This window comes from Salegentibacter mishustinae (assembly GCF_002900095.1).
GTDB classification, from domain to species: domain Bacteria; phylum Bacteroidota; class Bacteroidia; order Flavobacteriales; family Flavobacteriaceae; genus Salegentibacter; species Salegentibacter mishustinae.
In genome coordinates, this window is the sequence record NZ_LLKN01000002.1 from 1730141 (window position 1) to 1787811 (window position 57671).

The 57671-nt window shown below is 35.9% G+C and carries 52 protein-coding genes (2 of these 52 running past the window's edge); 31 read left to right on the forward strand and 21 right to left on the reverse strand.

Translation table 11 applies throughout. From position 1 onward, the window contains the following. The 7 genes from APB85_RS10765 to APB85_RS10795 form a co-directional block, all read left to right on the forward strand. On the forward strand, positions 1-1888 hold the 3' portion of the coding sequence (locus tag APB85_RS10765; protein ID WP_057481727.1) for a M16 family metallopeptidase. 944 nt of this gene lie to the left of the window's left edge; the window shows 1888 of its 2832 coding nt (coding positions 945-2832); its start codon lies off the left edge, out of view; it ends in the stop codon at positions 1886-1888. A gap of 149 nt (positions 1889-2037) precedes the next feature. Beyond that, entirely contained in the window at positions 2038-2802 is a 765-nt protein-coding gene (locus tag APB85_RS10770) for a ParA family protein (RefSeq protein WP_057481726.1), read from the forward strand. A gap of 3 nt (positions 2803-2805) precedes the next feature. Further along, positions 2806-3711: a ParB/RepB/Spo0J family partition protein gene (locus APB85_RS10775; protein ID WP_057481724.1), complete on the forward strand. Its 906-nt coding sequence runs from the start codon at positions 2806-2808 to the stop codon at positions 3709-3711. Further along, entirely contained in the window at positions 3701-4291 is a 591-nt protein-coding gene (locus tag APB85_RS10780) for a DUF5683 domain-containing protein (protein WP_057481722.1), read from the forward strand. The genes APB85_RS10775 and APB85_RS10780 overlap by 11 nt, the downstream gene beginning before the upstream one ends. 72 nt (positions 4292-4363) lie before the next feature. Further along, a complete protein-coding gene (gene dapB / locus APB85_RS10785; RefSeq protein WP_057481720.1) occupies positions 4364-5080 on the forward strand; it encodes a 4-hydroxy-tetrahydrodipicolinate reductase in 717 nt (238 codons plus the stop codon). Between the two features lie 121 nt (positions 5081-5201). Then, positions 5202-6776 carry a signal peptidase I gene (gene lepB, locus APB85_RS10790; protein ID WP_057481718.1) on the forward strand — a complete coding sequence of 525 codons (1575 nt, stop codon included), beginning with the start codon at positions 5202-5204 and terminating at the stop codon, positions 6774-6776. Then, positions 6777-7427 carry a WbqC family protein gene (locus tag APB85_RS10795; protein ID WP_057481717.1) on the forward strand — a complete coding sequence of 217 codons (651 nt, stop codon included), beginning with the start codon at positions 6777-6779 and terminating at the stop codon, positions 7425-7427. It begins immediately after the preceding gene. Here the strand turns inward: APB85_RS10795 and APB85_RS10800 are convergent. From APB85_RS10800 to APB85_RS10830, 7 genes are all read right to left on the reverse strand, one after another. Next, positions 7417-8439, reverse strand: a complete 1023-nt coding sequence (locus APB85_RS10800) for an endonuclease/exonuclease/phosphatase family protein (RefSeq protein ID WP_057481715.1) — start codon at positions 8437-8439, stop codon at positions 7417-7419. The genes APB85_RS10795 and APB85_RS10800 overlap by 11 nt on opposite strands. Next, positions 8440-9354, reverse strand: coding sequence for a rhomboid family intramembrane serine protease (locus APB85_RS10805; RefSeq protein WP_057481713.1), 915 nt, complete (start codon positions 9352-9354; stop codon positions 8440-8442). Beyond that, positions 9354-10097: a rhomboid family intramembrane serine protease gene (locus APB85_RS10810; RefSeq protein WP_057481712.1), complete on the reverse strand. Its 744-nt coding sequence runs from the start codon at positions 10095-10097 to the stop codon at positions 9354-9356. Before APB85_RS10810 ends, APB85_RS10805 begins: the two co-directional genes overlap by 1 nt. Beyond that, entirely contained in the window at positions 10098-11966 is a 1869-nt protein-coding gene (mutL, locus tag APB85_RS10815) for a DNA mismatch repair endonuclease MutL (RefSeq protein ID WP_057481710.1), read from the reverse strand. It abuts the gene before it with no gap. Next, positions 11967-12260, reverse strand: a complete 294-nt coding sequence (locus APB85_RS17500; RefSeq protein ID WP_103294456.1) for a hypothetical protein — start codon at positions 12258-12260, stop codon at positions 11967-11969. A gap of 110 nt (positions 12261-12370) precedes the next feature. After that, positions 12371-12868 (reverse strand): 6,7-dimethyl-8-ribityllumazine synthase, encoded by a 498-nt coding sequence (gene ribH / locus APB85_RS10825; protein WP_057481707.1) that lies wholly within the window; start codon positions 12866-12868, stop codon positions 12371-12373. A 3-nt stretch (positions 12869-12871) separates the two neighbouring features. After that, a complete protein-coding gene (locus APB85_RS10830; RefSeq protein ID WP_057481706.1) occupies positions 12872-13645 on the reverse strand; it encodes a tetratricopeptide repeat protein in 774 nt (257 codons plus the stop codon). 146 nt (positions 13646-13791) lie between these two features. On the opposite strand from APB85_RS10830, the gene recF reads away from it, so the two are divergent. The 6 genes from recF to APB85_RS10860 all read left to right on the forward strand — a co-directional run bounded on the left by recF (position 13792) and on the right by APB85_RS10860 (position 17388). After that, on the forward strand, positions 13792-14871 hold the full coding sequence (gene recF / locus APB85_RS10835) for a DNA replication/repair protein RecF (RefSeq protein ID WP_057481705.1): 1080 nt from the start codon (positions 13792-13794) through the stop codon (positions 14869-14871). Further along, positions 14868-15305 carry a lipocalin family protein gene (locus APB85_RS10840; protein WP_057481704.1) on the forward strand — a complete coding sequence of 146 codons (438 nt, stop codon included), beginning with the start codon at positions 14868-14870 and terminating at the stop codon, positions 15303-15305. The genes recF and APB85_RS10840 overlap by 4 nt, the downstream gene beginning before the upstream one ends. Continuing rightward, complete coding sequence (locus APB85_RS10845; protein WP_057481703.1) at positions 15289-15585, forward strand: DUF721 domain-containing protein; 297 nt, start codon at positions 15289-15291, stop codon at positions 15583-15585. Before APB85_RS10840 ends, APB85_RS10845 begins: the two co-directional genes overlap by 17 nt. Further along, the gene (locus APB85_RS10850; protein ID WP_057481702.1) at positions 15585-16160 is read left to right on the forward strand and encodes a pseudouridine synthase; all 576 of its coding nucleotides are present in this window, start codon (positions 15585-15587) and stop codon (positions 16158-16160) included. Before APB85_RS10845 ends, APB85_RS10850 begins: the two co-directional genes overlap by 1 nt. Before the next feature lie 75 nt (positions 16161-16235). Continuing rightward, complete coding sequence (locus tag APB85_RS10855) at positions 16236-17027, forward strand: HipA family kinase (RefSeq protein ID WP_057481701.1); 792 nt, start codon at positions 16236-16238, stop codon at positions 17025-17027. Further along, the gene (locus APB85_RS10860; RefSeq protein WP_057481700.1) at positions 17005-17388 is read left to right on the forward strand and encodes a DUF3037 domain-containing protein; all 384 of its coding nucleotides are present in this window, start codon (positions 17005-17007) and stop codon (positions 17386-17388) included. Before APB85_RS10855 ends, APB85_RS10860 begins: the two co-directional genes overlap by 23 nt. A gap of 145 nt (positions 17389-17533) precedes the next feature. Here the strand turns inward: APB85_RS10860 and wrbA are convergent, their stop codons facing one another. The 7 genes from wrbA to APB85_RS10895 all read right to left on the reverse strand — a co-directional run bounded on the left by wrbA (position 17534) and on the right by APB85_RS10895 (position 28546). Further along, positions 17534-18136: an NAD(P)H:quinone oxidoreductase gene (gene wrbA / locus APB85_RS10865; RefSeq protein ID WP_057481699.1), complete on the reverse strand. Its 603-nt coding sequence runs from the start codon at positions 18134-18136 to the stop codon at positions 17534-17536. An 87-nt stretch (positions 18137-18223) separates the two neighbouring features. Next, positions 18224-19939: a gamma-glutamyltransferase gene (gene ggt, locus APB85_RS10870; RefSeq protein WP_057481698.1), complete on the reverse strand. Its 1716-nt coding sequence runs from the start codon at positions 19937-19939 to the stop codon at positions 18224-18226. 205 nt (positions 19940-20144) lie between these two features. Beyond that, the gene (locus APB85_RS10875; RefSeq protein ID WP_057481697.1) at positions 20145-20717 is read right to left on the reverse strand and encodes a biliverdin-producing heme oxygenase; all 573 of its coding nucleotides are present in this window, start codon (positions 20715-20717) and stop codon (positions 20145-20147) included. After that, a complete protein-coding gene (locus APB85_RS10880) occupies positions 20707-21261 on the reverse strand; it encodes a response regulator (protein ID WP_057481696.1) in 555 nt (184 codons plus the stop codon). Before APB85_RS10880 ends, APB85_RS10875 begins: the two co-directional genes overlap by 11 nt. Positions 21262-21515: 254 nt before the next feature. Then, positions 21516-22391, reverse strand: coding sequence for a glycoside hydrolase family 16 protein (locus tag APB85_RS10885; protein ID WP_160319245.1), 876 nt, complete (start codon positions 22389-22391; stop codon positions 21516-21518). A gap of 290 nt (positions 22392-22681) precedes the next feature. Further along, positions 22682-24895 carry an ATP-binding protein gene (locus APB85_RS10890; protein ID WP_057481694.1) on the reverse strand — a complete coding sequence of 738 codons (2214 nt, stop codon included), beginning with the start codon at positions 24893-24895 and terminating at the stop codon, positions 22682-22684. 6 nt (positions 24896-24901) lie between these two features. Further along, on the reverse strand, positions 24902-28546 hold the full coding sequence (locus APB85_RS10895; protein ID WP_057481693.1) for a chemotaxis protein CheB: 3645 nt from the start codon (positions 28544-28546) through the stop codon (positions 24902-24904). Between the two features lie 332 nt (positions 28547-28878). On the opposite strand from APB85_RS10895, the gene APB85_RS10900 reads away from it, so the two are divergent. The 4 genes from APB85_RS10900 to APB85_RS10915 are packed head-to-tail and all read left to right on the forward strand — an operon-like array spanning position 28879 to position 31903. Then, the gene (locus APB85_RS10900) at positions 28879-29658 is read left to right on the forward strand and encodes an MlaE family ABC transporter permease (RefSeq protein WP_057481692.1); all 780 of its coding nucleotides are present in this window, start codon (positions 28879-28881) and stop codon (positions 29656-29658) included. Positions 29659-29660: 2 nt separating this feature from the next. Further along, positions 29661-30392, forward strand: a complete 732-nt coding sequence (locus APB85_RS10905; RefSeq protein WP_057481691.1) for an ABC transporter ATP-binding protein — start codon at positions 29661-29663, stop codon at positions 30390-30392. 6 nt (positions 30393-30398) lie between these two features. Further along, positions 30399-31385: an MlaD family protein gene (locus APB85_RS10910; RefSeq protein ID WP_057481690.1), complete on the forward strand. Its 987-nt coding sequence runs from the start codon at positions 30399-30401 to the stop codon at positions 31383-31385. 17 nt (positions 31386-31402) lie between these two features. Beyond that, positions 31403-31903, forward strand: a complete 501-nt coding sequence (locus tag APB85_RS10915; RefSeq protein ID WP_057481689.1) for a hypothetical protein — start codon at positions 31403-31405, stop codon at positions 31901-31903. 40 nt (positions 31904-31943) lie between these two features. Here the strand turns inward: APB85_RS10915 and APB85_RS10920 are convergent, their stop codons facing one another. Beyond that, the gene (locus APB85_RS10920) at positions 31944-32207 is read right to left on the reverse strand and encodes a zinc ribbon domain-containing protein (protein WP_057481688.1); all 264 of its coding nucleotides are present in this window, start codon (positions 32205-32207) and stop codon (positions 31944-31946) included. An 11-nt stretch (positions 32208-32218) separates the two neighbouring features. Beyond that, positions 32219-32629 carry a hypothetical protein gene (locus APB85_RS10925; RefSeq protein ID WP_057481857.1) on the reverse strand — a complete coding sequence of 137 codons (411 nt, stop codon included), beginning with the start codon at positions 32627-32629 and terminating at the stop codon, positions 32219-32221. A gap of 270 nt (positions 32630-32899) precedes the next feature. On the opposite strand from APB85_RS10925, the gene APB85_RS10930 reads away from it, so the two are divergent. Together APB85_RS10930 and APB85_RS10935 are read left to right on the forward strand one after the other, a co-directional pair. Further along, positions 32900-33913 carry a Crp/Fnr family transcriptional regulator gene (locus APB85_RS10930; RefSeq protein WP_057481687.1) on the forward strand — a complete coding sequence of 338 codons (1014 nt, stop codon included), beginning with the start codon at positions 32900-32902 and terminating at the stop codon, positions 33911-33913. A gap of 410 nt (positions 33914-34323) precedes the next feature. After that, complete coding sequence (locus APB85_RS10935) at positions 34324-34803, forward strand: Hsp20/alpha crystallin family protein (protein WP_057481686.1); 480 nt, start codon at positions 34324-34326, stop codon at positions 34801-34803. Positions 34804-34847: 44 nt separating this feature from the next. Here the strand turns inward: APB85_RS10935 and APB85_RS10940 are convergent, their stop codons facing one another. Further along, positions 34848-35471 (reverse strand): WG repeat-containing protein, encoded by a 624-nt coding sequence (locus APB85_RS10940; RefSeq protein ID WP_057481685.1) that lies wholly within the window; start codon positions 35469-35471, stop codon positions 34848-34850. A gap of 180 nt (positions 35472-35651) precedes the next feature. Between APB85_RS10940 and APB85_RS10945 the strand changes: the two genes are divergently transcribed. The 12 genes from APB85_RS10945 to APB85_RS11000 all read left to right on the forward strand — a co-directional run bounded on the left by APB85_RS10945 (position 35652) and on the right by APB85_RS11000 (position 51418). Then, positions 35652-36506 (forward strand): universal stress protein, encoded by an 855-nt coding sequence (locus tag APB85_RS10945; protein WP_057481684.1) that lies wholly within the window; start codon positions 35652-35654, stop codon positions 36504-36506. A 12-nt stretch (positions 36507-36518) separates the two neighbouring features. Further along, positions 36519-37367: a universal stress protein gene (locus APB85_RS10950; protein ID WP_057481683.1), complete on the forward strand. Its 849-nt coding sequence runs from the start codon at positions 36519-36521 to the stop codon at positions 37365-37367. 2 nt (positions 37368-37369) lie between these two features. Further along, positions 37370-38203 (forward strand): universal stress protein, encoded by an 834-nt coding sequence (locus tag APB85_RS10955; protein WP_057481682.1) that lies wholly within the window; start codon positions 37370-37372, stop codon positions 38201-38203. 34 nt (positions 38204-38237) lie between these two features. Next, positions 38238-39074, forward strand: coding sequence for a restriction endonuclease (locus tag APB85_RS10960; RefSeq protein ID WP_057481681.1), 837 nt, complete (start codon positions 38238-38240; stop codon positions 39072-39074). A 4-nt stretch (positions 39075-39078) separates the two neighbouring features. Next, complete coding sequence (locus APB85_RS10965; protein WP_057481680.1) at positions 39079-40452, forward strand: MBL fold metallo-hydrolase RNA specificity domain-containing protein; 1374 nt, start codon at positions 39079-39081, stop codon at positions 40450-40452. 465 nt (positions 40453-40917) lie between these two features. Next, the gene (gene proC / locus APB85_RS10970) at positions 40918-41721 is read left to right on the forward strand and encodes a pyrroline-5-carboxylate reductase (protein ID WP_057481679.1); all 804 of its coding nucleotides are present in this window, start codon (positions 40918-40920) and stop codon (positions 41719-41721) included. Between the two features lie 39 nt (positions 41722-41760). Next, positions 41761-42531 carry a glutamate 5-kinase gene (proB, locus tag APB85_RS10975; protein ID WP_057481678.1) on the forward strand — a complete coding sequence of 257 codons (771 nt, stop codon included), beginning with the start codon at positions 41761-41763 and terminating at the stop codon, positions 42529-42531. Between the two features lie 102 nt (positions 42532-42633). After that, the gene (locus APB85_RS10980) at positions 42634-43833 is read left to right on the forward strand and encodes a glutamate-5-semialdehyde dehydrogenase (protein WP_057481677.1); all 1200 of its coding nucleotides are present in this window, start codon (positions 42634-42636) and stop codon (positions 43831-43833) included. Between the two features lie 207 nt (positions 43834-44040). After that, entirely contained in the window at positions 44041-45906 is a 1866-nt protein-coding gene (locus APB85_RS10985; RefSeq protein WP_057481676.1) for a M61 family metallopeptidase, read from the forward strand. A 113-nt stretch (positions 45907-46019) separates the two neighbouring features. Then, complete coding sequence (locus APB85_RS10990) at positions 46020-48026, forward strand: cation:proton antiporter (RefSeq protein ID WP_057481675.1); 2007 nt, start codon at positions 46020-46022, stop codon at positions 48024-48026. Positions 48027-48211: 185 nt separating this feature from the next. Continuing rightward, positions 48212-49876, forward strand: coding sequence for an ABC1 kinase family protein (locus tag APB85_RS10995; protein WP_057481674.1), 1665 nt, complete (start codon positions 48212-48214; stop codon positions 49874-49876). A gap of 57 nt (positions 49877-49933) precedes the next feature. After that, entirely contained in the window at positions 49934-51418 is a 1485-nt protein-coding gene (locus tag APB85_RS11000) for a S10 family peptidase (RefSeq protein WP_057481673.1), read from the forward strand. A gap of 139 nt (positions 51419-51557) precedes the next feature. Here APB85_RS11000 and thrC read toward each other — a convergent pair whose 3' ends face one another. The 4 genes from thrC to APB85_RS11020 all read right to left on the reverse strand — a co-directional run. Continuing rightward, positions 51558-52853, reverse strand: coding sequence for a threonine synthase (gene thrC, locus APB85_RS11005; protein ID WP_057481672.1), 1296 nt, complete (start codon positions 52851-52853; stop codon positions 51558-51560). A gap of 97 nt (positions 52854-52950) precedes the next feature. Continuing rightward, positions 52951-53874 carry a homoserine kinase gene (locus tag APB85_RS11010; RefSeq protein WP_057481671.1) on the reverse strand — a complete coding sequence of 308 codons (924 nt, stop codon included), beginning with the start codon at positions 53872-53874 and terminating at the stop codon, positions 52951-52953. Between the two features lie 3 nt (positions 53875-53877). Beyond that, the gene (gene thrA / locus APB85_RS11015; RefSeq protein ID WP_057481670.1) at positions 53878-56325 is read right to left on the reverse strand and encodes a bifunctional aspartate kinase/homoserine dehydrogenase I; all 2448 of its coding nucleotides are present in this window, start codon (positions 56323-56325) and stop codon (positions 53878-53880) included. Positions 56326-56654: 329 nt separating this feature from the next. After that, positions 56655-57671, reverse strand: partial view of a hypothetical protein gene (locus APB85_RS11020; protein ID WP_057481669.1) — the 3' portion only. It continues 447 nt past the right edge of the window; only the last 1017 of its 1464 coding nucleotides appear in the window; its start codon lies beyond the right edge, outside the window; the stop codon is at positions 56655-56657.

The window sequence follows — 57671 nt, forward strand, 5'->3', positions numbered from 1 at the left end:
TAACCGTTTAAGTGAACTTACTAATAGTTCAAATCCTCCCTTCAACTATGGTTATTCTTACTATGGAGGCACTTTTGCCAGGAATAAAAATGCCTACCAGTCTTTCGCGATGACTGGCGAAAACCAGCAATTAGAATCTCTTAAAGCTTTACTGGAAGAAAATGAGCGTGTAAAACGTCATGGTTTTACGAAAAGTGAATTTGAAAGAGCTAAGAGTGAATATCTGGCAAGATTGGAGAAACAATACAAAGACCGAGACAAACAGGAAAGCGGTCGCCTGGTGAATCAGTATGTAAGCCATTTTCTTGAAAACTCCCCTATTCCGGGAACTGAATGGCGCTACAATTTTGCCCAGGAAAACTTAGAAAATATTGAGCTTGAAGAAATAAACGGACTTATTTCTGAATTTCTTCACGAAGATAATCGCGTAATTGTTCTTACCGGGCCTAAAAAAGAAGGTTTAGAGCCGGTTAAGGAAGAAGAGGTTATGTCACTTTTAGAGGAAATTAAAAACTCTGAAATTGCCGCTTACGAAGAAGAAAAGTTGCGTGATAATTTAATGACTAAAATGCCCAATGCCGGTAGCGTAGTAGAAACCAAAGAGAACGAGGAAGTTGGTTTCACACGATTAAAACTTAGCAATGGCGCTGAAGTAGTTTACAAAAAAACCGACTTTAAAAATGATGAAATCCTATTTAGCGCTAAAAGTATGGGAGGTACTTCCTTGTATTCAGATGAAGATTACTTAAATACTGCTTTAGCTAATAGCGGTCTTTCTCAAGCCGGGATTGCAGATCTTTCTATAAACGATCTTAGTAAAATGATGAGCGGAAAAATAGTTCAGGTTCGTCCGGAAATTTCGGGAATTACCGAGGGCTTTAGTGGTTCGTCAACCCCAAAAGACCTTGAAACACTATTTCAAATGGTTCATCTTTATTTCACCGATCTTAATAAGGATGAAGAAGCCTATACCGCTTTTGCAAATAAGCAAAAGGCATTTTTAGGAAACTTAATGTCTAATCCTAATTTTTATTTTCAGAATGAATTAGGGAAATTCAGAAATGAAGGCAATCCAAGATATGTTGGTTTTCCAACTCCAGAAAAATACGATGCACAGGATTATGAATTAGCTTACAAAAAATACCAGGAGCGTTTTGCCAATGCTGGTGATTTCACCTTTTATTTTGTAGGAAATATAGATGAAGAAAAAGTAAAAGAATACGCTTCAACCTATATTGCGAGCTTACCTTCTTCAGAAGAAACCGAAGAATTTGAAGTGCCTGAATTTAAACCTTCAACTTCAGGAGATAAGAAAGTGATTTACAAAGGAACCGATCCTAAAAGTATGGTAAATATTATTTGGAATGGGGAAACCGATTATGAAGCGGAAAAGGATTTTACGATGAAAGCTCTAGGAGAGATCCTAACGATAAAACTGGTAGAGCAACTTAGAGAAGAAGAAGCCGGGGTATATGGAGTTGGCGCCCGTGGCAACCTAAGCAAAATTCCTTATGGGTCTTATAGCTTTAGTATTTCTTTTCCTTGTGGGCCTGAAAATGTGGAAAGCTTAACTGAAGCTGCACTTGCTGAAGTTGAAAAAATTAAAGAAAACGGCCCAACTGAAAAGGATCTTGAAAAAATTAAAGAAACCTTTTTAGTACAGCGCAAAGATCAGCTTCAGGAAAACCGTTTTTGGTTGGATCAACTGGAATCGGCTGATATGGAAGACCGTGAAATAAATGAAGTCTTAAAATATGAAGAAAAAGTAGCTGCTTTAACAAAAGAAGAAATTAAGGAAGTTGCCAACGAATATTTAAACGAGAATTATTTACTAGGTATTCTAATGCCAGAGAAAAAAGAAGGTCAAGCTTCAGAAGCCGGGGAATAATCCGAGATTTGCTTAATATTAATTTATTTAAAACCGATTGTTGTGCTTTTCTGGCAACAATCGGTTTTTTATGTATAAGCTGTTAACAAAATCATTTTATAAACCTGTAATAAATTGTATTTTTACCCTTCAAAAATCATAAAAACTTAATGGGTAAAATCATTGCTATTGCAAACCAAAAGGGAGGAGTGGGGAAAACTACTACCTCGGTAAACCTGGCCGCTTCGCTTGGAGTACTTGAAAAGAAAGTATTGTTAATAGATGCAGACCCACAGGCCAACGCCACTTCCGGACTCGGAATTGACGTAGAAGAGGTTGAATTAGGTACTTACCAGCTTTTTGAAGACTCGATAGCTCCTGAAGAATGTATTCAAAAAACCAGTTCTCCAAATCTTGATATTATTCCTGCTCATATAGATCTTGTGGCTATAGAAATTGAGTTGGTAGATCAGGATGCCAGAGAATCTATGCTAAAAAAGGCTATTACCCCGCTAAAAGAGCTGTATGATTTTATTTTAATTGACTGTGCCCCTTCCCTGGGTTTATTAACTTTAAATGCATTGACCGCTTCAGATTCGGTGGTTATTCCAATACAGTGTGAATATTTTGCGCTGGAAGGTTTAGGTAAATTATTGAATACTATAAAAAGCGTTCAGAAAATTCATAATAATAAACTGGATATTGAAGGTTTATTGCTTACTATGTATGATTCTCGCTTAAGGTTATCTAACCAGGTGGTAGAAGAAGTACAGAAGCATTTTGGCGAGATGGTTTTTGATACAATCATTCAAAGAAATGTGCGTTTAAGTGAAGCCCCAAGTTATGGGGAAAGCATTATTAATTATGATGCAGGCAGCAAAGGAGCCAGCAATTATTTAAGCCTGGCACATGAAATTATAAAGAAAAACTCGTAGAAGATGGCGAAGGCGACCAAAAAACAAGCTTTAGGACGTGGACTTTCAGCTTTATTGAAAGATCCACAAAACGATATCCAATCTGCAGAAGATAAAAATGCCGACAAACTGGTTGGACATATTGTAGAATTAGATTTAGACTCTGTAGAAGTAAATCCATTTCAGCCAAGAACCAGTTTTAATGAAGACAACCTGAAAGAACTCGCGTCTTCAATAAGAGAACTAGGTGTAATCCAGCCAATTACCGTAAGAAAACTGGATTTTGATAAATACCAATTGGTTTCGGGAGAACGTCGTTATCGCGCTTCAAAATTAGTAGGTTTAGAAACTATTCCTGCATATATAAGGATTGCCAACGACCAGGAATCTCTAGAAATGGCATTGGTTGAGAACATCCAACGCCAGGATCTGGATCCTATTGAGATTTCACTTTCTTACCAGCGTTTAATAGATGAAATAAACCTTACCCAGGAACAATTAAGTGAACGCATTGGTAAAAATCGCTCTACTATTGCCAACTATTTACGTCTTCTTAAGCTCGACCCTATAATTCAAACAGGAATGCGAGATGGCTTTATGAGTATGGGCCACGGCCGCGCACTTATAAATGTTAGTGATCCGCAAAAGCAACTGGAGATCTACGAAAAAATACTTCAAAAATCATTGTCGGTAAGAGAAACCGAGCAACTGGTGCGTGAAGTAAACGAAGGCTCAAAAGCTTCAAAAACTTCCAAAAAAACCGCTGCAGTTCCTACTTCTTATAAAAAGGGAATTAAAGAATTCTCAGAATATCTCGGGACAAAAGTTGATGTAAAGGTTACTAAAAAAGGATCAGGAAAACTTAGTATTCCATTTTCTTCCGAAGAAGATTTTATTCGACTAAAAAAACTTATTCAGGGTGAAGACTAATCGGGTACTATCATTTTTCTTTTTTCTGTTGTTCGTTTTTACACTTACAGCCCAGGAAGATTCCTTAAGGATTGAAAACCCTGAATTAATAGATACAATTTCAGAAGAAAAAGATTATAAACCTTATAATGCATTGGCACCCGCAAAAGCTGCATTCTACTCGGCTATCCTACCCGGATTGGGCCAGGCATACAACGGTAAATACTGGAAAATTCCGTTGGTTTACGCCGGAATTGGTACCGGAGTTTATTTTTATATAAATAACAATAAAGAATGGAACCGCTATAGAGATGCTTATAAAAATCGGCTTGCTGGTAGAAAAGATGAATTTACTGTTGATGGAGACGAAAGAATATCTGACGACGGACTAATAAGAGCACAGGAATTTTACCGCAGAAATAAGGAAATCTCGATACTGGTAATTGCAGGGTTTTACGTATTAAATATTATTGATGCTAATGTAAACGCGCATCTACAACAATTTAATGTTAGTGAAGACCTTAGTTTAAAACCTAATATGGAGTTTGACGATTTTACAGGCAAGTCCAACTATGGACTATCTTTAAATTTTAGATTTTAAAGATAAAAATAGATAGCATAGGAATATTGTTATCCTTTCAATTAGAATTATAAGTAGATTAAAAAAATAGAGATGAAACTAGCACTTTTAGGATACGGAAAAATGGGGAAGACCATCGAAGAGATTGCAGTAAACCGTGGTCACGAAATTGTTTTAAAACTTGAAGAAGATATTGACACCTTCGAACTGGATAAAATGGAAATTGATGTTGCTATAGATTTTAGTGTTCCAAAAGCAGCATTCAAGAATATTACCACCTGTTTTAAAAATAATATACCAGTAGTTTGCGGAACCACAGGCTGGCTTGATGACTATGAAAAGGCGGTAGATATCTGCAAAAAAGAAGATTCTGCATTTATCTATGCTTCAAATTTTAGTGTGGGCGTTAATCTTTTCTTTGAACTGAACCGGAAACTGGCGAAGATGATGAATGGTATGAGTGATTATGAAGTGGAAATTGAAGAAATTCACCATACACAAAAACAAGATGCACCCAGTGGAACCGCTATAAGCCTGGCGCAGCAGATAATTACTGAAAACGATAAAAAGAACAACTGGCAACTGGATCATGCTGAAGAAGATGAGATTCCAGTAAAAGCCAAAAGAATTGAAAACGTTCCCGGCACCCACACCGTTTCTTACATATCTAAAATAGATACTATTGAAATTATGCATACCGCCAAATCCAGGGAAGGTTTTGCCCTTGGTGCTGTAATTTCCGCCGAATGGATCAAAGATAAAAAAGGCGTTTTCACCATGAAAGACGTACTTTCTGACCAAATAAAATAGAATTGAAGGTCAACAGTATTAAGTTGGCAAAAACAATAATCCCGAGGTAAGGAGGCATTTTATCTCACTTAGTAAGTAACAAATTCTAAGTATTGTTACTAATAAAGCAAAGACTAAAAATATGACATTTACAGAATGGTTTCTCTTTTTCCTGCTGGTGCAGGTTATTCACTTTGCAGGTACCTGGAAACTATATAAAAAAGCAGGCAGGCAAGCCTGGGAAGCCGCAATTCCCGTTTATAATGCTGTAATTTTAATGAAGATCATAAACCGCCCGTGGTGGTGGGTGATCCTTCTTTTTATACCCATTGTAAACCTAATTATGTTCCCTGTAATTTGGGTGGAGACCATTAGGAGTTTTGGACGTCACAGCACTACAGATACGCTTTTGGCTATTTTTACACTCGGTTTTTATATTTACTATATAAACTACGCAACCGATGTAAAATACATTGAAGACCGAAGCTTAAAACCCAGAACAGCTGCCGGTGAATGGATAAGCTCTATACTTTTTGCAGTTATCGCGGCTACAATTGTGCATACTTATGTGATGCAGCCCTTCACCATACCAACTTCTTCTTTAGAGAAAACATTACTGGTAGGCGACTTTTTGTTTGTGAGTAAGTTTCATTATGGTGCAAGATTACCAAGAACCGCTGTAGCTTTTCCTATGGTTCATGACACTATTCCGGTTTTAGGAGTTAAATCTTACTTAACCGAGCCTCAAATTCCTTATTTAAGATTACCGGGCTTTGAAGAGATAGAACGTAATGATATTGTAGTATTTAACTGGCCTGTAGATACAGTAAACGCTTTTCAGCAATATGGTGATGGGAAATATTATTACAAACCTATAGATAAGAAATCTAATTACGTAAAACGAGCGGTTGGACTTCCGGGAGACTCACTTCAGGTAAGTGAAGGAAAGGTAATTGTAAACAACGAACCACTTCAACTTCCCGGTCGGGCAAAACCACAGTTTACCTATTATGGTACCACGAATGGTCAGGGCTTCAATCCAAGATATTTATATGAAGAATATGATATTACCGATGGATATTATCACGATCCCAATACCAATCAATTCTATATAAAAGCTTTAACCGAAGCTGCGTATAACAGAATTAAAAATCATCCACACGTTACCAGCATCCAAAGATATTCTGATTCTTTAGGGGCTAAAAACCGAAGTATTTTTCCTAACGATGGAAAATTAAGTTGGAATAACGATCATATGGGACCAATTTATATCCCAAAAGAAGGAGTAACTGTAGATCTTACTTCTGAATCGATGCCATTCTATAAGCGAATTATAGAAACTTATGAAGGCAGCGAAATGGGCATAAATAATAAATTAAGCCTAAACGGCACCCAGGTTTTATTAAACGGTCAACCTACAAATTCTTACACCTTCAAGCAGAATTATTACTGGATGATGGGAGATAACCGCCATAACAGTGAAGACAGCCGTACCTGGGGCTTTGTACCGGAAAATCACGTGGTAGGAAAACCTGTTTTTGTATGGATGAGCTGGGATGCCAATGCGCAGGGCTTTTTTAATAAAATTAGATGGGATCGCGTTTTTACAACGGTAAAAGGAGACGCTCGACCTACCTCCTACTTACCTTATTTCCTTATTATAGTCGTTATTATTATTGCCTTCAATTACTTTAAAAAACGCAGGAAAAACGCTTAAATGGAAGAAATTCTAATACATCCGGCCTATTTTGGGCCGGTTTCTCAATTTGTTGTGCTGGTAAAAGCAGATAAAGTTCATTTTGAAAATGAAGATAATTATCAGAAACAAACCTATAGAAACCGGATGTATATCTATGATTCTAACGGAAAATTACTACTTAATATTCCCATTAAGCATCGGTCGGCTTTAACGGGTGAGCCTAAAAAAGCAGGAAAGCACCAACTCTATAAAGAGGTGCAAATTGAAAACGATTTTGAATGGCAAAAGCAACATTGGCGAGCCCTAAAAGCTTCTTACCAAACTTCACCATTTTTCGAGTTTTATGAAGATGAAATTTACCCGCTTTATCATAAGAAATACGATTACCTATTAGACTTTAATTACGCCTGTTTGGAGTTTGTAACCGAAGCACTTCAGTTGGATATGAATTTCAGTAAAACTTCAGAATACATTCTTCATCCTGAAGATAAAAAAGACTTAAGACCTCTGATAAATGCAAAAGGAAAGTTCAACTTTCAGCATCAGGAATACACTCAGGTTTTTCAGGATAAACTCGGTTTTCTACCGAATTTAAGCATCTTAGACTTGATTTTTAATGAAGGTCCAAATAGTTTAAATTTTCTGGAAGCGCAGGAATTTAAATTTTAAACCGGGTCATAACCGGATAATGATCGGAGTATTCATTTTTAAAGCGCTCAAAGGAGTTAATCTGTATCCCAGCATCAAATAGCATAAAGTCTATTCGTAACGGGAAATAATTCAGTTTAAAGGTTTGCCCAAAACCTTCTCCAGATTCCAGGAAAGCATCTTTAAACCTTTCATCGTTTATAAACTCATATATATAGGAGAAGGCGGTATTATTAAAATCTCCTGCAATAATAGTTTTACGCGAAGATTCCCGTACTTTCTTCATCATCATCTCGGCTTGTTCTTGTTGCATTCCAAATCCCTGCCCTATTCTGCCCAATAATTTTTTAGAATCTTCCTTTCGTAAATTATCAATTTCGGGCTTTACATTTAAAGATTGGAAGTGAACATTGTAGATACGCAGCGTATCTGTTTTTACGACTATATCGGTATAAATAGCGTTATTATTTCCGTTGTGTGGAAAATCAACTGAATACTGTTCTACAATAGGAAATTTGGAAAATATAGCCGAACCAAATTCTGAATTCCTTCCTTTTCTGTGCACAAAATGAAACGGATAAATCTCCTTTAAATTGGTTTCATCTACCGTATGCTCCTGGGTAAGTAAAATATCAGGATCTTTCTCCTTTATAAAATCTGTGATTCTTTCGGGAATATTTTCTTCATCAGTCCAATCATAAGTATTGAACATACGAACATTATAGCTCATAATACTTATCTCTTTTTCAGAAGTTTGCGTATTGGAGCTAAACTGGTAAAGGCTGGACACATAATTATACCCAATTAGCAACACAATAAAAGATAACAGGAATTGCCTTTTTAGTCGAATAATCCAATAAACCATAAAACCAAGGTTTACAAGTATTAAAACAGGTACTCCAAGACTTAATACCGATAATAAAGGAAATGATTTCGGAGGAATAAAGGCTAATAAATAAGATAGTAGTAATGCCGTACCAAGAAGAGAATTAAAGATAAAAATGATCTTATCTATAAGGCCAAGCTTTTTCATTTAATCTTCTTTACCGGCTTTAAATAAAAAGTCTTTCTCGCTTTTACTCAAGCTATCGTAACCGCTTTTACTTATTTTATCTAAAATAGCATCAATTTGCTTCTGCTTTTCATCCTTGTCTAATTTTCGAGAAGAAAAAGGTTTGCGCTGTTCGGTAGCCGACTTTTTATTTGTGTTTTTTCGGTATACAGTTTTCATTTTGGCTTTGCGTTCGGTGGTTTTAAATAAAGACGCGAAACTATCCATTATTTTTTCAAACCAGGAACCAATATCATTACCTTTTTGCAATTGTTTGGTATAAACATAACCCAAAGCCGCACCACCAAGGTGTGCAAGATGACCGCCCGCATTACTCATTGGAATTTGGATGATATCCAGTGCCACCAGAAAAGCAGCAATGTACCAGAATTTAATACTTCCTATTAAAAGCAGTTTAACCCGCATATTAGGAATATAAGTAGCTATCCCTACTAAAACCGCCATAACTCCGGCAGATGCTCCTATTAAATAAGAACGCCCCATAGATTGAAACGCAGGGAATAAATTATAGCTTAACATATAAACCAGCGCGCCCATAATTACCCCTAAAAAGAAATAATTAAGCAACCGCTTTGGTGAAAAATAATTCAGAAAATAAATTCCTGAGAAATATAAGATCAGCATATTAGATAAGATATGCCAAATTCCACCGTGTAAAAAAGAATAGGTGATTATAGACCAGGGCTTAAAAATGAACTCTCCCGGTTCCTTCGGAAAAACAAACCACTCCAATAAAAAATCTGATGGTAACTGAAATAAATAAGCTATAGTTCTAAATAAAAAGAACAGGAAGAAAACCAATACGTTAATAGCAATCAGCTTTTCAACTACCGTAGCGGTTTGCAGTTTATATCTTATTTTATCAGATCCTTTCATCAATCCCAGCGATTTTGATTAAACTGGTTTTTCTTCCAGTACCACATCATTATAAAGCCAAACAGAGCACCTCCAACGTGGGCAAAGTGTGCTACGCCTCCTCCAAATAACGAATATCCTGTAAATCCTGAAAATAAATCTATTAAAATAAGTACAGGAATAAAGTATTTCGCCTTAATAGGTACCGGTACAAATAACAGGAATAATTCAACATTAGGAAACATCATTCCAAAAGCTACCAGAATACCGTAAATAGCTCCAGAAGCTCCCACAGCCGGTGTATTGACACTCTGATATAGACTTTGCAAAGTTTCTTTTGGTACAGAATCCAGAATGGCGGTAGAATACTCTCCCGTTTTAAGCAGTTGCTCTACACTCCCCATACTCATCCCTGCATCTAACAATGCATTATAACCGGTTTTAAACTCTATATAATTTACTAAAGTATGTAAAAATGCGGCTCCAAGCCCTGCCGAAAAATAGAAGAAAATAAATTTCTTTTGCCCCAACATTTGTTCAATTGGTCCACCAAAAGCCCATAAGGCATACATATTAAAGATAATATGCATCAAGCTGCCGTGCATAAACATATGGCTAACAAACTGCCATGGCATAAAGTTTTCGTTCTCAAAGAACCAAAGAGCAAATAATTGATAGGAGTAATCTCCCAAAAACTGGCTACCAACAAAGAAAATAATGTTGATGATTAAAAGTACTTTTACAGTTTCGGTAATTCTTCCCATTTACATAAATTTTTTATCCAGCTCGTCTACCGTTAAAGTAACGAAAACCGATCTGTTAGACGGGCTTAACCCGGGTTCTTTACAAGCAAACAACCTGTTAACGATATGCTGCTGCTCGGTATTGTTTAAAAGTGTTCCAGATTTTACCGCCATTCCTTTTGCAAGCGACTTTGCCAGCAAATCGGTTTGAGAAAATCCATTATCGGGCACATCGTTTTCAAAATCGGCGATAAGCTGTTCTAATAAGATTTCTACTTCACTTTCTGAAATTAAAGTTGGAATCCCAACAATTTCTACGGAATCACTTTTTACTTCAGAAAATACAAATCCGGTTTGTTCCAAAGAATCCTTTAGTTGTTTTAATATCTCTATTTCGTGCGTGTTAAACTGAAGATTTAACGGAAACAACAACTGTTGGCTCACTGCGGCTGAAACCGTAATATTTTTCAGCATTTCTTCGTATAAAATCCTGGTGTGCGCCCGGTGTTGATCTATTACTAAAATACCACTCTTCAGCGTACTTACAATATATTTTTTATGAAGCTGAAAGGTTGATTTTTCTTCTGTATCTTGAGAAGGCTGAAATAAATTTCCGGTTACTTCTTCGCTTTCAAATTCTATTTCCCTAAAATCTGAATCAGGCTTGGGAACGTCTTCAGTTTGTAATCCTGCGTAAAGGCTTTCCCAACTTTCTCCGCGTTCTTTTTTAAAGTTTGAAGAAAAGGAATTTGACCCCGTTTTATGAGTTCGGGCATTTTCTTCCTGAAATGGATTAAAATTACGATCTACTTCTACCTGTGGTACTTCAGCAGATCTATTTTTATAATCGTAAGGTGTATCCAGGTTTGCATCCCGATCAAAATCTAAGACCGGAGCTACGTTAAACTGACCTAAACTATGCTTAATAGCGCTTCTTAAAATCGCATACAACGCGTGTTCATCATCAAACTTAATCTCAGTTTTGGTAGGATGAATATTGATATCTATACTTTTAGGATCAACTTTTAAGAAAAGAAAATAACTGGGATAAGATTTATCTTTCAATAAACCTTCAAAAGCCGCAACAACAGCGTGGTTTAGATAAGGGCTTTTTATAAACCGATTATTTACAAAAAAGAATTGTTCTCCCCGCGATTTTTTGGCAAACTCAGGTTTCCCTACAAATCCGGAGATTTCAACAATCTCGGTCTCTTCGGTTACCGGCACCAGTTTTTCGTTGGTTTTTCCGCCAAAAATATTAGTAATTCGTTGCCTGTGATTAGTCTCCGGAAGTTGAAAAAGCTCACTCCCGTTATGAAATAAAGAAAAAGCGATTTGTGGATGCGCCAAAGCTACCCTTTGAAATTCGTCTATAATATGCCGTGTTTCTACAGCATCAGATTTCAAAAAATTTCTTCTTGCAGGAATATTATAAAACAGGTTTTTTACGCTTACCGAAGTTCCTTTTGGGCAGACACAAACATCCTGATTGGCAACTTTACTGCCTTCCACTTTAATTTGTGTTCCAACTTCATCATCCTCTGGTTTAGTCTTTAACTCTACATGCGCAATTGCGGCAATAGACGCTAATGCTTCTCCCCTAAAGCCTTTGGTTTGTAAACTAAAAAGATCTTCAGCAGCTTTGATTTTTGAAGTAGCGTGGCGTTCAAAACACATTCTGGCATCGGTAAGGCTCATTCCTTTACCATCATCAACTACCTGAATAAGCGTTTTTCCGGCATCTTTTATTACCACCTGGATATTCCCTGAACCTGCGTCAATAGCATTTTCCACGAGTTCCTTTACCACCGAAGCCGGCCTTTGCACCACTTCCCCGGCAGCAATCTGATTCGCTACATGGTCTGGTAAAAGTTGAATTATATCTGTCATTTAGGGGTGATTGGAAAAGATGGACAGATCAAAGTCTATTATCCATAAAAAAATGAGAACGAGCACCATTATAATTATAAGCAACCTTTTATTGATTTCCCGGTTACCGCGCGTTCTACTGGATTTACGTACTTCAGCCCATTGAGAGCCAAAATCTATAGCATTTGTAGTTTCTTTGTACTTACTAAATTTTGAATCAAAACTATAAATATTACCCGTATCCTTCCCCTTATAATAACGTGGGGTGTAATTATAGCGGGCATTCTTTCTTGGTTTATAAATTTTGATTTTCAAAATATGTCGATTTTCTGTGGTAGTTCAAATTTACTCAAATTGCTTCAAAAAACCGAAGCCAAAGAGCTTAAAAAGAAATCAACAAGAATAATGCCGATAAAGCGCCTGGCTTAATATTTAGCGTCCCTACGTAGTTTTGCCATTTTAATAGCCGCAATGGCAGCTTCAGTACCTTTGTTACCGTGTGCGCCACCACTTCTGTCCCTGGCTTGTTGCATATTATGATCTGTTAATACACAAAAGATAATTGGAGTATCATTTTTTACATTAAGATCTTTTATGCCTTGGGTAACTCCCTCGCACACAAAATCAAAATGTTTAGTCTCTCCTTCTATTACGCTACCAATAGCGACAATAGCATCTAGCATATCAAAACTTTCCTGCATTTTTTTACAGCCATAAATAAGCTCAAAACTGCCGGGAACATTCCAACGTACAATTTTATTAGGCTCTACATTATTCTCTATAAGCGCGTTGTAAGCGCCATTATAGAGTCCTTCGGTAATTTCATCGTTCCATTCTGAAACAACAATCCCGATGCGAAAATCACTCGCATCGGGAATTTGGTCTTTATCGTAATCAGAAAGATTATTTCCTGCTGTTGCCATAAATTATTGTTTTGCAGCACGAGCCTGCCCCATATAGACCGGTACCTGCTCAGCTTCAGGAGCTTCAGGATACTCGTCTTTTATCTGCTGAAGGTGTTCTTCAGCATCAGCGGGTTGCCCAACTTCCAAAGCGGTAATTGCTGCTTTTAGTAAAAATTTTGGTGTTGTAAACTCATTAGATCTCATAGAAGCTGCTTTTTCATAATATCCTAAAGCTTCTTCCGGTTGTTCTAATTGCATAAATGCGTCGCCAATTCCTCCGGTAGCTAAAGCTGCCAGAACTTCATCATCACTATTAAAATCCTCAAGATAATTGATGGCTTCCTGGTAATTCCCGGTATTCAAATAAGCGAAACCGGCATTATAGGTTGCAAGGTTTGCTGCATCTGTACTTCCGTAATTATTTATAATATCAATAAAACCATATTTACCTTCACCACCATTTAAAGACAAGGTGAAAAGTGAATCGCGCTCAGCTCCAGAAGCATTTAAAGCAGATGCAAAATAATTTTGCGCCTGTGCCATTTCGTTGGCCGCTTCTTCCTGTTTTGGCTCACTTACAAAACGTTCGTAACCAAGGTAACCCAATACGGCTACAATTGCTACTCCAACAATGATATAAATATACTTTTGATTTTCTGCTACCCAGGTTTCGGTCCTGCCAGCTCCTTCGTCAAGAGTGTTAAATACTTCAGCAGTTGTAGATTCGTCTTCTACCTGATTTTGCTGTTCTTCCTTGTTAGATGGTTTATATCCTTTTTTCTTGTAAGTTGCCATAAAAACTGTTTAATGCGTGGCAAAAATATGATTTTTATTCAAAATTAAAAGGGAAATTATTTGTATTTTTTTAATATTTTCGGGTCATTCGCTTTACTTTCAGAATTCTATTATACAAATATCAAAAAGCTGAATAACAGCATTTTATGTTTTTAAAACACCTTTCTTTAGTTAATTACAAAAACCTTGATTCAGCTTCTTTCGAATTTGATACGAAAATAAATTGTTTTATAGGCAATAATGGCGTTGGTAAAACCAACGTCCTGGATAGTATTTATCATTTGGCTTTTGGAAAAAGTTATTTTAACCCAATAACCAGCCAAAACATTAATCACGATGCCGACTTCTTTGTAGTTGAAGGACAATTTGAAAAATTACAAAAAGAGGAGCAAATATTGGTAAGCGCAAAACGCGGACAAAAAAAAGTTATAAAGCGGAACAACAAGCCCTATGAAAAATTCAGTGAGCATATTGGCTTTATTCCTACAGTAATTATTTCACCGGCCGATCGTGACCTTATTATTGAAGGAAGCGAAACCCGGCGAAAGTTCATGGATGGTGTGATCTCCCAAAGCGATAATGTCTATCTAAATAAGCTTATTCAGTATGGAAAGATAAATGCACAGCGTAATTCTTTGCTGAAATACTTTGCCGCCAACCATAGTTTTGATCGTGATACTTTAGAAGTTTACAACCTGCAACTTAGCGACCTGGGGCAATACATCTTCGAAAAACGAAAAGCCTTTTTAGAAGAATTCATTCCTATTTTTAATAAACGCTATGCTGATATTACTAAAAATGAAGAGCAGGTAGATATCAGTTATAAAAGTCAGCTATTTGACAGTTCTTTAGCATCTTTACTTGAAGCAAACCTTCAAAAGGATATGGCCCTGCAATATACAAGCGTTGGCACACATAAGGACGATCTAAGTTTTGAAATTGAAGGCCATCCTATTAAAAAATTTGGTTCCCAGGGGCAACAAAAATCTTTTTTAGTAGCCTTAAAATTGGCGCAATTCGATTTTATAAAAGCTATTAGTAAAGTAAATCCAATTTTACTGCTCGATGATATTTTCGACAAATTAGACGAGCAACGTGTAGCACATATTGTAGCTTTGGTGGCCACAGATCAATTGGGTCAAATTTTTATTAGTGACACCCACGCAGACCGCACTGAAGCTGTGGTTAAAAGCAGTAAACAATCTTATAAACTCTTTAAATTGTGAATAAAAAAATTCTCTTTTTTCTCTTCGGAATCGTACATTTAGGATGCCAAAAAAATAATCCTGAAGAACAGTTAGAGCACCTCACCGGTTACTGGGAAATTGACCGTGTAGAGATCTTTGAAGACTCAGTAATTAATTACAAAATAAACGCCACTGTAGATTATATGGAGTTTGATAGCAATAAAGGTTTTCGCAAAAAAGTAAAACCACAATTTGATGGCAGTTTTAAAACAAGTGACAATAAAGAAGAAATTTCAGCACGTATAGAAAATGATAGTTTACGTCTTTATTATAAAACTCCATTTGATGAGTGGAAAGAAACTGTAATTTCTGCTGAAGAAAAGAAATTTAGCGTCCTAAATCGAGACGGGAAGATATATTATTACACCAAATTCACATCCTTACTAGATAATGAAGATGAAGAAGAGAAATAGTGAAAATCAAAGTTTAAGCGAAGTTCTAAAAGAGTTTGTAGATCATAATAAACTCCAGGGAGGCCTGGATAAAGTAAGCGTTAAAGATGTTTGGTACCGGGAAATGGGACCAGCTATTGAAAAGTACACTACTGCTATTAAACTGCAAAACGAAACGCTGTTTGTTCAGTTAAGTTCTTCTGTGCTAAGAGAAGAGCTTAGTTATGGTAAAGGAAAAATAATAGCTATGCTAAACAGAGAATTAGGGAAAGACCTCATCAAAAAATTGGTTTTACGTTAATGCAGCATCGCTATTTTAAGATTTACAAACCTTACGGCTATTTAAGTCAGTTTATTACCAACGAGCGTCCAAGGAAAAAAAAGAAACTTTTGGGAGAGTTAGGCGATTTCCCGGATGAAACAATGTCGGTTGGTCGTTTAGACCAGGATTCTGAAGGTCTATTATTTCTTACCACCGATGGAAAAGCAAGTGCTGAAGTTACCGGGAATAAAATTGAGAAAGAATATTATGTTCAGGTAGATGGGCAAATCACCCTTGAAGCAATAAAAAAAATACAACTTGGAGTAGAGATAAGCATTAATGGTAAAAGCTATAACACACTTCCCTGCAAAGCTTTTATTTTAGAAGAAAGACCAGAATTTCCGGAAAGAGCTAAGAAAATTCGTGACGAACGCCACGGTCCTACCAGTTGGATTTCGGTAACTTTGGTGGAAGGTAAATTTCGCCAGGTCAAAAAGATGACTGCTGCCGTTGGATTCCCCACTTTAAGGTTGGTTCGCGTGAGAATTGGTAATGAAAAACTGGACAAAATGGATGCCGGTGAAGTTATTGAATTAACTGTGTTTTCCTATTAAATGTATTTTCCAATTCATTTTGAATTATTTCATATTAGCCTTACAAACCTTAACTTTGAAGCCTCATAACAACCTATGCAAAACGCAGAATTAAGAACGGTTACAGTAACCAGGTATATCACTCCGCTTAGAGAAGGAGGCTCCTTACCTGCTCTCACCGAAGCTGACGACGATTTTAAATATGTCCTTAAATTTAAAGGTGCAGGCCATGGTGTAAAAGCTCTTATTGCCGAATTACTCGGGAGCGAAATTGCGCGCGCATTGGGATTTAAGGTACCAGAACTCGTTTATGCCAATTTAGATGAAGCTTTCGGCAGAACTGAAGGTGATGAGGAAATTCAGGATCTTTTGCAGGCCAGCCAAGGATTAAATCTTGCGCTGCATTTTCTCTCCGCAGCAATCAATTTTGATCCCGTGGTAACTGAAGTTGATGAGTTTGAAGCTTCAAAAATAGTTTGGCTTGATGCATTTATCACTAATGTAGACCGCACCTATAGAAATACCAATATGCTTATTTGGCATAAAGAATTATGGCTTATAGATCACGGTGCTTCTTTTTATTTTCACCATTCCTGGAGCAATGTGGAAGAAAAAGCCAAAACGCCTTTTGCTTTTATTAAAGATCATGTCTTGCTGCCGCGAGCCAGTAAATTACAAGAAGCCGATAAATTTTGTAGAGAATTAATTACTCCCGAAAAAATAAAAGATATCGTATCGCTAATTCCTTCTGAATGGTTGCAATGGGAGGATACCGATGAAACTGAAGAGGAAATAAAAGAAGTTTATACTCAATTTTTAACCACCCGGCTTAAACATTCAGGAATTTTTATAAAAGAAGCAGAAAATGCAAGAAAAGCACTTATATGAATATGCTGTAATTAGGCTGGTACCTAAAGTTGAACGTGAAGAATTCCTGAACGTTGGCATTATAGTTTTCAGCAAACAGGGAAAATATTTAAAAGCTTTGTTTCAGGTTGATGAAGAGCGACTAAGAGTTTTTTGCAAAGATCTGGACAAAGATGAAATTTGTTCCAATCTAGATTCTTTTAAGAAAATATGCGAGGGAAGTAAAAATGGAGGGCCTATTGCTCAATTAGATTTACCATCGCGTTTTAGATGGCTTACTGCAGTGCGAAGTTCTATCATTCAAACCTCACGACCACACCCGGGAATGACCAGTGATCTTGATAAAACGTTACAGAGGCTTTTTACAGAACTTGTTTTATAAAGAAATACTGTTTCAGAACTAAATAAAAAAACGTCATCACGAACAAAGTGAAGTAACCTGTAATTGGATAACTAAAAAACTACGGGTTGCTTTCCGATAAAATCAGGATCGCAATGACGAATATTATCTTTATTGGCTTACTTAATTACCCCTTAAACTTAACAGCCATTTCTACAGTTCTTTTTGCCTGGTGTTTAACTGCTTTTTTAATATTATCTCCCGGCGTATTCCCATCTGCGGTAACACTTATGCCGTAAGGATTTCCTCCGGCTTCAAACAAACAAGGGTCAGTATAGCCAGGAGCAACGATTATTGATCCCCAGTGCATCACGGTTTTATACAGAGATAACAAAGTCGCTTCCTGTCCCCCATGCGGGTTTGCTGCACTGGTCATTCCGCTAACCACTTTATTAGCTAATTTCCCGCTAGACCAAAGTCCGCCGGTGGTATCAAAAAATGCTTGCAATTGTGATGGTAAGTTTCCATAACGAGTTGGGGTACTAAAAATAATAGCATCTGCCCATTCCAGATCATCTAAAGTTGCCGTTGGAAAATCTTTATTTTCCTCAACATATTTCTTCCAGTTATCGTTTTGATCTATAGCTTCACGAGGCGCGGTTTCCTGCACTTTCTTCACTCTTACTTCTGCTGCGCCGGCTTCTTTTGCAGCTTCACCTGCCCATTGGGCTAATTGGTGATTTGTTCCTGTGGCACTATAAAATATTACAGCTACTTTTGGTTGACTCATAATTTCTCTTTTTAAAGTTGATTAATCTTTTCAACTAAATATAAAACAAATTAGAGCTAATAGGTTTAAGATTATTATAAAATTGAATTAATAACCAACCGCTCTTCCATCATAGCTTCTAGAATCGGCAGCACCGTAAATAATGTGATTCTCCCAGTCAATATAAATTCCCATAGCGCGACCACTACTTCCACCTTCGTAAATTTCGTGACCCATTTCTTCATAGATCTTTTTAATATCTGGAGAAAAGCCCCAATCTTCAAAGCGGGTTCGATCTGGTAACCATTGATGATGAATCCTTGGAGATTCTATTGCTTCGGCAATATTCATTTTATAATCCAGGGTGTTTACAATCACCTGCAATACAATATTGATAATGGCTCTACCTCCCGGGCTGCCAATCACTAGAAGCGGCTTTCCGTTCCTGGATACAATAGTTGGCGACATACTGGAAAGCATACGTTTTCCGGGAGCTACCAAATTTGGGTTGGTGCCAATTAACCCATTAGTATCGGTATACCCAGGAATTGGATTAAAATCGCCCATTTCATTATTCAGCAAAAATCCGGCACCTTCTACAACGATCTTCGAGCCGTAACTATGCTCTAAAGTATAAGTAAGCGAAACCGAATTCCTGTCTTTATCTACTATAGAAATATGTGTAGTTTGCGGACTTTCATATTGCAAATGCACTTTATTAAAATTAGCAGAATCGCTTACTGAGGCAGTTTTTAATTGAATACTTTCTGTTAGATCTTTTGCATATTCTTTTGAAGTTAATTTTTCTAGCGGCATTTCAGGATTAAAATTAGGATCACCTAAATGCAAAGCCCTATCGGAAAAAGCCCTTCTCATAGCCTCGGTAAGGAGATGCAAAGATGTAGCAGAATTTGCCCCATATTTTTCCAGATTAAAGCCTTCAAGAATATTAAGCATTTCAATAACCGCAACACCTCCGGAGCTTGGTGGTGGCATGGCTATGATTTCGTAACCACGATAAGTACCTGTAATTGGTTTTACTTCTTCAGCTTCGTATTTTGCGAGATCTTCTTCAGTAATCAATCCGCCGTGTTCTTTCATAAAATCGGCCATCAATTTCGCGGTTTTTCCTTTATAAAACCCATCGGCACCGTTTTTCTGAATTCGTTTTAAAGTTTTAGCAAGATCTGGCTGTTTAAAGTTTTCACCGGGCTTATAAATATCTTCTCCGTTTTTAAGAAAGGCCTCTGCAGTAGCGGCATATAGATCTTCGTCTTTATGCTCCTTTATCCAGTTTAAAAATCCATTCATTCGGTAAGTAGATTCAAAACCGTTTTCTGCCAGCTCAATAGCGGGTTGCAAAAGATCTGCCCAGGCTAAACTACCCATTTTCTGGTGCGCCTTATAAAGTCCGGCCACAGTACCAGGAACTCCTACCGAAAGTAAACCTTCGTGATTAGAATTGTCTTTAATCTTCCCATCGGGACCAAGAAACATATCCCTTGTGGCAGCCATTGGGGCCTTTTCCCTAAAATTGAAAGCAGTTTTATCACCATCGCCCCCGTGATATAGCAAAAAACCACCACCGCCAATATTACCGGCTGAAGGTAAAGTAACCGCCAGCGCAAAAGCTGTAGCCACACTGGCATCTATAGCATTACCTCCTTTTGCAAGAATATCCTTTCCTACTTCTGAAGCCAAATAGTGACTGGTAGCTACCATCCCGTTTTCTGCCCGTACGGGAATACGCCCGGTTTGTGAAAAAACTGGAAAACAAAAGCTAAATGCTAAAAAGAGGCAAACTAAAGATTTGATTTTTCTCATTTTAATTTATTGAATTTAGATTAGCGGTACTATTACAAACAAACAGTAATTACTCTGTGAAAACTATTTCGGAACAAACCGGGCGATTATAGAAAATATTATTTTTCATTTCTAGGAATCCCGGCCTTTCGGAACAGACCATTACATCACGATTATCGAGTAAACCTAAATAAAACGCCAATGAGAAACAAGCGTAAAGAATAATTTAGCTGATCTTACAATTCGGAATTAATGAAGTTTCTTTAAAAACCAACCCGAAGAATTCAAAGGTATCCATCGCCTTTTTTGAGGCTTCGTTTATTTGAGTTTCGGTAAAATCTTCAGCTTTCAATTCTTTTACAAATTTATTCCAGGATTTTACTCCATCGCGATCGCCATTAAAAAAATGCGGTTGGGGAACTCCATTTAATGCAGGGCAATTTGGGAGTTCTTTAGAAATATATACTCCACCGAGAGCAGAGCCCAAAACCACGTAGGCAGCCCCTAAAGCTTCCTCATAAGAATTCAACCTGAATTTCTCCTCAAATTCTTTTGAAATCGAATTATCCACACCTAAAGCCGCAAGATCTTTTGCCAGTTTATCGGTTTTATCTGATTGGTAAGAAGGAATAAATTTTGAAATTTCCGCTTCGGTAATTTTATAGGCTATATAATTTTGAAGAAGTAAAAGCTTATAATCATCAAGGCTTATCTCATGAGAAATAATTTGACCTGCAAGATTTTCCTTTTCAAGTTCTTCGTGAAGCTTTTTGGTAGAATCTCTAAGACTATTCAGCATCTTCTACATTAAATTTATCAAGATTATTCCTTATTTTTCTAATATTCTCCCTTTGTTCTTTATCATCAGCCTTCATATTATCCAGGTAACTGTAAATTTGATGAACTGCTATTTTATTTTTTCTTATTCGCTCTCTCAGCTCCTCATGCTGTACCATATTATACACCACCTGTTTTAGGAGTGGCTCTAATTTTTCGTCCAGATTATTCATATGCTTTTTCAGAATAAATCCTGAGGCTCCCGAAAGAATCGTATCTGCAGCAAGTTCATCATCATCCAGGGCTCCTGTTATAAAAATAAGTGGGATAGCTTCATCTATAGATTTCACCAATTCCATAATATCTAGGCCGGTACCCGAAGGTAAATTATAATCTGAAATTACTACATCGGGAAGAAAATTGGTAAATAGATTCTCAAAACCGGGTAGGTCCTGCACTATTTTTATCTCAGGCGTTTTTACAATCTTCGCAATTTGTCTTTTAATTAATACCGCATCGGTTTCCTCATCTTCAACTAATATAATGCGTAATGGAGTTGTGATCATTCTTCAAAATTTATACAAAAATACTAAACTTGTTGATGAAAAGAACCAAATTGAGATAGATTACAGACCGTAATTAAAAATAAAAAAAGTACTGCCTTTACCTGGTTCACTTTCCAAACAAGTTTTTCCATTAGAATTTTCTATAACACCGGCTACTATAGAAATACCAACACCAGTTCTTGAGGAATCATTTTTCAAAATCCAGAAAAGCACAATAAAATACTATCCAGATAGATTAGAAATCAATCCATAATCTATTGAATATGGTATACTCGAATATAGTCTATCTCCATTTCAGCTGGAAAAAGGGTATCATCTACGCCATTATCTCCTATGTATTTACCACCTACTACCATATCTACCAAAAGATAAAAAGGCTTATCAAAGGGCCAATTGTTATCATTAGGAGAAGATGGTCGGTTAAAAGTATAAATGATATTATCGGGATCATCAACATAGAATTTAATATATTGATCTGTCCACAATATACCATAAGCGTGAAATTCTTCTTCGACTGTTTCAAGATTATGATTTGCACTTATTAGTGAACCATTAAAAGCATTATTAGCGGCACTATGCACGTTAATATTGAATTCATTAGGCTTATGGGTAAAGTATTCCATTATATCGATTTCACCACATTGTGGCCATCCTACTGTAGCCTCATTATCACCAATTAAAACAAGTTTAGCCCAAATTCCATTTTTTTCCTGTTCCGGAAGTTTTGCACTAATTTCAATACGTCCATATTTAAAAGCATACTTGCTATTTATTCTTGCCGATGTATATACAGCAGCTTTCTTTTTGGCCGTAATTTTCATTGTTCCCCCGCTTAAACTCACATTTTCTTTGCGGTAAACCTGTAATTGATCTGCAACATCAGGATTAGTGGTGTTCTTAGATTCAAAAACCCAAATATCGTCTAAGACCGTTGTTTCATTAAATTCCTCATTCCATACCATAGTTGCATTGTCCCAATCTACGTCTACATTCCCCGGAGGTTCCATATTTATTTTGGTTCTTTCCAAAACAGGTTCAGAATCAGTGGAGTCGTCGGTAGAGCTACACCCAGTGAGAAATAAAGTAATAAGCGTAACTACCAAAATTCGGTTAAAGTAAAATTTATTCATTTTCATGGCGGTGTTAGCTTTTAATAATTAAGAAGAAAATTCTTCCCTTCTAATCTTAAAGTTAATAAAAAGTGAGGGAATTCGTACTTAAATTCATCAAAAATAATTGACTTTCAGAGGAATAACTCCTTTAACGTCTATAAAAAATAGATGAATATCAATTATTATTTTTAATTTTTAGCTGAAAAATGATCCTCTTAAAGTAAAGACCGCTTACTAGAAATAAGATTAAAATAGCTAGAAGAACTAAATTAGGGCGCGTGAAAAAAGATATGAATTCCGGTTAATATTTATAAATAAAAGAAGAAAGTACTGCCTGTACCGGGTTCACTTTCTATCCAAATTTTCCCATTATGTTTTTCTATAATTCTGGCTACTATAGATAGGCCAACACCAGTTCCTTTAAAATCATTTTTAGAAGCCCGGGAAAACACATTAAAAATTTTATCCTGGTCATTTTTGGCTATCCCAATCCCATTATCCTTAATATAGAAAATCTCCCTGTTATCTTTTGAAATACTCCCAATTTCAAGTTTTGGAGTTTTAGCTCGCTGGGAATACTTTAAAGCGTTACCAATTAAATTACTCCATAACTGAAAAACCATTCTGCGGTCTCCATAGGTTCCATGTAAATTTTCTGCTATCACTACCTCTGTATCGGGGAAATTGATTTTGATATTAAAACTGGATAAAAGCTCTTCCAACAATTTTTTAGTGCTGAATTTTTCTTTTTCCAGTTCCCCACTAGTGATCTTTGAGAAGGAAAGAATATCATCTATAATCCCTTCCATTCTATTGGAAGACTTTAAAATGGTATCTATAGTTTCGGAAGCTTCTGCAGGTAAATCCCCGCTAAAATCCTCTTTTAAGATTTGTGCGAAACCATTTATTCCACGTAAAGGGCTACGAAGATCATGCGAAATTCCGTAGCTGAATAGTTCAAGGTCTTTATTGACTTCCTCCAGATTTTGATTCAACCTGCTAATCTCTTCTTTTTGCTTTGCCAGGAGAAACTGGTTTAAATTTTCCCGGAAAACTTTTGCCGTTTCAAGGTCATAATCCTGCCAACTATGCGATATCCCATCCAATTTTTCTGTCCATTTTTCAAAAGACTTTCTAGGGCTAAGGCGTTGTTTTTCTTCGTTGTATGACACTTTGTTATTAGGATCACCCCCCCAACTTACGGTTTCGGCTACTTCAGGCCTAAACCAAATAATAAAATTATCTTCGGCTCTTCCCAGTTTAAAACTTAAAATGCCTGATGCCGATTTTTTATAATTTTCGGCTTTCGGATATTGACTTTTAAGATTTTTAGTATGAAAAATCACCTCATCTTTTTGGGCCAGGAAATCACGTATTTCCAGAACTTCAGCTTCCTTAGGTGTTTTACCAAAAAGCTTTATTTCGTTATCTAAGATAACTGCTCCTCCTCCGCTTTCAATTAAAGAGGTAAAAGGAACTGAAGTTTTAGCAAGACCTTCAGCTAAGGAATCTTCAATTTTTAATTCCTCTACGATTCTTTGCCTCAATTCGGAATTTTCATTGATTTTTTTATTAAAAATCCCGGTTTGTATAGTGGAAATATTATTAGAAAAAATCTGTGTTAAGAACTTACAGGTTTCTCTTTGATAATAATTAATGAATTTAGCCGAATAATGATGACAGGCCACTAAACCCCATAAATTTCCGTTTACAATGATAGCCGCTGTTAAGGAAGCACCCACCTTCATATTCTGTAAATATTCAATATGAATGGGAGAAACTCCTCTTAATGCCGACCGGGAAAGATCTAAAGGCTTGTTAGTTACTGGCGATATTTCTGGAGCGATGGGAACGGGCTCATAATTTACATCTGAAATAATCCTAACCTTATGATTTAAAAATAACTTCCTGGATTGTGAAGGAATATCACTCGCCGGATAATGTAAATCCAGCCAGCTTTCTAAATGCTCCTCTTTTTCTTCAGCAACTACTTCCCCATTCCATTCTTCATCAAAGCGGTACACCATCACGCGATCGTAACCGAAGATATTTTTCATCAACTTAGCTGCTCTATCACATAGAGTCGGGATACTATTTGTAGTATCCAGGCCATTAATAATACTGGTTAACTGCTGCTGAAAATGAGTGGGATTCCAGGTTTTTCCCAGAATTTCGAAATCCAGAATAAGATTATCTTCAGACAAATGAGCCAACATCACAAAGTTGTTTTCATTTATCTTCAAATCTTCAGCTGCAAAACCTGATTCTTCAGCAATAGAAGCTTGAAGTCGCTTTACAGGAAGTTTACCTATTAATTTTTCCAGAGAAATACCTAGAAAATCTTTATGAGAAATTCCGAAGAACTTTAAAGTGTTTTCACTAGCCTGAGTTACTTCAAAAGTTTTAGGATTCGCAGCTACAATCACCCCATGAGCCTGGGCTTTTCCGATTATATGTATGGGTTCTTTATCACAATTTTGAACATCTACCTTTTCGGGGTACGAAAACTGTTCTTCACTCATATAGGTTTAAGCTTTTAATTTAAAATAAAAAGTACTTCCCACATCTACCTGGCTTTCTACCCAAATGGTGCCTTCGTGCAGTTGAACGATCTTTTCTACGTGCGCCAAACCAACTCCGGTACCTTCGTTTGAATCTGTTTCTTTCACCCGGTTAAAAATGGTGAAAATGTTCTTTTTATCTTCTTCTGAAATTCCATAACCATTATCGGTTACAGAAAAAACCCAATGAGCACCTTCTCTATAAGATGCTATACGAACATCTGGATTTCTATCAGCTGGAGTATATTTAATAGCGTTGCTAATAAGATTTTGAAAAAGCAGGCGCAATTCTACCTCGTACCCCATAATCTTTGGCAATGAACCGGCATTCACCTTAGCATTGGTATCCTTAATTCTTTTACCAAGATCGTATTTTACAACTTCTACTATCTCTTTAATGTTCACCAGGCTTTTGTCGCCGTGACGTCCAATTCTGGAATGCTCCAGTAAAGCTTTAATTTGTTCTGAAAGACGAGTTGAAGCATCTTTTATATACTGAATGTAATTTTTTCCCTTTTCATCTAGTTTCGTAGCATACATTTTCCCCAATACATCGCTACCAAACTTAATGGTGGAAAGCGGCTCCTGAAGATCATGTGAGCAAATGGAGACAAATTGTTCCAGATCTTTATTAGCTCGCTGAAGATCGTCGTGTTGTTGCTTTAATTGATTTTCGGCATTTTTCAAGGCTGAAATATCTACACAAGTATATCTTATAGTCATTACCTTGCCATCTACATCCTTTTCTGCCGTAGCATTTAAAATAACGGGAAGTAGATCTCCGGCAGCGGTAAGCATTTCCTGCTCCATATTCACTATAGCACCGGTATGCTTAAATTCTTTATTAGATTTTAAAGCTCTAAGCTGAGACTCTTCATTATAAAGATCATAAACCGGTTTATCTATTAAATCTTCTTTACTTTCATAACCCAACTTTGTAACCGCCATTTCATTACATTGAACAATAAGCTGTGTTTGCGGGTCTACACTAATATGAATTACAGGATCCTCTTCATAAAAAGACTTGAAGCGCTTTTCACTGGCAATTAATTTTTCCTTTGATCTTTGCAATAAGCCAACATCTATAAAAGTAACTACTACTCCACTTATTTCGTCATTAGAATTTATATAAGGTGAAATTCTTCGTAAATAATAAGAGTTATCCTTGGTCATCACTTGCTTTTCAAGGATCTTACCTGTTCTAAGTACCCGCTTACAACGTGTAATGAGGTTATTTTTCCCCATACTTGAAGTAAAATGCTCTATGGGACGACCTTCATCTGAATCGATTAAATTAAAGTGCCTTTGAATTGCAGGAGTAAATTTTCTAATTCTTAAATCGGTATCAAGAAAAATAACACCAATTTCAGTGCTTTCCAGCAAATTATGCATATCGGCATTCAAAGCCGCCAGGTCTTCTACTTTCTGAAGATTTTCGGCATTTACCGTATTAATCTCCTCATTTACACTTTGCAGCTCTTCGTTGGTACTTTGTAATTCTTCATTAGAAGCCAGTAATTCTTCATTTGCAGCTTGCAACTCTTCATTACTGGTTTCAATTTCTTCCATAGAAGTTTGTAGCTCTTCCTTGGTCTCTTTGAGTTCCTCTTCTAAATCAGCAACATATTCTTTGGTGCGATTGGTTAGCGTTAATTTCTCAAGCGTATCAACATCTTCTAACTTAACTTCTTTTTCTATGAAAGTAATCACGAAACTCGTGCTATCATCTTCTATCTTCTGGTGATAAGGCTTTACAATAATATCTACAGAACCTTGCTCACCATTATGCTCAAAAGAGGCATCTTTATATCTAAGTTTTGCATTATTCTTTTTAGCCCTTTTCAGGGTGCTTTGAATAATATATTTTAGATCTGGCCCCAGCATATCCAGCAGATTTACAGAAAAACCACTCACCGGTAAATTCGCATATTTCCTAAATTCACCAACTGCCTGTAAAATATTAAAATCTTTATCTACAAACACACTGGCACCCCCAAAGGTCTCCAGTATAGTTTCATTAAGTTCTTCTGCAAGTTTATTCTTAATTGGGTTTGAAGATTTTCTATAGGATGGGCGTTTAATTTCGCGATTATTCGCTGGCAAATTGTTTGATGCAGTTGTTGTTTGAGAAAGATCTGAAATTAACCGCTTATCTGCATTTTCATTTCGAAAAATTTTCGCTGAACGATCTATAACTTTAAAATTATTTTTTTGAGAGGATACATTTTCACTAGTTCCTAAAACCAAAATTCCGCCAACTTTTAAGGCATATTGTAAAAAGTTTAATGTTTTATTTTGAATTCCGGGCTGAAAATAAATTAAAAGATTTCTACAGGCCACCATATCCATATTACTAAAAGGCGGATTTTTAATAATATTATGCCTGGAGAAAACCACCATTCGGCGCATTTTTTCAACTACTTTATAGCCATCGGGTTTACTAACAAAATACTTCAGCAATAATTCTGAATCGATATCGGCAACAATACTTTCTGGGTAAAAAGCTTCACTACCAATATCTAAATGCTTTTGGGAAATATCTGTAGCAAAGATCTTTAAGTCTACACTTTTATTCTGTCGTTCTATTTCTTCATTGATGATCATCGCAAAAGAATAAGCTTCCTCTCCACTACTGCAGGCAACATCCCATAATTTAATTACTTCACCATCTTTTTTCTTTTCTACCAGTTGCGGAATTACTTCTTCTCTTAATTTTTTCCAAACTCTTTCATCTCTAAAAAATTTTGTAACTCCAATTAAAAATTCGCGATGAAGTATATCTATCTCTTCTTCGTTATGAATTAAATACTCATAGTAATCAGACAGACTTTTACACTTACAAACATTTACCCTCCTGGCAATTCTTCTTGCAAGCGTGGCGTGCTTATATTCCCTAAAGTCAAGACCGGTTTTTTCATCTACAAAGCGAAGAATTTTAATTAATTCGCTTTCGTTATAATTTAAATCTCCATCTTTAAAATGAAATACAGAAGGAGCATCTATAAAGTTTTTAAGCTCTTTGGCCATTTTAGAAACTGGCAACACATAATCTACAAGACCGGTGTTTATTGCACTTTGTGGCATCCCGTCAAACTTAGCTTCTTCGGGATCCTGCACCATAACCATCCCGTCTCGTTCTTTTATTGCTCTCACCCCCCGCGTGCCGTCGCTTCCGGTTCCGCTTAAGATTACTGCAATAGCTTTCTCCTTTTTTTGTTTTGAAAGCGATTCGAAAAACATATCTATTGGAAGGTTTAAGCTTTGGTCTTTTGGCTTTTCTACCAGGTGTAGCTTATTATCTTCGTAAGTAAGGTTATTGGCCGGTGGAATTAAATAAATATGGCCTTGCTTTATTTTTTTTCCATCTTTAACCTCTCGAATAGGTAAATTCGTATTCTTCTTAAGAAGTTCCCCCATCATACTTTTATAGTCTGGAGAAAGATGCTGAATAACTACGTAAGCATTCTTATCGGTTTCGGGTATGCCTTCAAAAAAAGCCTTTAGGGCTTCCAAACCTCCGGCACTTGCTCCTACGGCAATAACACGAGGCTCTTCAGTTTTAAGCTTGTTTTCCAAATCCGATTTGGAAGGGTAGTTATTTACTTTTGTCATTTAGAAATGATTAAGTCAGACTTGTATAGAATAAAAAATAAGTAAACACCAAAAATATAAGTTAAAGCGTAGAATTATGAACTCATTTGCAATTTATATTAACAAAATATCAATAAAACCGGGACTTCCCCTATTATACAATTTATAAATTATATTTTTAAATCTTCAAAATTAACGATATTTATAGAATATTTTTGTTAAAAAAATAAATTGTAAAAAATATTAAACAAAAATATAACTAGATACCTAAGATTATGTGATTTCTTCTAGTTAACTGATAAATATCATTTCGGCTCAAACTTCCTAGGTTTAAATTTAACAGAAATGGCTTTATGAAGTTTTTCTCCTCATATCAATCGGGTTTTAATTCCTTCTTTGTTGAGATAGGGGAAATGGGAAATTTTACCGGAAGATATTTCCGGGAACTTTTTAGCAGACCATTTGAATTCAGGGAATTTCTGAAACAATGTTATCAAATGGGGAATAAATCCCTGCTTTTAGTAAGCGTAACCGGGTTTATTTTAGGTTTGGTTTTCACTCTGCAATCCAGACCAACCTTAATGGAATTTGGGGCAGTTTCGTGGATGCCATCTATGATAAGTATTTCTATAGTTCGTGAAATTGGGCCGGTAATCATCGCACTTATATGTGCCGGAAGAATCGGTTCCAGTATAGGTGCCGAGTTGGGCTCTATGAAGGTAACCGAACAAATAGATGCTATGGAAGTTTCAGGTACGAATCCGTTTAAATTTTTGGTGGTTACCAGGATTTTAGCAGCAACTATTATGCTACCAATTTTAGTAATTATAGGCGACTTTGTGGCATTAATAGGATCGGCGATTATAGAAAACACAAATGGCGATGTCTCATTTTTACTCTATTTTAACCAGGTTTTTGAAGCCCTTGAGTTTACAGATTTAATACCCGCAACCATAAAGACCTTTTTCTTTGGTTTTGCTATAGGGCTTGTAGGTTGTTTTAAAGGCTATAACAGTAAAAAAGGAACCGCGGGGGTAGGAAAAGCATCTAACTCTGCAGTGGTTTTTACTTCTATGCTATTGTTTGTACTGGATTTTATCGCTGTTTTTATAACCGATATTTTTTATAACTAAAAATGGAAAAAAAACCGGTAATAGAGATAAGTCATTTATACAAAAGCTTTGGGACGGTTGATGTTCTTAAGGATTTTAATCTGAACCTTTTCGAGGGTGAGAACCTTGTTTTAATGGGGAAATCTGGTTCTGGGAAATCGGTGATGATCAAATGTCTGGTAGGCCTAATGGAGGTTGACAAGGGAAGTATTAAAGTTTTAGGAAAGGATATCGCAGAACTAAAACAAAACGAACTGGATGAATTGCGAACCGATATAGGATTTCTATTCCAGGGCAGCGCTTTGTACGATTCTATGACGGTACGGGAGAATTTAGAGTTTCCTCTAAGAAGGCACAGTCATAATTCTGAAAAGAAAACTCAAGCACTGGTAAAGGAGGCTTTAGATAATGTTGGATTACCAGACACTATAGATCTTATGCCTGCCGAACTTTCTGGAGGAATGCAACGCCGAATTGCCCTGGCGAGAGCACTTATTCTAAAACCAAAGATCATTATATATGACGAACCTACCACCGGATTAGATCCAATAACTGCGAAGGAAATTATTTTATTAATGATGAATATTCAGAAAAAATATGCAACCTCATCGCTAATAATTACCCACGATGTTGACTGTGCCCGGGTAATTTCAAATAGAATGATCTTGCTATTAGACGGAAAAGATTATGCCGAGGGAAGCTTTAATGATCTCGCTAAATCTGATGATCCTAAAATTAAAGCCTTTTTTAAATAAAATATTATGAAATCAAATTCCGGACAAAATCTAAAATTAGGAATTCTTATTGTGGCTGGACTAACCATCTTTACACTTGGAGTTTATTTTATTGGTAATAAACAAAACCTGTTTGGAGATTCCATAATGCTAAGTTCTGTCTTTAAAAATGTGAATGGACTGCAACTTGGGAATAATGTACGTTATTCTGGAGTTAATGTAGGAACTGTGAAGAACATCAAATTTTTAAACGACACTGCAATTTGTGTAGATATGCTTATTGACCGTGAATCTGGAAACCTAATTAAACACAGTTCTTTGGCAACCATAAATTCTGACGGTTTAGTAGGAAGTATGGTTTTAAATATTCTTCCCAATAGTGAAGTATCCTCCCGCACTATAAAAGAAGGCGACACCTTAGAATCGCTTAGCCAGGTAGCTACCGCCGATATGCTTAACACTCTAAACCAAACCAATGAAAATGCTGCCCTTTTAACAGCCGATCTCTTAAAGATCACTAATAGTATTAATGCCGGAGAAGGTGTTTTAGGAGATTTACTCAAGAATGAAACCCTGGCACATAACATTCAGGAAAGCGCTGCAAATTTAAATGAAACTACCAATTCTGCCCGGGAAGGATTAAATAAAATAAATCGTATTTTAAACGCTGTAGATTATGAAAATAGCGTTGCAGGATTACTTCTTAGCGACTCTACCGCTCAAAAAAGCTTTAGCAGCATTATTGAAGATCTAAAAACTACATCCTCACAAATAAAGGAGATAAGCGCAGATTTGGGAGAGTTTTCCAATAGTCTTAATTCAGAGAAAGGTGCCTTAAATTACGTAGTTAAAGACACCTCATTTGTGAATCATCTTGATGAAAGTATGCAAAATATTGAAGAGGCTACCTTTCGCTTCAATCAGAACATGGAGGCTTTAAAACACAATATATTATTCCGAGGTTATTTTAGAAAACTGGAGCGACAAAAAGCAAGAGAAGAGAGAAAACAATAATATATAAGAAGCTTAATATGAAAATAGAACATCTTGAAGAGCGCATTTTGGAGTATAAAAACTCTATCAAAACAGTTGTAAAAAAGCGTATTACCTGGGAAAATAGGACTAAAGAACTTATTGTTAACACTCTAAAAGCGGCTGAAACTACTTACCCTGTGGGATGGAAAGTACAGGAATTAAAATGGATACACACTAACGAAGCTGTGAATATCACCTTTGATTCTTTTCCGGAAGATCTAATAGATTTTACAAATAAAATTCCTACATATCAGTTTTTGCAAGGTGGAGCGCTGGTCTTTTCGCAATTGCATAATGGAGATATAGAGATATTCGTTACTTTCCCTATCCTGGAAAATTGGATAGTTCCTGAAAATGAAATTGTTGAATTAGGAGTTTTCACCCCAGAACAAATTACCGAAAAACTAATTGTAGAAAAGATTGATGAATTTCTTAAGGAAATAATTAAATGGGAAATTCCTATTATAAAAAGTAAACTTGGCTTTAAAACACAATAAATAGATTTTGAGAACTTAAAAAGTATCTCCTACCATAAGCCTAAATATGATCCATACGCCACCTTTTTAATTCGGGAAGTTTTTTGATAAGTTCCTGTGCCTCTTCCAGGCTAATATCATCATGAACTTCTGCCATTTCCAAAAGCTTCACTTCTAATTGATGTAAATTAAGAGACTTGTCAGTAAACGCTCCATCCTGAAAGCAGTCCTGGCAATAATCTTTATTTTTCGTATTATCACGATTTCTCCCGGCGGTAGCCAGCGTAAATGGCCATCCACAACTTTGGCAAATTAGCGTTTCCATATTTTTGATCTTTAGTTGGTAAGCAATATTTTCAATTTTGAAAGCATAATGAGTTCAGATTTATTCTTTCCCGAAAAAGATGCTGCAATAGCATCAGCAGTCTCCCATATTAACTGGTTTATCTCTGGAGTAAATGCTTTTTGATGTTCTTTTTTGTACTCCTCAAATTCATTAAAAGCCCAGGCTGCTTCCGGATCATTTTCTTGTAACCAGTCAAAAGCTATTTCAATTTTATAAGCTTCATCTGTTCCATACTCATCGGTTGCATTATCTACAGGCACCCATTTTTCTTTAACGAGCTCCTTTAAAGTTCTTATTTCTTCGACTCTTACTACTTTATCTGAAGCTGCAACGGCGTAAAAAAGCTTTCCGATACTGCTATAAAATTCTTCGGTAAGCGACTGCTTTTTAGAAAGTTTCATATCCATGTGTTTTCCACTTAAAGATACAGCCGTGGGTATTAGTTAAAAATGATAAAAATCATTTTTCATGTATAATTTCGAATAAATTTAAATTACCAAAATTTTCAATACATTGATTATCAATAATATATATAGATTTTTAAACTTATGAATTTTTAGAATTACTTTGTATATTTAAGTATTGTTTAAGCATTTCTCCCTACTTCCCCCCATCGAAATGCAAAACAGTTCCCAGATCTTTTTTAAGTATTAATTTTAAGCTCGCCAGAGATGAAGTATGTGGTATTTTTTTCAGAAAAAGATTTCAGCTCTTTTAAACTTGATCAATCTGCAGTTTTAAAAGATTGGCATTATGCTTATATCAATTCCTTGAAAATTCTAAGAAACTTTATAATTGAAAAAAAGCCTGAACTGATCATTTGGAAACATACAACTAAAATTTCCTCTGAACTTTTTAATCTTACCCCAGAGCTTTATAATACCCAGTTACTTTCAATTATTTCTGAAGAAAGTCTTGAGACCTGGCAGCCAATTCACAGCAAACACCATTATTTACCAGACTCCTTTTCCACCGTTGAAATCTTGAATAAAATTGATGCTTTGCTATGTCTTAATAATGAAGAAATTATTGAGAGTGAAAAAGCACAAAGGGGGTTAATTTCAAATATTGAGACTTTAAAAAATTATATAAAAGAAAAAGGAGAAGAGTTAACCTGGCATAAAAATAAAATGATATTCAGGGAAAACAGGCATTCCAGCTTTATTTATCTCTTAAACAACGGCCTTGTGAAAACTTCCAGAATGGACCAGCTTGGAAAAGAATTAATCACCGGAATTTATCGTAATAATGAGTTGCTGGGCTTATATGGTTTTCAGAAAGATCCTATTTGCCCTGAAACTGCTACCACTCTAGAAGCTACCAAAATGTACCGTATCTTATACAAGGATTTTAAAGAAATACTTCAGGAAAACCCTGGCTTGAGCCTGGACCTGGCCCAACATTTAACCGACACTGTTTCGAGACTCAAATCACAATTATTAGAGATGGCATATGCCTCGGTTCTAAAAAAAACTTCCAATACCATTCTTCAATTTGCCGATGATCTACAAAATCCAGATTTCCAGGGATTAAAAATCTCCAGAACCGATCTTGCAAGCATTGCCGGGATTTCTCCAGAAAGTTTTATACGAAGTCTTTCCTGCCTAAAGAAAGAAGGCATCATCTCAATAAAAGGAAAAAATATAAATATTTTGAACTCAGAAAAACTGCAACATATCACATAATTATAATATTTTGTTAAAAATTAATTTCTTGACATTTATCATTTTTTTTGAGTTCGTCTTCAGCTACTTTTAGCTTAATAATCAACTGAAAATAATATAGAAATAATTTGATTTCTTTGCACTTATTAGAGTGAGAAGTCAAATTTAGAAGATATCAAAGGTATTTTTTAACCAGATATACAAATTTTACTTCGTGTAAGATCACTGATATCAACCAGGTGTTAAAGAGTAAACTTAATATCTTCTTAGGAAACAGGAGGCAATGGCTTCCTGTTTCTGTGTTTTAGAGCCTTTCCTAAGCCACTTTAAAAATTATTCAAATAACTGATTTTCATCATATTAATTCCTCTTTTTAGATTGTAATTTAAGGTGCTTAAAAACCTAATTATTAACCATTAAATTTTAATGTTATGTCTATCACTAAATCTGGTAATCGTAGAACTCCAGCAATAGGAAGTTCACTTTTAACTAATGATCCATTTTTTTCTGACTTAATGGATACTAAAAGAGGAATTTTTAATTTAAACCGTTTTTTTAATGGAGATTTTGACAAAGATCTATTTCCTGCATTAAATGTAAAGGAAAAAGAAAACGAGTTTGAAATTGAACTTGCAGCTCCCGGACTTTCAATAGATGACTTTAAAATCTTTATCGAAGATGGTATTTTATCAGTTTCTGCCGAAAAGGAAAATAAGATCGAAGAAGAAAAAGAAGGTTTTGTTAGAAAGGAGTTTAACTACAACAGCTTTTCCAGAAATATAAGTCTGCCAGAAGAAGTAGATATGGATAAAGAAGTAGAAGCCAAATACAAAGAAGGTATTTTAAAAATGAGCCTTAAGAAAAGAAAGACTGCAAAGGCTAAAAAAGCCAAAACGGTAAATGTATCTTAAAAACGATGCTGTCCCGAAAAATTTCGGGACAGCATTTTGTTTTTTTATAGTTTATGAATTTTCCATTTTCCATTAGGTCCCTTCACGCTTACCATATTTTCTCCCAACCATTTTGCATTAATTGCAGGAGCTGTTCTTAATTTCTTCTTAGAAACTGTAACCGGAAAAGGCCCTTCCAAATACTTTACTACTTCCCCTTCTTTATTTAGAAGAACTACATCATATTTATAAGAAATAACCCCTTTACCTAGCAGTTGGTTTTTACCAAGTCTCTCTTCTTCAAGTTTTATGGCCAGCGCTTTGCCATTAGAAAAGTTACTTACATTAAGATATATTGGTTCGATAATGGTTTTTCCGCGGGTATTTATGAAGCCATAGTAATTAATACCATTTTCCTGCTTTTTGATAATGGCTCGTTCATCTTTTAATTGCGGGTATCGAATTCCCTCTACCCCAATTTTTCCACTTTTTGGATCTTCATTAGAAATAAGGTCTTTTCTAAGTGAAACCACCATATCCCCTTTAGCATCTACAAATCCCCAGGTATCGCCTTGTTTCACAGCTGTAAACCCATTTTCCTGATTAGCTACAAAATCAAATTCTTTCGGTTCTTGCGCGAACAGCACAAATGGAATACTTATTAAGATTCCCAATATTAAATTTTTCATCTTTAAAAGTTTTAAAATTACCTTTAAATATAAGCCAAAAGCCTATGAATAAATATGATACACGTCATACTACACAAAAGCTATTTTAACTGTAAAGGCCTTAAATTCAGAAACAAACTGATTTTCCTCATAGTTTAAACTTACTTCTTGGATTAAATTTATAATTCAAAGGTTTAGAAAATGAGAAAGATAATTTTACCCACAGATTTTTCGGAAAATGCATATAATGCTTTGCGATATGCCTGCCAGCTTTTTAAGTATGAAAAAAGTGAATTAATTCTTTTACACGCTTACGCAGAAAAGGTTTATACCGATGAAAACTTGGTAAGCAACGAATTGATAGATGAGTTAAAAGCAGTCACTAAAAAGAAAGCAGAAACAGAACTGACTGCAATAAGTTCAAAAATTCATGATGAGTTTTGCAATCCCAGGCATAGGATAAAATTGATCGCGGCTTTTGGTGATTTGGTAGATGAGGTAAACAATTTAGTGAATTCAGAAAATGCTGATCTTGTGGTGATGGGAACCCGAGGATTTACCAATAATAGTAAACTGGGAATTGGGAGTAATACCCTACTTGTGCTAAAATATGTGCAATGCCCTGTTTTGGCAATCCCTGCTAATTTTAAATACCAGGATCCGCAGAATATCCTATTCCCAACTAATTTTTTAATTCCGTATCAAAAAAGAGAATTAAAAGTTGTTGGGGAAATTGCTCGCGATTTCAATTCTAAAATTCACTTTCTATATTTATCTAAGCATAAAGCCACTTCTAACAGGCAAAAGGACAACCTGGAATTTTTAAAACAACAATTCTACAATATTATTACAGAAGAACATCAACTAGATGAATCAATAAAGGAAAAGGCCATAGAAGATTTTATAGCAACCAATGAAATAGATCTTCTGGTTATGGTAAATTCCCGTCACACCTATTTAGAAGATATGCTATTAACATCTACTATAGATAAAGTAGGCCTACATCCAAAAGTCCCGCTTCTTGCTTTACAAAATTTTAATAGGGAATGCACTTAAAACTTAGAAATCATGAAAAAAATACTCTTACCCACAGACTTTTCAGAGAACGCATATAATGCCATTACCTATGCGCTTAAAGCATTCAAGGACGAAGAATGTAGATTTTACCTTCTAAATACCTACACCCCGGTTTTATACGATTCAGAATATATTTTATACAACAGCACTCAACCCAATCTTGCTGAAGCTTACCAGAAAAATTCCCAAACAGGCTTAAAAAAAGTACAACGAAAGATTAAACGTGATTTCGATAACCCAAATCATCATTTCGAAAAAATTTCGGCCTTTAATCTTTTAATAGACGAGATGAAAGAACAGGTGAAATCTAAAGAAATAGACCTGGTAGTAATGGGAACCCAGGGAGCCACCGGTGCCGAAGAGATCTTAATTGGCACCAACACGGTTCAGGCTATTAATAAACTAAAGGTTCCTCTGTTAACCATCCCTTCAGAATATGAATATAAACCACCTCTAAACATTTTATTTCCTACAGATTTTCAATTGCATTTTAGCGCTCCGCAATTGGAACCTATTTTAAATGTGGCAAAAAATCATAACTCGAAACTCAATATTCTGCACATTTTCTTCGGAAAAGATCTTGATGAAAAACAGGAAGAAAATAAAAAGAACCTAAGTAAAGTTCTTGAAGACTTTCCGCATCAATTCAATACAATTGAAGATAAAAGTGTAACGAAAGCCATCGAAAAATTTCAGGAGCAAAACACGGTAGATTTACTCTTTATGGTAAACAATAAGCGTAGTTTTTTTGAGAACCTTTTGTTTAGACCGGTAGTCAATAAAATAGGTTTTCATATTAAAGTTCCATTTATGGTAATCCCATCAGGAAAATTCAGCTAATTATGAAAAATATACTCATCCCCACCGATTTTTCAGTCAATGCATGGAAAGCTACTGTTTATGCCTTTAGTTTATTTCAGAATGACTTGTGCAATTTTTATTTTTTAAATGCCTGTAAACCTGAGTTCTATACACCAGATGTAAATGGTCACAGCTTATCTCAGGCAAAAGCCGAAAATAAAATTTTAATGGAAAAATTACTAAAGGAAGTTTCCATTATAAACAAAAACCCAAACCACAGGTTTAAATCTTTAATAGTGGGCTCCTGGCTGAATGATGCAATAATCGAGATTCAAAAAGATATAATTTTTGACCTTATTGTTATGGGAACACAAGGTGAGAACGAACCCGATGATAAGATTTTTGGGACCAACAGTATGAATGTGATAGAAACGGTAGATCACATGCCAGTTTTACTAATTCCAGATCAAAGCGTGCACGTACCGGAAGTAAAAATGGAAATGGTATTAGCCACAAGGTTTGACAAATCTTTTTCTATCGCCGAAATCAATTTTCTAATCGATATGACCAAGAAATTTAAGGCCAGCATTAGAATTCTCTATATCCAGGATACCGAAGATCTTTCTGAAGAACAGGAAAATAAAAAAGAAGAATTGCATGAACATTTTGAGAAAATTTCTCATAGTTTTCATACGTTAACCAACATTGAAGTTACTAAAGGGATTCATAGCTTTATTCAAAGTAGAAATAGCGATATATTAGTTTTAAACCATAAGAAAAGAGGTTTTTTCAGAAATCTTTTCTCTAAATCCTTACTCAAAGAATTAGGGAAAAAACCGCAAATTCCTATAATTTTTATGCCCGCAGATCTTTAAATTCAAGAATTATTATTTCTGATAAAACACTAAAATGGATATTTCCAACTTACAAGTTATTAAAGCTTCTGGCGAAAAAGCGAAGTTTTCTATTGATAGGGTTGCTGAGTCTCTAAGACGCTCTGGCGCCAATGATGAATTGATAAATAGCACCCTGGAAAAACTAAAAAGCGAGCTTTATGATGGTATCACTACCAAAGAAATTTATAATCGTGCATTTAGCTTGCTTAAGGAAGGAAATAAAACCAGTGCTTCAAAATATAAATTAAAGACCGCTATTTACGAATTGGGACCAACAGGTTTTCCTTTTGAAAAATTTATTGCCGCGCTATTAAGTCATAGTGGTTATAAAACCGAAACCGGGAAAATATACCAGGGCAAATGTGTAACTCATGAAATTGACGTTGAAGCTAAAAGCGATAAAAAATTGATATTGATAGAATGTAAATTTCACAATGCCGGTAGAAACAGCGATGTGAAAATTCCTCTTTATATAGATTCAAGATTTCGAGATATAAAAAACTTTAGAAATAACGGGAAAAACAAACTGGATTTTGAGGAAGGTTGGGTAGTTACCAACACAAGGTTTACTGCAGATGCGATAAGATATGGTAAATGCAGTTATCTTAAACTATTAAGCTGGGATTATCCCGAAGGAGAAGGTATTAAAGATAGAATAGACAAATTGGGCTTATATCCAATTACTGTTTCTACCCTTCTTTCAGAAAGAGAAAAGAACTTTTTACTTAGCCGTGATGTGGTTTTATGCCAGGAACTTATTAATGATACTTTTTACCTGGACCATTTAGGAATTCATAATCCTCGCAAAAAAAGGATTTTAAAAGAGATGGAAGAACTTTGTAAACATTAAAGCTATGGAAAATCAGGTGAAAATTCATTTCCTGGGGGCGGCTGGTACAGTAACCGGCTCTAAATTCCTTTTGGAAACATCGGAATTAAATATTTTAATAGACTGCGGACTTTTCCAGGGAATTAAAAGTTTACGTGAACTCAACTGGAAAGATTTCCCTTTTGATCCCAAAAAGATAGACCTTATATTGTTAACCCACGGTCACCTGGACCATACCGGATATTTGCCACGCTTAGTAAAACAAGGTTATAAAAATCCAATTTTAGGCACACCTCCAAGCTTGGGAATTGCTGAGGTGATATTAAACGATAGTGCGAAAATCCAGGAAGAAGATGCGGAAAGAGCTAACAAAGAAGAATACAGCAAACACGAACCCGCTTTACCTTTATATACTACAAAGGATGCCGAAAGAGCAATTGGTTTATTCCAAAGCATAAACCTGGATGAATGGTATCAAATTTCAGAAAATATAAAATATAGTTATCAGGCCAATGGTCATATCCTTGGATCGGCATTTATTGAACTGGATATTTTTAATAAACGTTTTGTTTTTTCAGGAGATATTGGGAGAAAAAAAGACTTACTTTTGGAACCGCCAAAGAAACCAGAAAAAGCCGATTATTTATTTTTGGAAAGCACCTACGGTGACAGGCTTCATCCAGAAGATGACTCAGATGAAATATTTACTGAAGCTATAAAAGACACTATTAGAAATAATGGAAACCTAATTATTCCAAGTTTCGCTGTAGAACGTTTGCAGGGCATTATGTACAGGCTATATTTATTAATGAAATCAAACAGGATTCCCGAAATCACTATTTATATAGATAGCCCAATGGGAAACAAAGTGCTGGGCTTGTTTGAAAGATTTAGCAAATGGCACAAAGTAGATGCTGCTGAATTTCGAAAAATGCTTTCTTATTTTAATATTATCACTTCATACCGCGACACCTGGAAAACCATAGATGAAAAACGGACCAAGGTAGTAATTGCCGGAAGCGGTATGGTTACTGGCGGTAGGGTACTCACCTATTTACGCTATTTAATAGATAAGCCCGAAACTACTGTTTTATTAGCAGGCTACCAGGCCGAAGGTACACGAGGAAGGCAGTTGGAAAATGGAGCCGCCGAAATAAAGATCTTCGGAAAGTATTGCCCTGTAAAAGCAAAGGTTTTAAAAATCGATAGTCTCTCTGCTCATGCAGATCAGCAAGAATTATTAGACTGGCTTTCAGAAATTAAAAATGTTCCGGAAAAGGTGTTCTTAATTCATGGCGAGCCTACAGCCTTAGATTCTCTAAGGGTCAAAATTAAAGATTTTTATAATGTTGAGGTGAATGTTCCGCAACTTCATGATATTGTAAGTTTAAAGCTTTAAACTCCCGGATCTTACAGCGAAAACCTTTTCGTTCAATTTTGCGCATATCTTGCTGCAATAATGGCAGGAATATGTCAGTTATTCTCTAGAATCAATCTAAATTATTGCTTATAGTTTTTTCTTATTTCTCTTTATATATAAGGCTGAATTTCTTCATTTTAAGAAAAAAATAATACTCTTGATTAATTTAAGTATTTCAAAAGATAAAATTGAAATTGCGCATAGCTATCTTAATCATAGGACTTAACTCGTTTTTTCCAATACTTATATTCCAGATCCTGAAATTGATTTTTAGATTAGTTTAACCTTATATTTTATTAGTTCCGACAAAATTAATTTAATTTAATCCTGGCTTTTGGCCGGCAAAGCTGGTTTGGCAGGAAACATTGTATGGTCTTTGTTCTTTACAGCCCGGATTTGATTATTCAAAAGCCGAAAAAGAATTAATTAACCAAAAAATATAGAATGAAAGTATTAGTTATTGGAGCAGGAAATATGGGACTAACTTACGCTGAAGGCATGGCGAAGTCTAGTCTGCTTAATCATCGAAACCTTATGATTTTCGATAAATCTGCCGAGGTTATTACCACCCTTAGTAAGATAGATCATTTTGACGTATATGATGATATAGAAGAATGTCTTCCAAAAGCAGACATCGTATTTATTGCTGTAAAACCATATCACTGTGATTCTTTATTCGAAGAGATTAGACATCTGGTAAACGATCAGCAAATTTTTGTATCGTTAATGGCTGGAGTAACAATAGATAAAATTCAGGAAGGCCTGGACGTTAAAAAAGTTGTTCGTTCAATGCCAAATCTCCCAGCTCAGGTAGGAAAAGGAGTTACTTCTTTTACAGAAGCTGAAGAAGTTTCCAGGGTAGAACTTTTAATGGTAAGAAATTTACTGGACACTACAGGAGCTTCTATTCATGTACAGACTGAGAATTTTATAGATGCCTCTACAGGAATTTCAGGAAGTGGACCGGCTTATGTATTCTACTTTATGAATTCCATGTTGGAAGCAGCTTTAAAAATGGGCTTCTCTAAAAACGACTCTAAAGTATTGGTTAGCCAAACGTTTGAAGGTGCTGTAAAACTTTTCAATGAATCAGACCTTTCACCGAGTACCTGGATGGAGCGTGTTGCTTCTAAAGGAGGTACAACTCGAGCAGCTTTAGACTCTATGGACGATAATAATGTGGAAGAACTTATTAAAGATGCTGCGTATGCTGCCTTTGATAGAGCCGTAGAATTAGGTAAAGAGTAATTTCAGTTTAAAAAAGAAGTTTAAATATAACTTTATAAAATGGAAAAAAAGAGAATTGTAGTTAAAGTCGGAACCAATGTAATGACCAATAAAGATAACAGGATCTTAGGCCCGGTGCTTAAGCATCTTGTTGAACAAATAGCTACACTATATGAAGAAGATGTAATGGTGGTTCTTGTATCTTCAGGATCAGCCATTGCCGGTAAGGAAGTTCTTGGTGATGTGAATATTGAAGATGCTTCCAAGAGAAGACAGGTATTCTCCGCCGTAGGCCAACCTCGTATGATGCGCCATTACTATAGTATTTTTCACGATTATGGAATGCGTTGCGCACAGGTGCTAGCTACCAAGAGAGACTTTAGTCCTGGAATTCACCGTGAGAATATGATTAACTGTTACGAATCTCTACTATCTGAAGGGATAATCCCAATTGCTAATGAAGATGATGCCGTTTCAGTTACCATGTCTATGTTCTCTGATAATGATGAACTTGCCAGCCTTGTAGCTGAATTAATCAAAGCTGATGCCCTTATTATTTTGAGTGATACCGACGGTTTATATACTGGTCACCCGGAAGATGATGAATCAGAAAAATTAAACAAAGTTACGGTTGATGAGAACGTTGAAAAATATGTTCAGGAATCTGGAAAAGGAGAAGGTGAAGGCCGTGGTGGTATGGAGTCTAAAATAAAGATTGCCAAAGGCACCGCAGCAAAAAATATTACCACTTACATCGCTAATGGTAAACGTAAAAATGTGATTTTAGATATCGTAGCTGGTAAACCGGTTGGAACTAAATTCACGGCTTAAACTAAATTAGAAATTCCTACATTTTTTGAGTGTTTAGGTTTTCTAAAGCTCATTTTATGAGCAAAAAATTGAAGTTTAATCAAACTAAAATATAATCAAGTAATGAAATTATTAGATTCTAAAACTAAAAATAACGTACTGCAATCCATGATTAATATTCTGGATAAAAGACGTGAAGAAATAGTAGCCGCAAACAAAAAAGACCTTGACGCTTTTGGTGAAGGAGATCAGGCTATGTACGATAGATTGGTAGTAAATAATGCCAAAGTAGACGATATGATTCGCTCTGTAAAAGAGGTAATGGATCAGGAAGATCCTGTTGGCCAGGTTATAGAGCATAGAAAATTAGATACCGGGCTGGATATCACTAATAAAACTGCACCTTTTGGAACCATCATGATTATTTATGAGTCTCGTCCCGATGTTACCATTGAGGCTGCGGTTCTTGCTTTTAAAGCAAATAATAAGATTTATTTAAAAGGTGGTAAAGAAGCAAATAATTCTAATAAAATTCTTGAAGAATGCTGGCACGAAGCGCTTAAGGAAAATAACTTAGAAAAAGACTGGATCGAGCTGTTACAAATGAACAGAACCGAAACACAGGATTTCCTTAAAAATCCACCGCAACATATTGACCTGGTAGTACCAAGAGGTGGAGAGAAACTTATCGCCTTTGTTAAGGAACATTCAACAGGTGCTGTCTTAGTAAGTGGCCGTGGAAATAACTTCCTATATGTTTCTAAAAACGCCGACTTTGACACTGCTAAAAAAGTAATGTTGAATGCCAAGACAGATAAGATTTCTGGATGTAATGCTTTAGACAAAGTATTAATCGATAAAGATCTTCCAGATTTTGAAAAAAGAGTAAAAGAGCTTTACGATATGTTTACTCAGAATAAAGTACATATTCAGGTAGATGATGATATTGCTAAAATATTACCTAACGAAGAAAAAATACCTTCAGAAGATACATGGTATGAAGAATTTTTGGCCATGAGAATTGTTCTGGGTGCTATTGATGGTAATGACGCTGCAATTGAAAAGATTAATAAATACTCAGGTGGGCACTCTGCAGTAATTGTCACTACAGATAAAAAAGAAGCTGCTACCTTTATGGAACAGGTAGATAGTGCTGCTGTATACCATAACGCCTCTACCCGTTTTACCGATGGTGGCCAAATGGGTGTTGGAGCAGAGCTCGCTATTAGTACAGATAAACTTCACCACCGTGGGCCACTTGGTTTAAAACAATTGGTTACCAATAAATATTATGTATTAGGTGAAGGCCACATTAGAGAGTAATCTATTCTTTATTTGAAAAACAAAAACCGCTGATGATCTCAGCGGTTTTTTTATGTTTTATATTGATCTATAGTGCAAATTCAATAATACGCTTTTTTATCCTTTAGCTAATTTTAGTTCACAAATTTTATAAAATTCTCATTTTTTCTTTACCAAAATGTAACTTTTAAGTGTTTTGGGAGTCCTATAAAAAAGAAACGTTTATACATGAAAAAAGCAATTTATACGCTGGCGCTCGTTGGCGCACTTTACAGCTGTAAAACTACACAAACCCAAAAAGAAGAACAACCGGTAATTGCAAGCATAGACCTTGTAAATGTTGAAGAAGACAAAGTTTCGGTAAGTATTGATCCCGATAGATTCACCACAGAAAATACCACTTTTTATATTCCTAAAACCGTTCCCGGCACCTACTCTACCGATAATTACGGAAAATTTATCGAAAATTTTAAAGCGATAGATTATGATGGAAATGAACTGGAATTCGAGAAAATTGATGATAATTCCTGGTCCATTCCTAATGCTAAGAACTTAGATAAAGTGAGTTACCAGGTTAATGACACTTATGATAATGACGGAGAAGAAGGAGTTTTTTCACCATCAGGAACAAATATTGAAGCCGGCGAAAATTTTATGCTTAATCTTCACGGTTTTGTAGGTTACTTTGAAAACGAGAAAGAAGAGGCATACCGCTTACTGGTTAAAAGACCTCATTCGCTTATTCCCGGAACCGCACTGAGTAAAACTGTATCGGCTTCAACCAGTATGGAATTCAAAGAAGACATCTATTCTTTAGACAGATATTTTGAAGTTATTGATAATCCAATTATGTACGCCAAACCCGACACCACCAGTTTTATGGTAGAAGGTATGGAAGTACTTATTAACGTATACTCGCCAAACGAAAAATACACTTCAGAAAGTATTAAACCGGGAATTGAAGAGATGATTAGTGCTCAAAAGAGATTCCTGGGTGAGGTAGATAATACAGGGAAATATGCGATCCTGTTATATCTTTCAGACAGCGAGAAACAGGATGCCCGCGGTTTTGGAGCTTTAGAGCACCACACTTCTACCGTTGTAGTACTTCCGGAAGCTATGCAGCCTGAGCAATTACAAAAAACGATGACCGATGTAGTTTCTCATGAATTCTTCCACATTTTAACTCCGTTAAATGTTCATTCAAAAGAAGTTCATTATTTCGACTATAATGATCCTAAAATGTCTCAGCATTTATGGATGTATGAAGGAGTAACCGAATATTTCGCAAATCTTTTTCAAATTAACCAGGAGCTTATAGAAAAGCAGGATTTTTACGATAGGATTTCAGGTAAAATAAAAAGTTCGCAGCAGTTTGACGATACTATGCCATTTACAGAAATGAGCAAAAATATCCTGGAAGAACCTTATAAAGATAGTTACTATAATGTGTACCAAAAAGGAGCTCTAATTGGGATGGCCCTGGATATTCGCTTAAGAGAATTAAGCGATGGCCAAATTGGAATTCTAGACCTTATGAAAGCCCTAAGCGATAAGTACGGAATGGATAAACCCTTTAATGATGAAGAATTATTTGATGATATAGTCGCTTTAACCTATCCTGAAATAAGAACATTCCTGGAAACTTATGTGAGTGGTTCTACTCCTATTCCCTACGATGGATTTTTCGCAAAAGTAGGGCTGAAAGAAGCTGAAACCAAGGTTAACACCGGCTATTTTATAAAAGGACAAACTCCTTATATAGATGGTGATCCAGCCAGTAAAGAATTGTTCTTTAGAGAAAACATCGAATTTAATTCTTTTCTTGAAAAACTTGGTGTAGAAGGCGGTGATGTAATTAAGTCTGTAAATGAGGAAGAATATAATGTTCAGAACGTTTACAATTTAATTATGAAAGCTGAATCTTGGGAAGAAGGAGAAGAAGTAAGTTTTGTAGTAATGCGAGATGGTGAAGAGCTAGAACTTACTGCTACTACAGCCCAACCTACTGATACAGAAACTACACTTACAGAAAAAGACCTGCCTGAAAGCAGTGAAGAAGTTAAACTTAGAAATGCTTGGTTAAAAGGTTAATAGATTTTAATTTAAGTATTTTGGAGCGGCGGGGAATTCCCGCCGCTTTTTTATTTCCATAATCGGGTTATATCCTTTAAATTAGGACGGCCAACCAACTTGAAAATTCATTTATGGAAATTCCTATCTTACAGGATATTGTTATTATTCTGGGACTCTCAATATTGATCATTCTTTTATTTCAAAAGATAAAAGTGCCTTCAATCCTGGGATTTCTTTTGGCAGGAATAATTGCAGGGCCCCATGCCTTTAACCTCATTAGCTCTTCCCACGAAGTAGAATTACTTTCTGAGATTGGTATTATTTTTCTCCTATTTGTCATAGGAATAGAGCTTTCAGTAAAAGAGCTTATCTCTATGAAGAACACCGTTTTAATTGGCGGCGGACTTCAAGTTGGAGGTACTATTCTTTTTACTGCAATAATTGCATATCTTCTTGGATTACCATTAAACTCAGCTATTTTCCTTGGGTTTCTTTTTTCACTAAGTAGTACGGCAATAGTTTTAAAGCTCATACAGGAACGGGGCGAAATTACCGCACCACACGGCAGGGTTGCATTAGGCATTCTTATTTTCCAGGATATAATTGTGGTTCCTATGATGCTACTCACCCCTATTCTGGCCGGAGATGGCGGTGATATTGTCTCCACTGTACTTTTTCTTATCCTAAAAATTATAGGTGTAGGCGCCGTAATCTATTTACTGGCAAGGTATATTGTACCTCGCATTTTTAGTATGGTAGTAAAAACAAAGAGTAAAGAACTTTTTATTCTCACCACCGTTGTTTTCTGTTTCGCGATTGCCTGGCTTACATCCTCGGTTGGATTGTCTTTGGCGCTGGGAGCCTTTTTCGCAGGACTCATTATTTCGGAATCTGAATATAGCCACCAGGCGACCGTAAATGTATTGCCGTTTCGCGAGATCTTTATCAGTTTCTTCTTCATATCGGTAGGTACACTTCTGAATTTAGAGTTTTTTATCCAAAACATTTTAGTGATCCTGGCCCTGGTTATTGGAGTTGTGCTGTTAAAAATGCTAGTAGTAGGCGCAACAGTACTCTTACTTAAATACCCTCCAAGAACTATATTTCTAAGTTTATTTAGCTTATTTCAGGTAGGTGAATTTTCCTTATTACTTTCGGGAGTGGGATTAGATAATAATATTATTCCAGATAGTATTTATCAGTATTTCCTGGCTATTTCTATTATCACTATGGGCCTTACTCCTTTCCTTATTGCAGCAGCTCCAAAAATCACCTATTCTATTTTAAAATCCAGAATTCCTGCTTCGGTAAGGCATAGGTTGGAGAGTTTTAATAAACAAAAATCTACTGAAGAAAACAGTAATGAACCCAAAAAACTGGAAGATCATCTAATTATTATCGGCTACGGAATTAATGGGGAAAATATTGCTAAAGCTGCCCGAAACGCTGAAATTCCATATGTAATTGTAGATACCGATCCGGTTACTTTTAGGAAAGCTAAAAATAATAACGAACCGGTTATTTTTGGTGATGCTACAAACTCACTTATTTTAAAACATCTACACGTTCAGGAAGCAAGGGTTGTAGTAATTGCGATTTCAGATCCCGGTGCTACAAAGAAGATTATCAGTAATGTTCGCTTATATACCAAAACAGCTTTTATAATTGTGAGAACCCGTTATGTACGTGAGATTGAAGAAAATATTAAGCTGGGAGCTGACGAAGTGATTCCTGAAGAATTTGAAACCTCTATAGAAATATTTAACCGGGTTCTAAAAAAATACCTGGTTCCCTATAATGAAATAATGGATTTTACAGCCAGTATACGTTCTTCAGATTACGAAATGCTAACTTCAGTAAAAGGCAGGCCGCACAAACCCTCGCTGCAACATTTACACATTCCAAACCGGGAAATCGTGACTTTAAGTGTTCAACAAAATAACAGGGATATTGTGGGTAAAAGTATTCAGAATTCTGGCATTGGTAAAAACTTTAGGGTTACCGTATTAGCTATAAAAAGAGATACCCAGTATATTACCGAAATTCTCCCCGGAACAAAAATTAAACAGGGAGATTTATTATATATTTTTGGTAATCCGGTAAATATCAATAGGCTGAACGAAGAGCTCTCTTACTAGAATCAATAAGGTTTAATAATCACAAATCCAGAAGAAATTAGAAGTTTTAAAACCTAAGAACCTAATTTCTACAAAATGCTTTCTTAAATAATAGCAAAAAATAGCGATGTGGTTAAACACATATTGTTGTTATAATTTTAATTGGATATCTTTAAAAATTAGATAACCTAACAACCAATAATTTTATGTCTGTACTGCCCGATCATCTTCTGCGATACCAGAAATTTATAGGCTTTATGCTAAAATACTGGAACAGCGATCTGTTTGCAAATACTGCTTCTAAAGTAATGGATGGGGATTCAGATGAAACCCAAAATACTTACGATCAAACTCCGGAAGAGCTGGTAGAAGATCTAAAAAATATGGGGCCTACTTACATAAAAATGGGTCAATTGCTTTCTACCCGGCCAGATCTTTTACCTGATGCCTATTTAAAAGCTCTGGCTACGTTGCAGGATGATGTTCCTGCTATTCCCTACGAGCAGGTTCATCATATTGTTGAGGAAGAGATAGGAACCAGAATTTCAAAAGCCTTTGAAAGTTTTGATGAAAAACCTTTGGCAAGTGCTTCTATTGGGCAGGTACATAAAGCTACCTTAAGATCGGGCCAACCCGTGGCGGTAAAGATTCAGAGACCTGGAATTAAAAAGCAGTTTCTTTCAGACTTAGACACTTTAAAAGAGCTTGCCGAGATGGCTGTTAAACACAGCGTTACCGCTCAAAAATATGCTTTCGATGATGTTTTAGTTGAATTAAGAAGAATTCTATTACAGGAATTAGATTACCATAGAGAAGCACAAAACCTAATTAGCCTCGGTGAAAATTTAAAAGAGTTTAAAGACCTAATTGTGCCGCAGCCAATCCTCGATTATTCTTCGGGTAAGGTGCTTACCATGGAATATATTGAAGGTCGCAAAATTACTTCTATTTCACCACTGAAACAAATTGAAGTAGACTATTCACCTTTAGTAGACCAGTTATTAAATGCTTATTTACAGCAGGTAATTAATGATGGCTTTGTACATGCCGATCCGCATCCTGGGAATATTCAGTTTACAAAAGACGATAAAATTGCGCTTATAGACCTTGGCATGGTGGCCCGCTTTAGCCCGGCAATCAAACAATATATTTTAGAGCTTTTACTGGCTATAAGTAAAAATAATGGCGAAGAAACTGCTCGGGTATTGCTAAGTATGAGCGAGATTAAAGAAGACGCTAATCTAAAATACTTTAAAAAAACTATTAGTGATATTATTATGGATAGTGAGCATAGCAGGGCTAAAGACTTGCAAACCGGCCGCTTACTAATTCAATTAAACCGACTCGCTGCTGACAATGGAATCCACATTCCGGTTGAAGTAAATATACTTGGAAAAATTCTTCTAAATATGGATCAAATTATCGCTGTTTTAGATCCAGATTTTGATCTTCGGGATGCTATTAAAAGACATTCTCATAAAATTATGCGCGATAAAATGTATGAAGAACTAAAGCCCGAAAACTTCTTCTCTTCTGTACTGGCATCAAAGAAATTCATAGAATATTTACCCGATCGGTTAAATACCATTTCAAAAAATCTTTCTGAAAATGAATTTGAAATTAAAATTAATGCTTTTGACGAAAAACGCGTGACCGATGGATTTCAAAAAGTAGCTAACCGCATTACCTTAGGTTTAATAATAGCCGCAATGATTATAGGCGCCTCCATGTTAATGCAAGTACCTTCAGATTTCACGATTCTAGGCTATCCCGGGCTCGCCATGATATTTTTTCTTCTGGCTGCAATTGGGGGCATTATTCTTAGTTATATCATTATTTTTAGGGACGATAATCTGAATAATAAAGATTAAGCCGTTTGGGTAATTGTGCATTTCAGTGTATTTTTCGGTTCTAAAAACTTAGACCACATGAAGAATATTTTTACCTCTCTATTTTTACTTGTTTTTATAACAACGGCCTGGAGCCAAAAAGTTGAAATTCCTGTAGACACTACGGTAACTACAAAGCATTCGGTTACTATTAATTCAAAAAATATAGATTATACCGCTACCACGGGAATGCAGCCGCTTTGGAATAACGATGGCGAACCTATAGCAAGCCTTTTTTATACCTATTACAAAAGAAGTAATATAAAAAATACCGAAAACCGCCCTTTGGTTATTTCATTTAATGGCGGTCCAGGTTCGGCTTCGGTTTGGATGCATATTGCTTATACAGGGCCAAGAGTTTTAAAAATTGACGATGAAGGTTTCCCGATTCAACCCTACGGAATTAAAGAAAACCCACATTCTATTTTAGATGTTGCTGATATTGTTTATGTAAACCCTGTAAATACAGGTTTTTCGCGCCCTATTCCTGATGAAGAAGGGGAAGTAGATAAAGAAAAATTCTTTGGCGTAGATGCCGATGTAAAATATTTAGCCGAATGGTTAAACACGTTTGTAAGCCGAAATAATAGGTGGTTAACTCCAAAATATCTTATTGGTGAAAGCTACGGAACCACTCGTATTTCGGGATTGGCTTTGGAGCTTCAAAACAGCCAGTGGATGTATCTTAACGGAGTGATCCTGGTTTCTCCAACCGAATTGGGAATTGAGCGTGATGGCCCGGTAGGAATTGCAAACAGACTACCCTATTTTGCTGCTGCCGCCTGGTATCACGATGCTTTACCTGCCGAGCTTCAAAATAAAGAATTAGAAGACTTACTGGAAGAAGTAGAAAATTACACTATTAATGAGCTAACACCGGTACTTGTAAAAGGAGGTTTTACCGAAACTTCTAAAAAAGAAGCTGCAGCCAAAAAAATGGCCTATTATTCTGGAATTTCTAAGGAAGTAATTCTACAAAATAATCTGGATGTTGACTATCGCTATTTCTGGAAAGAATTAAAAAGAAAAGATGGTGTTACCGTGGGCAGACTTGACTCCAGGTATTTAGGAATAGATGCTAAAGAAGCCGGAGATTCGCCAGATTACAATGCTGAATTAACTTCCTGGTTACATTCGTTTACACCGGCAATAAATCACTATTTACGCAACGACCTTAATTTTGAAACCGATCTTAAGTATTTTATGTTTGGTCCCGTACATCCCTGGGATCGCAGTGGGAATAACACCGGTGAAAACCTGAGACAGGCAATGGCCCAAAACCCAAATCTGGATGTGTTGATTCAATCTGGATATTTTGACGGTGCTACAACTTATTTCAATGCAAAATATACCATGTGGCAGTTAGACCAAAGTGGTAAATTAAAAGATCGCTTAAGCTTTAAAGGATATGAAAGCGGACATATGATGTATTTAAGAGCCGAAGATCTTAAAAATGCTAATGAAGATATTCGGGAGTTTATAGAAAATAGTCTTCCTGAAGATGGCGCTCCTGCTAAATATTAATTTTTAAATGATTGGGAAGGTTTTTAAGATAACGTCACCCTGAACTCGTTTGAGGGTCTAATTTGAGATAATCTTAGATTCTGAAATAAATTCAGAATGACGAAATTTAGATAATCTTCCCAATCATTTTCCTTCTTAATTACCGCATCAAAAAATCCTTCAATTCAGCATAATCTGAAATTTCGAAGGATTTTTTTTCCTTATTCATCACTTCTTTAATTGAATCCGGAATTTCTACCTTCTCTCCTATCACTTCTTCTACAGTTTCCAGGAATTTTACCGGATGCGCAGTTTCTAAAAACGTCCCATAATATTCAGGGTTTTCAGCTAAAAAGTCCTGGAGTCCTAAATACCCAACTGCACCGTGAGGATCCATGACATAATTATACTTTTGCTTTACCTCTTTTATAGCATTTCGAGTTTCGTCATCTGAATAACTAAAGGAAGAAAGTTGCTGTGACAGCGAATTAAATTCATTATCAAACAATTCCAGAATCCTAACAAAATTACTTGGAGTTCCAACATCCATAGCGTTAGAGATAGTTTGTACGCTTTGTTTTGGAGCATATTCCTTCGACTTTAAATAACGTGTCACCACATTATTTTCGTTATTTGATGCAATAAAATGATCAATAGGCAATCCCATTTGCTTTGCCAGCATCCCAGCACAAATATTCCCAAAGTTTCCACTAGGCACCGAAAAGGCCAGTTTTGCCTTCTTTTCAGCTAATTGTTTGTAAGCGAAGAAATAGTAGAACATTTGCGGTAACCATCTCGCTACATTTATAGAATTTGCAGAGGTTAATTGCCGTTTCGCACTTATTTCTGAATCAGAAAATGCTTTTTTAACCATATCTTGGCAATCATCAAAATTACCATTTACTTCAAGCGCTGTGATATTTTGACCTAAGGTAGTAAGTTGTTTTTCCTGAATTTCACTAACTTTTCCTTTTGGATATAAGATTACCACATCTATCCCTTCAACTCCTAGAAACCCGTTTGCAACTGCACCACCGGTGTCCCCGGAAGTAGCCACCAATACGGTAATTTTACCTAGATTTCCCTTTTTCACAAAATGCCCAAGGCATCCCGCCATAAATCCGGCGCCCACATCTTTGAATGCTAAAGTTGGGCCATGGAAAAGTTCCAGTGTCCCGATGTTTTCTGAAATGGGCACTACCGGAAATTCAAAATTCAGTGTTTTTTTTAGAATTTCTTGCAGGCTATTTTTTTCAATTTCGTCACCTACGAAAGCTTTTATGGCTTCATAAGCGATTTCTTCTTTTGAATATTTATCCAGGTTTTGAAAAAAATCCGGGGAGAGCTTCGGAATGTCTTCAGGAAAGTAGAGCGCTTTTCCCGGAGCCAAACCACGAACTACCGCATCTTCAAAAGAAACTTTATGGTTTTTATCGTTTAAACTTCTGTATTTCATTTGTTCAAAATTTATCCCCAGTTTGAGGAATTAGATTCGGGCCTTGAATAACATCCTGTGGTTTGCCATTTTTGCATCCAGCATCATGCTGGTTTCATTAGTTGATTATTTTTATTCCTTCAGAATTGATTTTCGATAAATGAAGATCGAAATCTATATTTTTATCCTGATAAAACTCCTGGAATTCGGATTTCACCTTTTCAGCTACACCATCGCCTTTGCATAAAGCAAAAACCGAAGGTCCCGAACCGGAAATACCAAAACCCAATGCTCCATTTGCTGAAGCTAAGGCTTTTAAATCGTCGAAATAAGGAATCAAAATAGAGCGCACAGGTTCTATAATTTCATCTTTTAAACTTCTACCTAAAAGATTATAATCCTGGGTATAAAGTGCACTTACCAGGGCTGCAAGGTTTCCCCACTGACTAATGGCTTTTTTTAATTCCACATTCTGCTTAATAATAGATCGGGAATCTTTTGTTTTTAGCTCAATTAACGGATGTAATATCAACATTCGTAATTCGGGCAAACTTGGTAAACTTAGTATTTCCAAAGGTTCGTAACTCTTTACGAGACTAAAACCACCCAACAAGGCCGGTGCTACATTATCGGCGTGAGCATTCCCGCTGGCAAGGCGTTCTCCTTCCATTGCAAATTTTATCAACTCGTTTGTGGTAAAAGGTTCCCCAAGTAATTTATTAATACCGAATACAGCTCCAGTCGCACTGGCTGCACTACTGCCAATGCCACTTCCGGCTTTTATATTCTTCTTTATTTCTATATCAAAGCCCTGCTTTTCATCCAATTCAGCTAATAAAGCTTCTGCCGAAACACCGGCTACATTTGCATTGACCTCTAAAGGCAAATTCTGACCGATAATTTTGGTAATTCTTAATTTTTGTTTTGAATTCTTAGAAATAATCATCTCATCTCCAACTCCATCTAAACAACAACCAAGAACATCAAAGCCGCAAGAAAGGTTGGCTACGGTTGCCGGAGCAAAAAGTTTTATTCTATCCATAACCTATTTTTTTCCTATTCTTATCACATCAGCAAAAATTCCTGAAGCAGTAACCTCAGCTCCGGCACCGGCACCTTTTACAATTAAAGGTTGTTCTGGGTAACGTTCGGTGAAAAATAATACAATATTGTCGCTACCACTTAAATTATAAAATGGATGTTGAGCATCTACCGATTGTAAACCAACCACAGCTTTACCATTTTCCAATTGTGCTACGTATTTGAGTTGCTCTCCTTTTTCTTCAGCCGATTTATATATTTCCTGGAATTTTGGTTCATCTTTCTTCAGTAATTCAAAGAAGTCTTCATTATTGGTAGTCGCTAAACTATCTTCTGATAGAAAATCTTCACTTTCAATATCTTCCAATTCCATCTTATGACCACTTTCACGGGCTAGAATTAGAATTTTTCGCGCTACATCTACTCCACTAAGATCAATTTTAGGATCGGGTTCGGTATAGCCTTCTTTCATTGCCATTTCTACGGTTTTATAGAAAGGTTCTTCAGCTTTATACGTATTAAAAACAAAGTTCAAACTTCCTGAAAGCACCGCCTGGATCTTAGTAATTCTATCTCCTGAAGCCACTAAATTTTTAAGTGTATCTATAATTGGCAAACCTGCTCCTACATTAGTTTCATATAAAAATGATGCTCCATATTCCCTAGCCAGGTTCTGTAGTTCCTGGTAATTTTCAAAACTATCTGCGCAGGCAATTTTATTACAGGTCACTACAGAGACCGAATTCGCTAAATATTCTTTATACCAGGCAGAAATTTCTGCACTAGCCGTATTATCTACAAAAATGCTGTTTCGCAGGTTAAATGAATCCACTTTTTTAAAGAATTCAGCTTTGTCGGCTTTCTCTCCTTTTTCGAGTGCTTTTTCCCAATTTTGAAGATCAATCCCATTTTCATCAAAAAGCATTTTCCTGGAATTTGAAAGCCCATGTACGCGAACTTTCAACCTTAAATTTTCCAGTAGAAATTTCTCCTGTTTTTTTAATTGATTCAATAGCTTACTTCCAACATTTCCAACTCCTGTAATAAACAGATTTAGTTCTTTAGAAGGTACTTCAAAGAATTGTTCGTGTAAAGTATTCAATGCTTTTTTTACGTCCTTCTTTGCGATAACTGCTGAAATATTCCTTTCAGAAGACCCCTGTGCAATTGCACGAATATTAATATTATTATTTCCTAATGCACTAAACATTTTTCCGCTTAAACCGTGATGACTTTTCATCCTATCTCCAACCAGCGCAACAATTGCTACATTTTCTTCGATTTCTACCGGTTTAATTTTTTTATACTGAATCTCAACCTCAAAAGCTTCATCTAAAGCTTCTTTGGCCAGCTCTGCTTCATCATCCTTTACCGCGATACAGATACTATGTTCTGAAGACGCCTGGGTAATTAAAACCACGTTGATATTTTCCTGAAAAAGTACTTCAAAAAAGCGCTTGGAAAAACCTGGAATACCTACCATTCCGCTGCCTTCAATATTTAGCAACTTTATAGAATCTATATGGGTGATCCCGGTAACCCAACGAAAATTCTTTTCGGAAGACCTGGAAATTAAAGTTCCATCCTCATCGGGTTTAAAGGTATTTTTAATACGAATACTAATTTGTTTGTCTAATAAGGGCTGCAAGGTTGGCGGATAAAGCACTTTAGCTCCAAAATGTGATAACTCCATCGCTTCCTGGTACGAAATATCTTTTAGCGAATAAGCGTGTGGTACGATTTGCGGATTTGCTGTGTACATACCGTTCACATCGGTATAAATCAGTACTTCTTTCACATCTAAAGCGGCACCATACAAGGCAGCAGTGAAATCTGATCCGCCACGCCCAAGCGTACTTGGAACACCCTGTTCATTTCTAGAGACAAATCCGGGAGCGATAAACAAAGAAGCGTCTTTTTCGGCAAAGTACTTTTCAATATGAGTATTGGTTAACTGATAATTGACCTGTACTTTTTCGTTGGTGTTTTTACAGACAATTAATTCTCTGGAATCAACATATTGAGAGTTTATACCTAGATTTTTAAAATATTCAGCAATAATTAATGAAGACAAAACTTCCCCAAATCCAGAAACTACGTGTCGGGTTTTATTAGAAAGTTCGTTTAAGAGATAGACTCCTTCGTACAGAGTTTCCAGCCTGTTAAGCTCAGTTTTCACCTTGCTTAAAATACTGCTTTGTGCCTGTACAGGAATTAATTCTTTTACTGCTTCCAGGTGGCGTTTTTCGTTTTTTATGAGCAATTCTTTATAGGCAAGGTCTTCTTTTGAAGCCAGATCTGCCATTTTCAGCAAATCATTTGTCACCCCACCAAAAGCTGAAAAAACAACCAGAGTTTTATCTTCTTTTAAATGTTTCTGAACAGTTTTAGCTACGAGTTTTATTCGCTCTGGAGATGCCAAAGAGGTACCTCCGAATTTTAGGACTTTCATAAGTCAAAATGGTTAAATTAGAATGATTGTGTTTTAAAAAACAGGTGTGTACAGAAGCGCTATGTAGAATTATACCCCAAAAGGGGTAATACGAATAGTAGTCATGCCAAAAATGCCCAAGCCAAGAACGCTTGTTGAAGTGCGGAAATTAGTATTTTTTGTAATCTTCATTTTTGACATTATTCTGGTAATAAAAGTATATATTTTGAGAGGTATTACAAACAAAAATGAGACTTTCAGTTAAGAATTATGAATTTCTTTTTATTGGATAAAAAAAATACCCGATCATTAAAATAATCGGATATTTTTCGAGCTGAATTATTAAATACTTAAAGGTCACTGATATAACTACCGTATAGATCTTTAAATTGAACGCCTTTGGCGAACCTATGTTTACTTAATTTTTTAAACTCAACGAGAGCCCACAGCAAAAACTCCTTCAAGAAGTAAGAATCTTTTTCTGAAATTTCTGGATGGTATTTTTTAATAAGATCATTTAAAGGTTTTACCGAATCAAGTTTTTGCTTGTAATCTGCATCTGAAAGATCATCGGGTAATTCAAAACCGCTTTGTTCAAAGAACCATTCTACTAAATCATCGTAAGGTGTGGTTTCGTCTGGTCTTTGTAACTTTTCAATCTTAGGAAAATACTGTGGGAATAAAGTTTTTACGGCATCGCCAATTAATTGTAAAGCTACACTCGCCGCTCCTTCTTCTTCCCCTTCATATACAAGCTCTACTTTACCGGTAATTGCGGGTACAACGCCAAGAAAATCACCAAACCTCAACAGGGTTTCCTCTTCTCCAGATTTCAATGAGCGTCTTTCGGCAGTACTCAAAAGGTTTTCATATGCTGTTATACTTAATCTTGCACTTATTCCGCTTTTTTCATCTATAAATTCACTTTCTCTTGCCTCAAAACTAATTTGTTCCAGTAAGTCCTTTGCCAGTTCGGGAACATAAACCAGTTCACTTTGCCTTTTGTCAAGTTTCGCCTCCTGAGCGGTAATAATTTTTGCCGTTTCAATATCATCAGGATAATGGGTTAGAATTTGAGACCCTATCCTGTCTTTTAACGGAGTTACAATACTACCACGATTTGTATAATCTTCAGGATTTGCAGTAAAGACAAACTGCAGGTCTAGTGGCAATCTTAATTTAAATCCGCGAATCTGGATATCTCCTTCCTGGAGAATATTGAATAATGCCACCTGGATTCTTGCTTGTAAATCTGGTAGCTCGTTAATTACAAAAATACTTCTATTTGCACGGGGAATCATCCCGAAGTGAATTACGCGATCATCGGCATAACTCAATTTTAAGTTTGCAGCTTTAATAGGATCTAC

Excerpts from the sequence above, each read along its gene's own strand:
- APB85_RS10770 (WP_057481726.1), top strand. The coding sequence starts at position 2,038 with ATGGGTAAAATCATTGCTATTGCAAACCAAAAGGGAGGAGTGGGGAAA.
- APB85_RS10860 (WP_057481700.1), top strand. The coding sequence starts at position 17,005 with ATGCAAGAAAAGCACTTATATGAATATGCTGTAATTAGGCTGGTACCT.
- mutL (WP_057481710.1), bottom strand. The coding sequence starts at position 11,966 with ATGACAGATATAATTCAACTTTTACCAGACCATGTAGCGAATCAGATT.
- APB85_RS10965 (WP_057481680.1), top strand. The coding sequence starts at position 39,079 with ATGGAAAATCAGGTGAAAATTCATTTCCTGGGGGCGGCTGGTACAGTA.
- APB85_RS10845 (WP_057481703.1), top strand. The coding sequence starts at position 15,289 with ATGAAGAAGAGAAATAGTGAAAATCAAAGTTTAAGCGAAGTTCTAAAA.
- APB85_RS10900 (WP_057481692.1), top strand. The coding sequence starts at position 28,879 with ATGAAGTTTTTCTCCTCATATCAATCGGGTTTTAATTCCTTCTTTGTT.
- APB85_RS10920 (WP_057481688.1), bottom strand. The coding sequence starts at position 32,207 with ATGGAAACGCTAATTTGCCAAAGTTGTGGATGGCCATTTACGCTGGCT.
- APB85_RS10800 (WP_057481715.1), bottom strand. The coding sequence starts at position 8,439 with ATGAAAAAGCTTGGCCTTATAGATAAGATCATTTTTATCTTTAATTCT.
- APB85_RS10810 (WP_057481712.1), bottom strand. The coding sequence starts at position 10,097 with ATGGGAAGAATTACCGAAACTGTAAAAGTACTTTTAATCATCAACATT.
- lepB (WP_057481718.1), top strand. The coding sequence starts at position 5,202 with ATGACATTTACAGAATGGTTTCTCTTTTTCCTGCTGGTGCAGGTTATT.
- wrbA (WP_057481699.1), bottom strand. The coding sequence starts at position 18,136 with ATGAGTCAACCAAAAGTAGCTGTAATATTTTATAGTGCCACAGGAACA.
- APB85_RS10895 (WP_057481693.1), bottom strand. The coding sequence starts at position 28,546 with ATGACAAAAGTAAATAACTACCCTTCCAAATCGGATTTGGAAAACAAG.
- APB85_RS11010 (WP_057481671.1), bottom strand. The coding sequence starts at position 53,874 with ATGGATAGAATAAAACTTTTTGCTCCGGCAACCGTAGCCAACCTTTCT.
- APB85_RS10990 (WP_057481675.1), top strand. The coding sequence starts at position 46,020 with ATGGAAATTCCTATCTTACAGGATATTGTTATTATTCTGGGACTCTCA.
- APB85_RS10775 (WP_057481724.1), top strand. The coding sequence starts at position 2,806 with ATGGCGAAGGCGACCAAAAAACAAGCTTTAGGACGTGGACTTTCAGCT.
- APB85_RS10905 (WP_057481691.1), top strand. The coding sequence starts at position 29,661 with ATGGAAAAAAAACCGGTAATAGAGATAAGTCATTTATACAAAAGCTTT.
- dapB (WP_057481720.1), top strand. The coding sequence starts at position 4,364 with ATGAAACTAGCACTTTTAGGATACGGAAAAATGGGGAAGACCATCGAA.
- APB85_RS10855 (WP_057481701.1), top strand. The coding sequence starts at position 16,236 with ATGCAAAACGCAGAATTAAGAACGGTTACAGTAACCAGGTATATCACT.
- APB85_RS10885 (WP_160319245.1), bottom strand. The coding sequence starts at position 22,391 with ATGAATAAATTTTACTTTAACCGAATTTTGGTAGTTACGCTTATTACT.
- thrA (WP_057481670.1), bottom strand. The coding sequence starts at position 56,325 with ATGAAAGTCCTAAAATTCGGAGGTACCTCTTTGGCATCTCCAGAGCGA.
- APB85_RS10980 (WP_057481677.1), top strand. The coding sequence starts at position 42,634 with ATGAAATTATTAGATTCTAAAACTAAAAATAACGTACTGCAATCCATG.
- APB85_RS11000 (WP_057481673.1), top strand. The coding sequence starts at position 49,934 with ATGAAGAATATTTTTACCTCTCTATTTTTACTTGTTTTTATAACAACG.
- thrC (WP_057481672.1), bottom strand. The coding sequence starts at position 52,853 with ATGAAATACAGAAGTTTAAACGATAAAAACCATAAAGTTTCTTTTGAA.
- APB85_RS10940 (WP_057481685.1), bottom strand. The coding sequence starts at position 35,471 with ATGAAAAATTTAATATTGGGAATCTTAATAAGTATTCCATTTGTGCTG.
- proB (WP_057481678.1), top strand. The coding sequence starts at position 41,761 with ATGGAAAAAAAGAGAATTGTAGTTAAAGTCGGAACCAATGTAATGACC.
- recF (WP_057481705.1), top strand. The coding sequence starts at position 13,792 with ATGTTTTTAAAACACCTTTCTTTAGTTAATTACAAAAACCTTGATTCA.
- proC (WP_057481679.1), top strand. The coding sequence starts at position 40,918 with ATGAAAGTATTAGTTATTGGAGCAGGAAATATGGGACTAACTTACGCT.
- APB85_RS10925 (WP_057481857.1), bottom strand. The coding sequence starts at position 32,629 with ATGAAACTTTCTAAAAAGCAGTCGCTTACCGAAGAATTTTATAGCAGT.
- APB85_RS10910 (WP_057481690.1), top strand. The coding sequence starts at position 30,399 with ATGAAATCAAATTCCGGACAAAATCTAAAATTAGGAATTCTTATTGTG.
- APB85_RS10955 (WP_057481682.1), top strand. The coding sequence starts at position 37,370 with ATGAAAAATATACTCATCCCCACCGATTTTTCAGTCAATGCATGGAAA.
- APB85_RS10935 (WP_057481686.1), top strand. The coding sequence starts at position 34,324 with ATGTCTATCACTAAATCTGGTAATCGTAGAACTCCAGCAATAGGAAGT.
- APB85_RS10950 (WP_057481683.1), top strand. The coding sequence starts at position 36,519 with ATGAAAAAAATACTCTTACCCACAGACTTTTCAGAGAACGCATATAAT.
- APB85_RS10850 (WP_057481702.1), top strand. The coding sequence starts at position 15,585 with ATGCAGCATCGCTATTTTAAGATTTACAAACCTTACGGCTATTTAAGT.
- APB85_RS10880 (WP_057481696.1), bottom strand. The coding sequence starts at position 21,261 with ATGATCACAACTCCATTACGCATTATATTAGTTGAAGATGAGGAAACC.
- ribH (WP_057481707.1), bottom strand. The coding sequence starts at position 12,868 with ATGGCAACAGCAGGAAATAATCTTTCTGATTACGATAAAGACCAAATT.
- APB85_RS10985 (WP_057481676.1), top strand. The coding sequence starts at position 44,041 with ATGAAAAAAGCAATTTATACGCTGGCGCTCGTTGGCGCACTTTACAGC.
- APB85_RS10805 (WP_057481713.1), bottom strand. The coding sequence starts at position 9,354 with ATGAAAGGATCTGATAAAATAAGATATAAACTGCAAACCGCTACGGTA.
- APB85_RS10930 (WP_057481687.1), top strand. The coding sequence starts at position 32,900 with ATGAAGTATGTGGTATTTTTTTCAGAAAAAGATTTCAGCTCTTTTAAA.
- APB85_RS10915 (WP_057481689.1), top strand. The coding sequence starts at position 31,403 with ATGAAAATAGAACATCTTGAAGAGCGCATTTTGGAGTATAAAAACTCT.
- APB85_RS10890 (WP_057481694.1), bottom strand. The coding sequence starts at position 24,895 with ATGAGTGAAGAACAGTTTTCGTACCCCGAAAAGGTAGATGTTCAAAAT.
- APB85_RS10945 (WP_057481684.1), top strand. The coding sequence starts at position 35,652 with ATGAGAAAGATAATTTTACCCACAGATTTTTCGGAAAATGCATATAAT.
- ggt (WP_057481698.1), bottom strand. The coding sequence starts at position 19,939 with ATGAGAAAAATCAAATCTTTAGTTTGCCTCTTTTTAGCATTTAGCTTT.
- APB85_RS10995 (WP_057481674.1), top strand. The coding sequence starts at position 48,212 with ATGTCTGTACTGCCCGATCATCTTCTGCGATACCAGAAATTTATAGGC.
- APB85_RS10960 (WP_057481681.1), top strand. The coding sequence starts at position 38,238 with ATGGATATTTCCAACTTACAAGTTATTAAAGCTTCTGGCGAAAAAGCG.
- APB85_RS10875 (WP_057481697.1), bottom strand. The coding sequence starts at position 20,717 with ATGCTGAATAGTCTTAGAGATTCTACCAAAAAGCTTCACGAAGAACTT.
- APB85_RS10830 (WP_057481706.1), bottom strand. The coding sequence starts at position 13,645 with ATGGCAACTTACAAGAAAAAAGGATATAAACCATCTAACAAGGAAGAA.
- APB85_RS10795 (WP_057481717.1), top strand. The coding sequence starts at position 6,777 with ATGGAAGAAATTCTAATACATCCGGCCTATTTTGGGCCGGTTTCTCAA.